Origin of the sequence: Paenibacillus agaridevorans, assembly GCF_003112455.1 — a bacterium.
GTDB classification, from domain to species: domain Bacteria; phylum Bacillota; class Bacilli; order Paenibacillales; family Paenibacillaceae; genus Pristimantibacillus; species Pristimantibacillus agaridevorans.
The window spans coordinates 1-57,671 of sequence record NZ_BDQX01000011.1 but is presented as its reverse complement, the minus strand read 5'-3'; the positions used below and the strand labels follow the sequence as shown (position 1 = coordinate 57,671).

Annotated in this window: 40 protein-coding genes and 1 pseudogene (1 of these 41 running past the window's edge); 4 read left to right on the top strand and 37 right to left on the bottom strand. The window is 46.1% G+C overall.

Annotated features, from left to right (window positions below; translation table 11 throughout):
- From PAT3040_RS00540 to PAT3040_RS00485, 12 genes are all read right to left on the bottom strand, one after another.
- A protein-coding gene (locus tag PAT3040_RS00540; RefSeq protein ID WP_108991095.1) for an alpha-galactosidase crosses the window boundary here: on the bottom strand, nt 1–2,101 show its 5' portion. Its footprint begins 113 nt before the window's first position; the window shows 2,101 of its 2,214 coding nt (coding positions 1–2,101); the start codon lies at nt 2,099–2,101; the stop codon falls past the left edge of the window.
- A 151-nt stretch (nt 2,102–2,252) separates the two neighbouring features.
- A complete protein-coding gene (locus PAT3040_RS00535; RefSeq protein WP_181376361.1) occupies nt 2,253–7,340 on the bottom strand; it encodes an S-layer homology domain-containing protein in 5,088 nt (1,695 codons plus the stop codon).
- 202 nt (nt 7,341–7,542) lie between these two features.
- Nucleotides 7,543–8,874: a carbohydrate ABC transporter permease gene (locus PAT3040_RS00530; protein WP_108991093.1), complete on the bottom strand. Its 1,332-nt coding sequence runs from the start codon at nt 8,872–8,874 to the stop codon at nt 7,543–7,545.
- Nucleotides 8,875–8,880: 6 nt separating this feature from the next.
- Nucleotides 8,881–9,777 (bottom strand): carbohydrate ABC transporter permease, encoded by an 897-nt coding sequence (locus tag PAT3040_RS00525; protein ID WP_108991092.1) that lies wholly within the window; start codon nt 9,775–9,777, stop codon nt 8,881–8,883.
- An 84-nt stretch (nt 9,778–9,861) separates the two neighbouring features.
- Nucleotides 9,862–11,262, bottom strand: coding sequence for an extracellular solute-binding protein (locus PAT3040_RS00520; protein WP_108991091.1), 1,401 nt, complete (start codon nt 11,260–11,262; stop codon nt 9,862–9,864).
- Nucleotides 11,263–11,359: 97 nt separating this feature from the next.
- Nucleotides 11,360–12,934, bottom strand: coding sequence for a response regulator (locus PAT3040_RS00515; protein WP_108991090.1), 1,575 nt, complete (start codon nt 12,932–12,934; stop codon nt 11,360–11,362).
- A 2-nt stretch (nt 12,935–12,936) separates the two neighbouring features.
- Nucleotides 12,937–14,649 carry a sensor histidine kinase gene (locus PAT3040_RS00510; protein WP_108991089.1) on the bottom strand — a complete coding sequence of 571 codons (1,713 nt, stop codon included), beginning with the start codon at nt 14,647–14,649 and terminating at the stop codon, nt 12,937–12,939.
- A gap of 41 nt (nt 14,650–14,690) precedes the next feature.
- Nucleotides 14,691–16,937, bottom strand: a complete 2,247-nt coding sequence (locus PAT3040_RS00505) for a DUF6259 domain-containing protein (protein ID WP_108991088.1) — start codon at nt 16,935–16,937, stop codon at nt 14,691–14,693.
- 206 nt (nt 16,938–17,143) lie between these two features.
- Entirely contained in the window at nt 17,144–18,403 is a 1,260-nt protein-coding gene (locus tag PAT3040_RS00500; protein WP_258234770.1) for a M24 family metallopeptidase, read from the bottom strand.
- A complete protein-coding gene (locus PAT3040_RS00495) occupies nt 18,345–19,283 on the bottom strand; it encodes a DUF5107 domain-containing protein (RefSeq protein ID WP_181376359.1) in 939 nt (312 codons plus the stop codon). Before PAT3040_RS00495 ends, PAT3040_RS00500 begins: the two co-directional genes overlap by 59 nt.
- Before the next feature lie 28 nt (nt 19,284–19,311).
- Nucleotides 19,312–20,283: a C-terminal binding protein gene (locus PAT3040_RS00490; RefSeq protein WP_108991085.1), complete on the bottom strand. Its 972-nt coding sequence runs from the start codon at nt 20,281–20,283 to the stop codon at nt 19,312–19,314.
- A 100-nt stretch (nt 20,284–20,383) separates the two neighbouring features.
- Entirely contained in the window at nt 20,384–21,055 is a 672-nt protein-coding gene (locus PAT3040_RS00485) for a GntR family transcriptional regulator (protein WP_108991084.1), read from the bottom strand.
- 217 nt (nt 21,056–21,272) lie between these two features.
- On the opposite strand from PAT3040_RS00485, the gene PAT3040_RS00480 reads away from it, so the two are divergent.
- The 3 genes and pseudogenes from PAT3040_RS00480 to PAT3040_RS00470 form a co-directional block, all read left to right on the top strand.
- Nucleotides 21,273–22,229, top strand: a complete 957-nt coding sequence (locus PAT3040_RS00480) for an alcohol dehydrogenase catalytic domain-containing protein (protein ID WP_108991083.1) — start codon at nt 21,273–21,275, stop codon at nt 22,227–22,229.
- Nucleotides 22,230–22,288: 59 nt separating this feature from the next.
- The gene (locus PAT3040_RS00475; RefSeq protein WP_181376358.1) at nt 22,289–23,059 is read left to right on the top strand and encodes an SDR family NAD(P)-dependent oxidoreductase; all 771 of its coding nucleotides are present in this window, start codon (nt 22,289–22,291) and stop codon (nt 23,057–23,059) included.
- A gap of 182 nt (nt 23,060–23,241) precedes the next feature.
- A pseudogene (locus PAT3040_RS00470) lies at nt 23,242–23,619 on the top strand (fumarylacetoacetate hydrolase family protein); the annotation flags it as partial.
- Nucleotides 23,620–23,799: 180 nt separating this feature from the next.
- Here the strand turns inward: PAT3040_RS00470 and PAT3040_RS00465 are convergent.
- The 12 genes from PAT3040_RS00465 to PAT3040_RS00410 all read right to left on the bottom strand — a co-directional run bounded on the left by PAT3040_RS00465 (nt 23,800) and on the right by PAT3040_RS00410 (nt 36,859).
- Nucleotides 23,800–24,795 (bottom strand): NAD(P)/FAD-dependent oxidoreductase, encoded by a 996-nt coding sequence (locus PAT3040_RS00465; RefSeq protein ID WP_108991081.1) that lies wholly within the window; start codon nt 24,793–24,795, stop codon nt 23,800–23,802.
- Between the two features lie 188 nt (nt 24,796–24,983).
- Nucleotides 24,984–25,187: a heavy-metal-associated domain-containing protein gene (locus PAT3040_RS00460; protein WP_108991080.1), complete on the bottom strand. Its 204-nt coding sequence runs from the start codon at nt 25,185–25,187 to the stop codon at nt 24,984–24,986.
- 39 nt (nt 25,188–25,226) lie between these two features.
- Nucleotides 25,227–26,813, bottom strand: coding sequence for an MFS transporter (locus PAT3040_RS00455; protein WP_258234767.1), 1,587 nt, complete (start codon nt 26,811–26,813; stop codon nt 25,227–25,229).
- 261 nt (nt 26,814–27,074) lie between these two features.
- Nucleotides 27,075–27,554 (bottom strand): DUF1579 family protein, encoded by a 480-nt coding sequence (locus PAT3040_RS00450; RefSeq protein WP_108991078.1) that lies wholly within the window; start codon nt 27,552–27,554, stop codon nt 27,075–27,077.
- Between the two features lie 177 nt (nt 27,555–27,731).
- Nucleotides 27,732–28,517, bottom strand: coding sequence for a helix-turn-helix transcriptional regulator (locus PAT3040_RS00445; protein ID WP_108991077.1), 786 nt, complete (start codon nt 28,515–28,517; stop codon nt 27,732–27,734).
- A gap of 94 nt (nt 28,518–28,611) precedes the next feature.
- Nucleotides 28,612–29,805, bottom strand: a complete 1,194-nt coding sequence (locus tag PAT3040_RS00440; protein WP_108991076.1) for a winged helix-turn-helix domain-containing protein — start codon at nt 29,803–29,805, stop codon at nt 28,612–28,614.
- Nucleotides 29,806–30,000: 195 nt separating this feature from the next.
- Complete coding sequence (locus tag PAT3040_RS00435; RefSeq protein ID WP_108991075.1) at nt 30,001–31,458, bottom strand: serine hydrolase domain-containing protein; 1,458 nt, start codon at nt 31,456–31,458, stop codon at nt 30,001–30,003.
- A 50-nt stretch (nt 31,459–31,508) separates the two neighbouring features.
- Nucleotides 31,509–32,345: an SMP-30/gluconolactonase/LRE family protein gene (locus tag PAT3040_RS00430; protein ID WP_108991074.1), complete on the bottom strand. Its 837-nt coding sequence runs from the start codon at nt 32,343–32,345 to the stop codon at nt 31,509–31,511.
- Nucleotides 32,332–32,715, bottom strand: a complete 384-nt coding sequence (locus PAT3040_RS00425) for a RidA family protein (RefSeq protein ID WP_108991073.1) — start codon at nt 32,713–32,715, stop codon at nt 32,332–32,334. The genes PAT3040_RS00430 and PAT3040_RS00425 overlap by 14 nt, the downstream gene beginning before the upstream one ends.
- 20 nt (nt 32,716–32,735) lie before the next feature.
- Entirely contained in the window at nt 32,736–33,839 is a 1,104-nt protein-coding gene (locus tag PAT3040_RS00420) for a hypothetical protein (RefSeq protein ID WP_108991072.1), read from the bottom strand.
- A 28-nt stretch (nt 33,840–33,867) separates the two neighbouring features.
- Nucleotides 33,868–34,605, bottom strand: a complete 738-nt coding sequence (locus PAT3040_RS00415) for an SDR family NAD(P)-dependent oxidoreductase (RefSeq protein ID WP_181376357.1) — start codon at nt 34,603–34,605, stop codon at nt 33,868–33,870.
- A gap of 43 nt (nt 34,606–34,648) precedes the next feature.
- A complete protein-coding gene (locus tag PAT3040_RS00410; RefSeq protein ID WP_108991070.1) occupies nt 34,649–36,859 on the bottom strand; it encodes a glycoside hydrolase family 88/105 protein in 2,211 nt (736 codons plus the stop codon).
- 126 nt (nt 36,860–36,985) lie between these two features.
- Between PAT3040_RS00410 and PAT3040_RS00405 the strand changes: the two genes are divergently transcribed.
- Nucleotides 36,986–37,861, top strand: a complete 876-nt coding sequence (locus tag PAT3040_RS00405; RefSeq protein ID WP_181376356.1) for an AraC family transcriptional regulator — start codon at nt 36,986–36,988, stop codon at nt 37,859–37,861.
- 28 nt (nt 37,862–37,889) lie between these two features.
- Here PAT3040_RS00405 and PAT3040_RS00400 read toward each other — a convergent pair whose 3' ends face one another.
- The 13 genes from PAT3040_RS00400 to PAT3040_RS37875 form a co-directional block, all read right to left on the bottom strand.
- Nucleotides 37,890–38,705, bottom strand: a complete 816-nt coding sequence (locus PAT3040_RS00400; RefSeq protein ID WP_108991068.1) for an alpha/beta hydrolase — start codon at nt 38,703–38,705, stop codon at nt 37,890–37,892.
- A gap of 90 nt (nt 38,706–38,795) precedes the next feature.
- A complete protein-coding gene (locus PAT3040_RS00395; RefSeq protein WP_108991067.1) occupies nt 38,796–42,095 on the bottom strand; it encodes an InlB B-repeat-containing protein in 3,300 nt (1,099 codons plus the stop codon).
- 244 nt (nt 42,096–42,339) lie between these two features.
- The gene (locus PAT3040_RS00390) at nt 42,340–43,860 is read right to left on the bottom strand and encodes a sulfatase family protein (RefSeq protein ID WP_108991066.1); all 1,521 of its coding nucleotides are present in this window, start codon (nt 43,858–43,860) and stop codon (nt 42,340–42,342) included.
- Nucleotides 43,842–45,041, bottom strand: coding sequence for an MGH1-like glycoside hydrolase domain-containing protein (locus PAT3040_RS00385; RefSeq protein WP_108991065.1), 1,200 nt, complete (start codon nt 45,039–45,041; stop codon nt 43,842–43,844). The genes PAT3040_RS00390 and PAT3040_RS00385 overlap by 19 nt, the downstream gene beginning before the upstream one ends.
- 31 nt (nt 45,042–45,072) lie before the next feature.
- Complete coding sequence (locus tag PAT3040_RS00380) at nt 45,073–45,891, bottom strand: creatininase family protein (protein WP_108991064.1); 819 nt, start codon at nt 45,889–45,891, stop codon at nt 45,073–45,075.
- Nucleotides 45,892–45,909: 18 nt separating this feature from the next.
- On the bottom strand, nt 45,910–48,144 hold the full coding sequence (locus PAT3040_RS00375) for an RIFT barrel domain-containing protein (protein ID WP_108991063.1): 2,235 nt from the start codon (nt 48,142–48,144) through the stop codon (nt 45,910–45,912).
- Between the two features lie 129 nt (nt 48,145–48,273).
- Nucleotides 48,274–49,854 (bottom strand): extracellular solute-binding protein, encoded by a 1,581-nt coding sequence (locus PAT3040_RS00370; protein ID WP_108991062.1) that lies wholly within the window; start codon nt 49,852–49,854, stop codon nt 48,274–48,276.
- Between the two features lie 53 nt (nt 49,855–49,907).
- On the bottom strand, nt 49,908–50,789 hold the full coding sequence (locus PAT3040_RS00365) for a carbohydrate ABC transporter permease (protein ID WP_108991061.1): 882 nt from the start codon (nt 50,787–50,789) through the stop codon (nt 49,908–49,910).
- Nucleotides 50,790–50,809: 20 nt separating this feature from the next.
- Complete coding sequence (locus PAT3040_RS00360; RefSeq protein WP_258234766.1) at nt 50,810–51,715, bottom strand: ABC transporter permease; 906 nt, start codon at nt 51,713–51,715, stop codon at nt 50,810–50,812.
- A gap of 405 nt (nt 51,716–52,120) precedes the next feature.
- Complete coding sequence (locus PAT3040_RS00355) at nt 52,121–54,418, bottom strand: helix-turn-helix domain-containing protein (RefSeq protein ID WP_108991059.1); 2,298 nt, start codon at nt 54,416–54,418, stop codon at nt 52,121–52,123.
- 463 nt (nt 54,419–54,881) lie between these two features.
- Nucleotides 54,882–56,546, bottom strand: coding sequence for a M56 family metallopeptidase (locus PAT3040_RS00350; RefSeq protein WP_108991058.1), 1,665 nt, complete (start codon nt 56,544–56,546; stop codon nt 54,882–54,884).
- Nucleotides 56,547–56,555: 9 nt separating this feature from the next.
- Complete coding sequence (locus PAT3040_RS00345; protein ID WP_258234765.1) at nt 56,556–56,909, bottom strand: BlaI/MecI/CopY family transcriptional regulator; 354 nt, start codon at nt 56,907–56,909, stop codon at nt 56,556–56,558.
- 235 nt (nt 56,910–57,144) lie between these two features.
- Nucleotides 57,145–57,669, bottom strand: coding sequence for a hypothetical protein (locus PAT3040_RS37875; RefSeq protein ID WP_258234764.1), 525 nt, complete (start codon nt 57,667–57,669; stop codon nt 57,145–57,147).
- Nucleotides 57,670–57,671 lie beyond the last annotated feature (2 nt).

Sequence of the window (57,671 nt, the reverse complement as noted above, 5' to 3'; positions counted from 1 at the left end):
GATATAACTGTTTGATTGACGTTTTCCTATTGCCTTTCTCGTTAGGAAGCTGAAGCTCTATATAAGACTCTGCGCTTCCCAGCCTCCAGACGGCAAGCAGGATGCGGGATTGATCCTCAGAAGCCAATCCGACGCAGGCCCAACCGTTTTTATCGTTCAAGCGAGTAAAGCCGATCGGCCAGACGGGGTAAGCTTGACGGATATGTTTTCTTTCTCGCTTGTAGAGAGCCACGCCTTCCTGGATCAACTTCCAGTTCAATTCGTCAGCCGCTTCAATATGACCCGACAAATACATGCTCCCGCACATGCCGTTAATCATATTAAAAATCGTCTGCTCGCCGTCTGACATGTTGGATTGATAGTCCTGCGTCGTTAGCAATTGCTGCTGTTCCTTCTCATGGAACAGCAGCGGATAAGGATACGTCCAGAAGCCAGCCTGCTCCGGCAATATGGCCGCCAGTAAACCGCCGATGATCGAAGGATTGTTGTAATAGGCTTCTTGATCGGAAGTGCTATGCAGATGAAAGCGGGAAAGAATGCCGTAATCGGAGCGCATGCCTCCTGAGCCGCAGTTTTCCAGCAGAATGTGGGAATGCCTCGTTTTTACTTCTTCTATAAAAGCGTAAAAGGCCCTCATATTTTGGATCAGCCCGTCTGCTGCTGAGGAGGCGATATGATCGTCGCCATTCCCAATGCAGTCGTTGCAGTCATTGCGAATCAGACTGGCCCCCATGCCTACCAATTGGTCAATGATTTGATGCAGGTACGCGGTTACTTCAGGATTGGTGAAATTCAAAAACCAGCGAGGGCCGCCGCCGACGCGGGCGCCGTTGCGCATGAGAAACCAGGAATCCGGCTTTTGGCCGAGCTCGGCGTCCTCGCCGCATACTTCCATTTCCAGCCATATGCCGATACGCAATCCTTTTTGTCGAATATAATCAAAGATGCCTTGTAGTCCCTCGTCGCCAAACCGGTCCTCGCTCGGTTTCCAATCGCCCAGACCAGTTCCCCATGACTGATTCGCTTTCGCGAACCATCCCGCATCTATGCAGTAACATTCGGCGCCTGCCGCAGCGGCCGCATCGATTTGCGGGATGAGCTTATCCTTCGTCGGATCAGCCCACAAGCAATTCATATAGTCGTTAAAGATTAGCGGTGATTCCGATTCCCCTCCATGGGAAGGCTTCAAAAAGGATCTTCGGTATTTGGTCAACTGTTTCACGGCATCGGTGAAATCCCCCATACAACATCCGACCGCAACCGGTACCGCGGTAAAACTCTCTCCGGGAAGCAATTCGTGCGTCCAACCGCCATATCTCTCGCTCGCGCCGTCGGCATGCAGAAACAAAGCGCCTTTGTTAAAGGCCGAGGTTCCCCGATACCCGACTTCAATATGCCAGTTCGCCGACGTCTCGATCTGCATGTACCACGATTTCCCCGTCTCCATATCTTCCAACACAATCATGGGGAGATAACGGCTTGTACTCTGGCTCCCGTATGAAGCAAAATGAATCGCGGCCCCAATCCCATGAACGGATGAAGGAAAGAGTCCCAATTCTTCCAGATCGCCGGAACGCCACTGCCCCTCGCCGTTCCAGGACTGACGACAATAATGAACTCGAATTTTGTTTTTGTCGTACCAAGGCCGACAACCGTCGGTTGCGATTCCCTGTATGCTCGTCGACGACAGATGGGTAAGAACGACCGGACGATTGCTGTTATTACGCACGGTTGTCGATTGTCGGATGACCGCCGCATTCGGAATAAAATGCATTTCCACTTCGACGGATAGCTGCAGTTTGTCATGAAAATAAAGGAAGACGAGGCGCTGGTCGTCTATTTGCTTCATCGATTCCAACTTCATTTCTGACGGAAGACTGGTCATGCCCGAAACCATGGAAGACAAGGCGCCATGCGGCATTCCGGCAATGGCCAACTGGAAGCCGGGCAAAGCGATCGGGACCGGAGCCATTCTTCCGTCATCCGTATTCAACAAGGATTGGCAATATCCGTTCTCCGTCTGTTCGAACCGCAGCACCATTTTTTCATGCAGACATTGAACAAAGCTTTGATCCGGTTGTTTCGTTACTTCCATCCGCATAAAAACCCTCTCTTCTATTACGGTCGGAGCGGCGGGTCATCCCTTTAACGCCGCCGCTCCCATTCTTGGGGGAAACGTCCCCTTTCTGTTGCTAGATAGTCTCAGTCCTCCGCTCCCCGGATAAAAGCAAGTTCAGCTTGAATCGACTCTCTTATTCTTGCTCCAACATTCGCAAAAGGAGGACTACTGCTTCCGCTCTTGTCAAGTTGGCTTGCGGATCGTATTTCCCCAGGTTCCGCCCTTTGACCAGCCCTGATTCAGTCAATGCATAGACGCTCTGTTTGGCCCATAAAGGGATTAAGTTATCATCGGCATACGGTTGCAACGTTCCAGTTGCAGCCCCTAACTTCAGTGCCCGAGCCATGATAACCGCCATCTCAGTACGGCTAATCGCCTGGTTCGGCTTGATCGTATGATCCGCGTAACCCACGATCCAGCCCGCGCTTACAGCATTCTCCAACGCAGCCTGAGCCCATTTCCCGACTTGTCCATGATCGGTAAATTCGCTAAGCAACTTGGACGAAGCAGGCTTCAACTGCAACACCCGGTATAATAGGGAGATAAACTCGGCCCGCGTTATCGCTTTATCCGGTTGAAATGTTTGATCTGGATAACCTTGTACCCAACCTGCAAACAAAGCCCTTCCGATCGCTTCACTAGCCCAGTGGGAGCCCATATCCTTGAAGATCACAGCAGGATCCGTCCATCCTTTGCCTGGATCTGTTCCTGGATCTGTACCGGGATTTGTGCCTGGATTTGTGCCTGGGTTTGTTCCTGGGTTTGTTCCTGGGTTTGTTCCTGGGTTTGTTCCTGGATCTGTCCCCGGCTGCCCCCCGCCATCATTGACAATATCGATTGCTAGCAACATGGGTTCATGGGGAAGCAATGTAACTTTGTCGCTATTCGAGCTTGAACCATTGATTAGATTCGTCCAAGTAAGAGACTTGGCCCCTTCAATGACCAGTTTCACTTCCTGTGTTTCCCATGAATAGTTGGAAACATTGACGAGCAGTTGATCGCCATATTGCACTGAACGCCATTCCGTCCCATATACCGGCTCATTCGTTGCGGTATCGATAAGCTGTACATCCAGCAGATCCAAGCTGTCAAACAGATCCGTTGCCTGATCGCGGATCGCTTTCTTCGGTTGCCCGGGATCAATGCTAACCGTGTTGGAGTGATTCAGGACACTCTCGCGATCAGTAGACGCAAGCGGGCGATTGTACTCATCGTAAGCCAATGAGTTCTGCCCCATAAGAACCAGCTTCCCTCCCTGTTCTACAAACTGTTTGATCTTCGTCAACGTGTCCGCTTTGATATGCGTAGCTTCAGGAACAAACAGGACCTTCAGATCATCCAGCCCATTATTCTTGATCTGATTCTCTGAAGCAAAGCCAACCCTCAAACCATTGTAGCTGATCGCCTCATAAGCGCTTTCTAGCGAATTCGGATACGTAGCGCTATAGATAAGGCTTGGTACCGAATAGAGTATGGCTGCATCCGGTTTTTCCTGTTGGAACGCTGTCACTTCGCCGGACAGGCGGTTGAGATCCAATCCGGTCTGACCGACAATCGCTGCCGCATCCGGACGGTGCATAACACTGCCTTTAAAGTCGCTATTTTGTTCGTACGTACGCTCCCATACCCACATCGTCGTCGCGCTCATCCCGTGGATTGCGCCTTGCCACAGCGATGTTCTCACATGTTTGGCCAGTTGCGGGATATAACGATCCTCGCCATCTTTAATAAGATGGTTCTCAGAGTTGAATACCGGTGCTTCCTTAAGCGACGTCTGCAGATCATAAAACTTTAATTCGTAAGTGAACCCATTCTCCGGATTCAAATACACATTGGCATTGTCATTGCCATTAATCTGGGTGAATTCGCTAAACTGCTCCGCGTCCACGCCCCAGGTCCAATTGTTGATATGATTTAATGTGCCATTCATAATCTTGGCATTAACCGGAATATCAGGCATAATCTCATGGATAATGTCCGCCATCCATTGATGCCAGCCAGAGAATTGATCGTTATTGAACTGTACCCAGTCATAAAACGCCGGCGTTCGGCTCACGCCAGTCGGAAGCGGAATTTGCCCAAAATCGGTATAATTCGTTCCATGTACCGCATTCAGATCTGCAATAACATCATATTGTTTTTGCAAGTAATTCTGCCACAGCGGCTTGTTCGCTTCGTCCCTGTAGGACTGGTATACACCTTCATTGGATAATGTAATGCTGTGCAGCGCAGGGGAATCCTTCAGCAAAGGGACAACTAGGCGCAAATAATCTTCAATAAACTGCTTTGCACGATCGTCATAAATGGTATATCTAAGAAAAGGGTTGTCATTGCTGCTTGCGATATCCGGCCAAAGCTTAAACAAGAAATCCGGAAAATAATGAGGCGACAGCAACAGATTGACAGCTACATTATTCTCGGCTGCGCGCTGCAGCGTCGGCAGAATGTCATTATACATGTAGGAAAGCTCGCCTGCGTATTCTTCGCGGCCCAGATCCACCAAATCCTGATCGTCAAACAACGGATTTTGCAGCACATTGACCTCAGACGAATCGTTTGTCTCATACATGCGAAGATCGTCAATCCAAAGATTCTCCGTCAAGTTTTCGGTTAAAATGACAAAGGAAAACTGCTCTTCTTCACCGCTCGTATAGGTGTGGGATACTTTTGTCCAATCATAATCGCCAGAAGGGAAATACTGTCTATCCATCCAGCCCGGTCCCCCCGGAAACCATACTGCCTCTTCTTGGACATCTTCTCCTTTCACCCATGCTTCTATGGTGTATTCCGTATTGGGCTTTATAGTTACATTTTGTTGAAGCCTCAGGTAGGTTTGCGGGCTTAATGGAGTTTGGTTGCTAATGCGCAACGCTCCGCTTGAATTACTGTGCTTAACTTCACGATCTTTGACCGCCTTGGCTTCAATCAGACCTGATGATCCGACATCCCAATGCGGAATAGCGTGTGGCGGTTTCATAACATAACTCGGTCCCACTTCAATTTGAATGATGTTTGCCCCGTAATCAAAGAAGTTGGGGATATCCTTTCTGACTTGCTCGAAATGCCCGTATCCGGTAAAAAAGACTTCTTTTCGCACTTTATCAACGTCATAGGCGCCCTTCGTATCCGCGATGAATGAAGTTCGATCAATCTCAATATCACCCGTTATATAGCGGTTAACCGGCTTGGGCTGTTTTGTGCCTGCAAGATAGGCTTGCACATCCTCCAGCGCTTCCTCATACAGGCGTTCCATCTCCCCAAGCTGATAGCTGGCCCGCTCGTAAAGTCCCGCTTCTATATCCTCCATAACATATGGAATAAATTGACTGACAACCGTGTAATTCACCTTTTCGTAATCTACGGGAATATTGATCGCTTTAGCTTGAGCCAAAGCTTCCTCCAGTGCTCCCAATCGCTCCCCAAGAGCAGCCGCCCGGGATGTCAGTTCGGAGGGACTGTTTGTTACTTTAAAATGCAACTGATCGCTTTTTGTTTGTCCATCGCTGCTCTGAACAGTAACTACAGCAGTGTGATCCTTTCTTTCTTTAAGGGTGAGCGGAATTTGTTTCTTCCACACCTTGTTTGCCGGTATCGCCACGGGATACCCATTCAATCCGAGCAGGGATGAAGTCACGTTCAACTGAATATCTTCATCGCCAAAGTTGGGAATAACCAGTTCAAATATTTGTTGTTCATGTGCAGGGAATTCGCGGGGACCGTCTAACAGCACAGTCCATTGATCACCTTCTGGCATAAGCTGCAGTTCAGACATGGTGCTGGGATACTTGGCGAAGCCCATAGAAGCCGTCCATTCAATCCAGCCTTTCCGACCGCTTCCGTCATTATCATTAACCAAGAATGAAAACCGCACATCGCCTTCCGGAATGGCTGAAACGGGATAGATCGTTGCCCATGGCAGTCTGGCTTCATAATAGGTATAGTTTCCGGAACGACTTACATGGAATTCCACTTCATCTGTATTAGCAGCGGCTTGTCCGGCTGCCCATCTCCAGATCCTTGCTTCCCCGTTCGGGTCCAGACTAAGCCCGTATTCCGGACCATAACTAGAACCATCCGGAGTGAAGGCGAACTGTACGCTGTCCCCTGACCACATCATGTCGTTCTCCACGCTATGATGAATGTCGTCCTGAACTTGCACGGCAACATAGAACCCGTCTTCGTCATACGCAAATTTCGACTGGGCAGATGCATCTCCCGCCCCGTTCCAACCCGTCATTTGAACCTGGCTGGTGATGTCTGCCGGCAATGATGCTCCAGTAAAGTCGGACCAATATTCCCAGTTTCCCTCAAGCTGGCTGCCATTCATTTTATGAAGAATCGGTATTTTCCGTTCTGTACCGAGGGAGCCCAGATAGGAGTTGAGGTCTTGCCACGACTCCCCGTCTATCATTGTAGTGTATTCAAACCTGGCCAACGCCCCCTGTGGATCGGTTTCATTGGCTGCGTATGCATGAATGACCAGAGGATCATGAATAGTGATCGGCGCTGTGTAATCCATTGCCGTGTCTGACGACCAGGGATCGCTTCCATCCAGCGTATAACGAATATTCGCATCGGGGCTGGACGCTGTCAGCACAACCTCTGTGCCGGGAAAAACATTGCCTGCAGGGGGATTGGCCGTAACCTGTGAAGTCCCGACTTCGAAACCGCCGTTAACAACCAGATTTTCCGTGGTTCCGTTCTTGACTATTGATACTTCATCGATCCACAGATGATCTGTTCTATCTTCAACAAGGATCACTAAACCAAACGTCGTTTGATCCGCTTGTGCGGTAAAGGACTGTTCAAACTCTGTCCAATCATAGGTAAGACCGTAAAGCTCTGAAAGATCGTAGTTGCGGATTGTCTGGCTGCCATTATTTCCGCCGAAAAACGCTCTCTTTACATTCTCCCCTTTTGCCCAAAGACTAAGGGTATAATCAGCCCCCGGTTCTACGGGCACATCTTTCATGACAAGATAAAAAACATTGGGCTGAATGTCGGATTCATTATACAGGTGCAAGGAATGTGATCCCGCCTTTTTTTCCGAGGTGCTTAAGCTATGTCCGGCATTCGCTTGTCCAATATTTGAAATATTCCAACCCGATACGCTTGGGTTATTATCGATGTCGGCAAACGCGACGGTTCCATGAAAAAAACTTGCTAGCATGGCTAGTACAATACTGACGGATAACCACTTGCGAAGAGCATTGCTATACATGGGATGCCTCCTTTCCGATTGAGATAAGCCTCTGATATTTTCTGGCGCTAACTGTAAACGATTTCCCCTACTTCCCTGCATCAAAAAGCCTCCCTGCTATTTTGTGTGAATACGTTTTCATCGTATCAAAATGCCGAGGGAGGCGGTTAGATAGAAATTTATCTTTGCGATATGAAAATTATATCTGTTTGGTACAGAGCGACTACCCTTTGACACCGCTGCTCCAGCTTACACCCCGCTCGATCAACCTCTGGCAGGTCGCAAACACAACCATAAGCGGTATGGCCGCCAGCAGCAGCATGGCCATCGTGGATTGGCCGGTGCCGGCCGCCCTGGGTCTCGATGCTTCACTCGTAATATAGAGTGTAAAGGTATACAGGCTTTCATCGCGCAGCACAATTAGCGGCCATAAAAATTCGTTCCAGACCGCCATAAAGGTCATAATGGAGATGACTGTAAAGATGGGAATAGAAAGCTTAACGATCATGCTGTAAAAAATTCGCCATTCGTTCGCCCCATCCATTCGGGCCGCTTGCAGCATCTCATCCGGAATTTGATCAAAAAAGCCCTTAAACATATAAATGACAATGCCCCATGAGGTATGCGGCAAAATGACCCCCCATAGGTTGTTGGTCAGCCCAAGTTCCCCGATGACCAAATATAGCGGAACGATGATGGCCACCTCGGGGATCATGATCGTCGCCACAAAAAATAACGTCCACCTGTTGGACCATTGCTTGCCGATCAGCTTCGATATGGCGTAGGCTGCGGTTCCGCCCAGCAACAGCTGCGAAAAAATCGACAGCACCACCACATATACGCTGTTCATGAAGCTGTTCAATATCGTTGCCGATTTGCTTGTGAGAGAATTCTCTTTAAAGATCGCCAAATAATTGTCAAATATCCGCATCCAATCCCCGCTCTGGGAAACCGTCCGTACATCCCCCTCCAAAAACGAAGAGCTTTGCAGAAAGGCATCGATTTGGGCAGATAGTTGATCCTCCGTACTCGAAACAGCTCTCTGCTTCGGGCTATAAACAGTTTCGCTATCCAAGCCATGCCAGGTAACGTGCGAGTAACCCCGTTCCTTTATCAGCATGTATTTTGTCTTCATCATCTGATCGGTAAACACTTCCGTCGGCAGCACATAAGATCTTCCGGCGTTAAACTCGAACGCCCGCATCTTCATCTCGTAAAGAACCCGGCCGTCTCTCATCCCAATGGTCCGCATTTCACCGATCGCTTCATTTTGCTTCCTTTTCCAGCTGTACCACATCGCCTTAAGGCCATCCCGCTCCAATGCCTGTTGATCGCTCATATCCGAATCGCTGTAATCTACCACAATCGTAACGACCTGAGGCTGTTCCGGTATCCACTTGGGCGGAAACTGGTAAAGCGATATCGGATCCTTTAACGAGGAACTGATCGCCCACCCAAGCGGAAACAGCAGCAACACAATGGATAGGATCGAAAAGGCATACGCAAAGGCTTTAAAGCTGGTCTGGCCCTTTTCTTTGATTCGACTCTGTTTCATCTGCTCCTACTCCTTGTTGGAAACCTTGATCTGAATCAACGTAATGATGGCTACGATGGCAAATATGATGAAAGAAATGGCTCCGGCCATGCCAAATTGGTTTTGTTTAAATGCACTGTTATAGACCATTAACGACATAACATTGGTGCTGTTGGCAGGCCCCCCGCCAGTCATCACATAAATATTGTCAAACGCCAAGAAAGCCGTCGCCAAAAATTGAATAAATTGAATGCCGATAATAAATTTCAGTCCAGGTAAATAAATCGAAATCATACGTCGCCATGGCCCCGCCCCGTCAATGGTGGACGATTCCACAATCTCACGCGATACCCCCTGCAACGCCGAATAATAAATGAGCACAGCCAAGCCGCCGCCAAGCACGCCTGGCAGCACCAGTGAAAACTTGGCTATGGCCGGATCATTGAGCCAGCCTACGGCAGGCAGTCCGATTCGCTCCAAAATAGCGTTTAGCAAACCATAATCGGGATTGTACAGCCACTTCCAGATCAACACTGCGGCAATCGACGGCACTGCTGCAGGCAACAGATACAGAAAGCGGAACAACGTGTTGCCTCTGCGTATATCAATGAGCAACATCGCCTGTAAAATGGGAATCCAGAACGTCATAACCAACGATAACAAAGCAATAACGAAGGTGTTGTATAGGGCCGTCTGAAACAAGGAGGACTTAAACAGGTGGATAAAATTGCTCAACCCGACGAACGGGCCCGGTGGATTCATAATGCTGAAATCAAACAAGCTCATGACAATCGCATAAAGCATGGGTACGTATTTGAAAACAACAAAGGACAGCACCGATGGAACCAAGAACAGTGCAGCCAATATTGGAAATCGCTTCTTCTTTCTGTATTTGAGAGGGACTGCGAGTGAAACCTTTTCCATACAAAAGATCATTCCTTTCTTGACATAAACGGGGGATGTCCGCTTGTCAGAAGACATCCCCCGCCTGTCTTTATACCGCTAGCACTACTTGCCTATTTCTGCATTGTATGGACCAACAACCTCGCGCTGCGCCTTTTCCTCAGCATCCTTCAGCTCTGCAGCAATGTCCACCTTCTCGGTCAACAGTACCTTCTGAATCGCCGGTACGATGTATGGACTCAGACGGCTCTTGAGGGCGTATTCCAGCTGCGTGTCTCCAGCCGCCTTTTGAACATTTGCAACGAGATCCTGCGGGACGTTCGACGTAAACTCCAATGGATTAACGTCCTTGCGAGGCGATAGCAAATTCGGCATAATGCCATTGTCGAGACGGAATGTATTCAGCTTGTCATGCACTTCCTTGGAATTCATATAGACGATGTATTCCCAAGCTGCATCCTGCTTTTCCTTATCCGATTTCGGGTTGATAATCCAGTATCTTCCGCCTACCTGGGACGGAGCCTTACCGGATGGACCGACAGGAAGCGAACTGAAACCTACATCATCCAGGCTTACGCCGTTTGAAGCGAAATCACCGAACATGTCGGACGATCCGAGCATCATCGCCGCGCGTTTCTGGAAGAAGTCTTGTTTGTTGTCGTCAAAGTTTTGCGCCACATTGCTTTGCACGACCTTGTATTTCCACTTTAGATCATGCCAGTATTGAAGAGCCGTTACGGTCGGCTCCTTGGTGAAATCGAGCGTAATTGTTCCGTCCTCGTTCTTCGTGGTCAGATCCCCGCCTGCCTGCCAGACGTAATACTCGAAAAACCAGTCCGCCCAATCCATGCCCAGCAATGCGTATCCATACTGCTTTTTATCCGTATTTGTCAATTTCTGGGAGACTTCTGCAAACTCCTCCCAATCCTTCGGCGGCGAATTAGGATCAAGCCCGGCTTCGCGGTACAAATCTTTCCTGTACATCAAACCCATCAAATACATATCCGCCGGTACGCCATATACCTTCCCATCGATCGTCGCTTGCTCCATAGCTGAGGGCAAATACTGATCCTTGTCCGCATAATCGTTCCAATACGGGCTTAGATCATACGCGACGCCCGCCTTTACCCAATCGCGGATATCCGGGAAGCTGGCATTTTGAAAAGCGTCTGGCCCTTCTCCGCCTGCATTGGCCGTCATAAACACTTCGTTAACGCTTGTACCCGGCGGCGATGCGACATGATTGACTTTAATATGGGGATGCGTAGCATCAAATTCGGCGTATATTTCATCCAGAACTGACTTGAACACATCATCATCCGGCGATTTATCCCATACTGTAATCGTTACCTGCTTGTCCGTTTCTCCGGGCGAATTCGTCTTGACAGGGGCAGTTGCGTTGCCGCCCGCACTTTCCGCCGGCTTGTTGTCGCCTGTCGACCCGCAAGCGGCCATCACGCTCATGATTGCAATCAGCCCCATGCTGATTGCTTTTTTTCTCCACATATAAACGCCTCCCTTTTTCTGCTTACGATATCAGTATAAGAAACATGGACTTGGCTACGTTATACGCAGATTTAACGCGTTGCTATCAGTAAATCAACTATTTCGCACCGCGGAGCTGGATCGGTGAGATACCAAACGTTTTGCGGAAAATAAGGCTAAAATAGGCCGGTTGCTCGTAACCGACCAGTTGTGCAATTTCTTTGATCTGCAGCGGAGTTTCCTTGATCAATTGCATCGCTTGCTTCATACGTGTCTGTAAAATATATTCCGACAGCGTGACGCCCGCCTTCTCCTTGAAGATACGACTGAAGTAGTTGGCATGAATATAATAGGTGGCCGAAATCCACTGTAAGGAAATGTCCTCGTTGTAATGCTGGTCGATATAGCGGATGACTTCCTCCACAATTTGTTCGCCTGTCAATCGGCTGCCAGTCTGCGGACGCAACGCAAAATATTCGAATAGCTGCAGCAGCTCGACATATATAGCTTCCATATCCGATTCGCGATGCAAAATGGCCGGTCGGTCTTCCATGCTGGCATCAAACCCGGTTTTTTGGCGAAACAACTGCAGTGTCTCCATGATTTGCTCCATAAATTGCTGCAGTTCCTGATAACCGACTGCATTATCTTCCGCCAGCAGCCGCAATCTTTTGATCAGCCAATCGGCAATCGTCTTCACATTATGCGTTTCCAGACAATGAACCAGCATTCTCTGCTCGTCGGCACTAAGCGTATGCTGATCGCTATGGCGAGTGGCTAGCTTATACTTATAAACTACCCCGCCCCCGCGTAGCACCTTATTCAGACTGGCCTGCCTCGCTTCCGTGTAAGAACGGCCGAGCTCAGTAAGGCGCCTGAAGGGCGTTCCGACCCCCACCGTGACATCGACGCGCAAATAGCGGGCAATATGCACAATCGCCTCCTGCAAGTATGCGCTGTTGTCACGGGTCGATACGGACCCTATCAATGCAACAAATTCATATCGATTAAAGGCATGCTTGAACACAATACCCGGAATCCCATGCAAGGACAGGCAGTTTTCAATTATATTAAGAACGCAATAGTGAAAAAGCGATTGCTCTTCTTCTCGAAAACCCAAATGCGGATATTTAACCGTCTCCATATCGACGAGCACTGCATATCCCGTGCCTCCAAGCAGCAATTCCGGCAACTGCGCCAGATCCTCCGGCAATGCGCTGCCGGAAATCAGCCTCGTCAGGGAAAGGCTCAGCATACTTTGCTGTTGCTTTTTATAATTGTGCCTGAGGCTTGTAACATAACTATCCTCCAGGTTTTTTTTCTCCAGCTTGCCGACCATCTCAGCCAGTGTCCGATTCAGCTCCGCATCCCTTACCGGTTTCAGCAAATACGCTTCGACACCAAACTGGATAGCCCGCTTGGCATAATCAAAATCTCCATATCCGCTTAATATGATACAAAGCAACTGCGGATGAAGCTGCTTCAGGTGTTGGATCAGTTCTATGCCGTCCATACCCGGCATTCGAATATCGGTTAATACGATATCCGGTTTCAGTTCCTCCACCAAGCGCAGCGCAGAGAGCGCATTGGTGGCTGTGGCCGCTAATTCCATACGCTGGCCGGCCCAATCTATTTTCTGAACGAGACCGTCCAGAATGATTTGTTCATCGTCAATAAGCAACAGCTTGTACATGGTCAGCCCTCCCTCTTGGGGATCGTCAGACGTATGACAGTCCCGAATTGAATTGCACTGGTCATATGAAACTCTGCCTTTCCGCCATAATGCAGGGATAGCCGCTGCACGACATTTCGAAGCCCGATCGATCTCCGCCCTGCCGCTTCGATTTCTTCCGCCATGCTAAGCTTCTGCAGCAGCTTCTGCATCTCCGCCGCTCCCATGCCAGCACCGTTATCCTCGATTTCAATCGCATAAGCGTCTTCGGACAACGAGAATACTTGCACACTGACATAACCGCCGTCCTGCTTTTTCTCGATGCCATGGATGATTGCGTTTTCAACCAAAGGCTGAAGCAGCAGCTTGATCATCTGCATCCCCGCCAATTGGTCCTCTATGTCAACCATATAACTCAAATAATTTCCAAAACGAATTTTTTGTATATAAAGATAATTTCGGATATGATCCAGTTCCTCGTCGAGTTGTCCGTATTTTCCTGCGCTAATACTGTAGCGAAACATATCCGCCAAACAGTGAATAATCTTGCTGATCTTGTCTGGGTCCTTGCCGCTTATGGCCAAACTTTCGATCGAACTGAGCGTATTGAACAAGAAGTGGGGATTAATTTGCGCCTGCAGCGCATTCCATTGCGCCTCCTTGGCTGCCAGCTCAACCTGATACTTTTCATGAATAAGAACATTTATTTTCTCCGTCATCCGATTGAAGCTGGTCCCTAAATATCCAAGTTCATCCTTCGAATGCACCGGCACAGTCACATCAAAAACACCATTTTCCATTCGTCTCATCGCTTGGCGCAATTGCAGGATAGGTCTGGTGATTTGGCTCGAGAAAGCTACAGTGATGCCAAATGCCAGGAGGAAAATAACGCCGACAGCCGTTATCGATTGCCACATCGCCTTGCGCGAGCCTTCAAGCAATATCGTTTTATCGATCTCGGCAACCAGATACCAATCCGTCATCGTAAACCGTGAATGCATGACCAAGCCATCCTCGGCTTCTGCCAATACATGGGTCCGTTTCATACCAGCCGAATCAGCTGCTAGCAAAACCTGACCGTCCTCATTCGCGATATAGAAGTCTCCGATATTTCGTTTTTTCAAATCCTTCAGATTGTTTACTATCCAATCTGCCTTCAGATCAACCTGCAATATACCGACGTTCACTGCCGGCTTAAAATTGGATACGACAAAGACAGGCTTGATAAACAACAATTCCCTTGGAATCGAATGACTAGTGGAGGCAATGCGCCAGTGATTTTTTTTGTCATCCATCTCCGACATAATGCGGATGCTCTCCGCATCGCGGATTTCATCTACCTCGGAACGCACGAACAAAGTGGTGCCAAACGATTTGCCGTTTCCGTTAAAATCCAGAAACCGAAACCGGCCAATCTGAGAACGCTGCTGCTCAAATTGAATGCGGCGGTCGAGCTGGCTTGACAACTCTGCGGGCGGATGCGCCAGCTGTGTCATATAATTCTGAACACTTTTGTCATAGGACAGCCGCCAAGCCGCATTCTCCGTATTGACCATGCTGCTCTCTATCGCATTGATTTGAAGCTGCATAATATGCTCGACGTTAACGCGAGCTCTCTTTTCCACTTCTTTTTTCAAATTCCAATAATGAATAAATCCAATGGATACAAGCGTAAGCAAAATGATGGACAGGAACAAAAGCAGCAATTTTGTGCGAAACTGATACCTTACGCCCATGAGTGCCCCCCTACCTCTTTTTACTTACAATATAGCAATTATCAGTGATCTGGAAGAGAAGATGACGTTGATTTCGGAAAAACAATCATGACCGTTTGTAACGGAGCCAGCTTCAATCGCAGCAGCCCGTCCGCGGATACCTTGGCTTTTCTAATTCGCTCTCCGCTTGCATCTTCCACAACAGTCAGTACGGCGCCTGCCAGCTTGGGCAGCACAACGTCCGTCTCACTGCTCTCTGTCGCGTAATTGATGACTAGTTGCGCCTGATCCCCATCCTGCGCACTCCACTTGCTGGTCAGCACGCTTGGTACCGTCAGCCGTCGTCCGTTTAACATGACGATGTCGAGCTGGGCAACATTTTTTAACTCGTTTGGTTTTTCCATCCGCCCGGAGAACAGATAAGCTTTGCCCGCTCCCCTGCGCCAAGCGTTTGCCGTTCTGACAAAAGTGATGACAGACTCTTGATCCGGAGCTGTAACGTTCCATTCGGTGCCCCAGCTCCAGGTAATTTCTCCTTTGTCCTTAAGCACGATCGTAAGCATATCGCCGGCATGGAAGGAATAAGCCAGACGGTACAATAGGTTTTCAGGGCTATGCTCATAATCTACAATGGCTTGCGTAGGGTTCTGATTCCCCATGAAATTATTGATAAATTCGTGATACACGTAAGCATAGAGCGGCACAGGCTGACCGATGGTGTAGTTGATATTAAAACGCAAATCATTGAACAGCAGCCCTTCAATAAACGGTTCGGCAGCCGCCGACTCGCACCCGAAGAGGACCTTGCGTCCGGCCTTTTCCGACGCTTCGTTCATTCGTGTGATGAGATGCTTCATCGCCTCCACCTGCCAGCGTCCTGGCGCCGGGGCATGACCGTGTTCGCGGCTGTAGCAGAAATAGGAGTTGCCGCCGTGATTCTGGTCGAAATATTGAATGTAATCGCAATGACCGGCAATCATCCGCTCCGTCTCGTTCAAAACGGTTTCGCTGACAAATGGCTGGGAAGGACACAGATCGTAGCCGCTCCGCTGTCCCGTACAGATTGCCGAATAAGGGAGCGTCCCTTCCGGCGACAAGCACATGACGGACGCCAGTTGCTGCTCGTCGAACTGCTCCTTTTTGTTATAGGATTGCACAAGATGACTTTGTTCGGTCCAGCCGATGCCGCTGCAATAAAGCCCCAGCAAATTCCCTTTGGCGTGCAGCCCGTTGGCAAATTCGGCAAGCAGCTCCTCGCCACCGTATGGCGGCCATACATAAGGCGGCGCCCACGGAGCCGTACCTTCCCAGTGCATCAATAACGCCATGACCCGGCTGTCGAACGCATTAGCCAGTTGCTCCAAACATGGCAGCGCTTGCACATAAGGGAAATAGTCATTCGGCTCCATATTGTCAAGATCCTGCGTCCCGCGTACCGGGTAGGTCACGACGACCGGTGAATCCTCGTACCATTCCGGCAAACCGGGACGGCTGGCAAGCGCAGTCGGCCGCGCACTTGATTCGCTCAGGTACCACGATCGATAAATCGCCGCCGCGTCGTGCCAGTCCCCCTCAAACACCGCCAGCACCATATCGTAATCCATTCGGTACAGCCCAGGCCCTTCCGATGCGGGGTATAGCCGAAATTGCAACCGAATATCACCCTCCAGCCCGTAATAATCAATCAACTTTACATGCCCTTGGTCATCATGCGCCCCCATGTACAAACCGGCATGCTCGTTGTAATACGCCATAAATTGTGTCGGCACGGCGCTCGGATAGATGCTGGCAATACTTCGGCTCGGATATTCCGCCTCCTGGTAGGCGATCCATTTGTTCGCATCGCGTATGTCCAACCGATCTACCAGCACACCTTCATTTCCAGGCCATAACAATCTGCTTTTGCCCTCCGGGCCTGTCAGTCCGTTCTCCACCGTCAGGCCGGGAAAATCGATCCACTCGAGCGTCAGTTCCGTTTGATGCTCCACCTCAAGCCGCCAGTAACTGCGGTTGTCGCCATGCGGCAGTCGCACGCTTACATGCACTGTGGCACCCATTTCTCCTACCTCGGCATACACAAGCTCTAACGAGTTTTCGTTATCGCTTTCTTTATGCATCATTTCAAAGCGGCCAGCTTCATGAGCACTTAGCAGCAGAATCTTTCCCTCTGCATCACGGAAGCGAAGCGCAAACAAAGGGATGCTTCTGGCGGATACGCCCGTCAGCTCGGTCATCCCACTCTTTAATGAAATAATCGAGCCGTTATTCTCATCCAGACGTATCGCCATCTTACTGTTGCCAATAAACATCAGATATCTTCCTTTCCTGTTTCAGATATTCTTCTATAGAGCTAACCATCATTGTATAGGGAATGGACACCGGCAGGTTATAGGCAGCCTTAACTATTCGATATAACTAAGTTATCTTTTTTTAGCTGTACAATAGACAAATAACCCTTCTATAGTCGAAACAATAGAGTCGACTTATTGAAGGGCTAATGTTTACTAATTAATTATTAAATAAGATCCGTTGAAAAAGTAGACAGATATAAAGGCTCGTCCTTTGTAATTACAACATTCTCTTCCACCCTTATTCCCCACTCACCTGCCCGATAAATTCCTGGCTCAACGGAAGTGACCATCCCTGCCTGCAATACATCACATGACTCGGGATGCAGCATCGGAACAGGCTCATGATATTTGAAACCCAAACCATGACCGGTCAAATGAATAAACCCACTTGCATACCCGGCGCCTGCTATAATCTGCCTCCCCGCCGCGTCGACAGCAGCTCCGGTGTTTTCCTCCCGCAATAGTGGACGAATTTTCCCCTGTGCCTCCATAATGGCTCGATACGCATTCAACTGCTCATTTGTTGCAGAGCCAACAGCGCGAGTCCTCGTCAAATCCGCCCAATATCCATCGGCAACAACCGCAAGCTCCAGCACAGCCATGTCCCCTTGTTGAACCTCCTTAACGCTGGAAGCCGGAAATGGACTATACGCTTGCGAGGAACGTTTGCCAGTCATCAACTGCGCCCATGCGCGGACATGCTGCATGCCTTTATAACCAAAGCCATAACGAGCAATTTCCGCCTCCACTGCCGATGAAATATCGATTTCCCTTACGCCGCGCTTCAGCATATCTACAAAAACAGCTAACCCGCTCTCGGCAATCTCATGTACAATTTGCAATTGCGCAATATCATATGGACTTTTTATCGCTCTCAATGCGTTCAGTATACCTGTAGCATCCAGTAAATCCGGTCCTTGAAAAACGGCCTTTATCATTGCTGCCGTTCGTTGCGCGGGAATGGTAGGCTCTGCGGAATTCATAGGCGGTGCAATGGTTTCAAAACTGGCCTCATACCCGATTTTTTTACCTATCAAATCAAATTCATCTGCAATTTCTCGCAACACAACAGTCGTTTGTTCATATATATCCCCTGAGGATAACGTTCCATAAGGAACAAATCGCACATCTTTAATCCGGTTTTTTATCATGTATTGCTCCTCAAGGTCAGTTACGATCAAAACCGGGTTTCCAACCTGAGGACAAACTACACATCCAATTCCGCTAACCGGCCAATAGCCTGTCAAAAAAAGCACGTTTTCCGGCAGCCTGCATATGACCGCGTCCAATCCCGAAGCTTTCATTTTATGTTGGAGCTGTTCGTAACGATCTATTGGAAATCGCCTCCTCGCTAAATGGGTAGCACTAGGTGATATGAACTTGTAGCCACCAGCTTCTTGTTTCTCCTCCTGCAAGAATGGCACATTTCTGACAAGCGTAGGATTCCTCCAGATTATCCAAAAAACCGGTTGCTGGTTCCAAAGCAATGTGATACTCTCCATCCCAGCCGCCTGCATTGATCCAAATACCCAAATAAGGCAATTGAGCAGGATCAAATGTCATCTTAAACTGTTCGCCGGTTATCCGATCTCTGACCAAACACCAGCCCTCCATGAGAGGAGATGCAAGATATAGCTTCTCCGCTGCATTCGTGTGCCGAGCCGGCATATTCGACAGGTCGATCATCTTGCCCGAGCAGTCCGTTGCAAGCGGCCAATTATGAATCCCACCCCGTTTTCCCAACCGCTCATTTACTGAAAAACTTGTAATAGCCTTGTCAATGCCGATAGGAAGCTTAATCTCAAAGGAATCCGATCCCGCAAGAATCGGATGTGGAGCCCAAATATAAGGAAGGGGCTCTTTGCTGTAATTGGTTAATTTATAGTTGAATTCCACGCTATTATCGCTAATGCAAACGGTTTTTTCCAGCCTGTACGGCCATATATTTCCGTTAACGTATAGACGAATGCCGTCGGTTCCTATCTGGCTGAAAGACCAGGGGAGCGACCATACTTCACCATGATCGGGCACTGCCGTACCCGCAAGATACGGTCCTGGGAAATTGCAGGCATCAATAGAGGGGAACAATTCATCCCAGCCGCAGCGATCCCAATCTCCCCAAGACGTGCCTGGTACAGGGCGTCGAAACACTCTCCCAGAAGGGCGATCCATCCATTCCCTCCCCGTGCGTTTATTTACTAAGGAGTAGATCTTGCCACCCAGCTGAGGTAATATTTTCACCATTAAATCATCGTTTTCGATAACAACGGCTTCAAACGACTGCTCTATCTGATATGAAATCAATATTTGCCTCCTTCCCTCGCCTGATTGTTTAGTTCTGCTTGGACATCCATTTGTCGTTAACCGGAGCAAGCGGCGGTTCCCCCCGAAGAACGCGAACAGCTTCCTCTGCCGCCAATTTCTGCAGTCGAGGCAAAGAAGCCTCAGAATAATAAGCCATGTGCGGCGTAATAATAGCCTGCGGTGCATCGATCAATGGATGATTGTCCTGTGGTGGTTCCTCCTCCAATACATCCAGACAGATCATGCCTACATGTCCGGACTCCAGCGCTTGCTTGGCCGCCTGCTCATCTATTAATCCTCCCCTGGCTGTATTGATCAACACGACACCCGTCTTCATCATCGCCATAAGCCGAGCGTCCACGTAATGATGCGTATTCGAGGTCAAGGGAATATGCAGCGAGATGTAATCCGATTGAGCGCATAATTGCTCCAGTTCTACTAACTTGATATTTAATTTATCCGCTAAATCCTGGCGAAGCCAGGGGTCATAAGCGACAACTTGCATGCCAAATGCCTGTGCCCGAACGGCAACCTTTTGAGCGATATATCCACAACCAATAAGGCCAAGCACATGACCTGCCAGACTATAAATAGGACGTTGATTGATGAAGTCCCAATTTCCATCCTGTACCTGACGAGAAACGCTCACCAGTTTGCGGGCTGCCGCTAACATCAAACAGAAGGTATGATCGGCTACTTCATCTCCGCAATAGTGAGGAACATTGCATACATAAATGCCTTTAGCAGCTGCGGCTTCCAGATCAACATTATCGACTCCGATGCCATAGCGTATAATAACCTTGCACTTCTCCAATTGAACAATTGTATCCTTCGTTATCTTTGCATATTGGACAAACAGCACCTCAGCATCTCGAGACAGTTCGCCAATCTCCTGCGGATCTAAACTTTTAATTTCCTCTAACTCAACGCCAATCTCTGCTAGCAGCGCCTTTTCTTGATTCACATTTGGAAACCCATGTGGCGTAATAACCGCTTTCATTTATATCGCTCCCATTTCTCGAATAAAAACTGTCGACAGTTTTTATGATATAAAAAGGCCTCCTAACTGTCAAGATTCGCTTTAGGAGACTTCTCAGCGGTTAAATCAAAGTCTCCTTCCTTATCTCCTTAATTCGGGTAACCATTACTGATTCCGCTTCATTTAAATGCTGCTTTATTACTGCACAAACTTCGTCGTATCCGGAATTGCTCATTAGCAGTGATATCATATTTTGATGCTGCTCCAAAATGGATTCCGCTCTACCGTTGCTCTGATTGGTAATTTGTAAAATGGATTTTATAACTTCCTCTAATCCGCTCCAGGCCTGAATCATTGACTTATCGTTAGACAAATGTACGATTTTTTTATGGAATTCCATATCATACTCAGAAAATTGCTCCGAAGAAATATAGCTTTTCTGCATTTTATCTAACAAGATCTTAAACTCGTCTTCTGGCAACGCCCTTTGATCATGATGTATCCATTTTTTTATCGATTGACTCTCCAGCATGAACCTGAACTCAAACAGGTTGTGAATATCCTGAAATGTAAAATGACGGACGCATACTCGTCCGTTGGGCAAACGTTCTGCAAAACCCTCCCGAATGAGATGCAGCAACGACTCTCGAACAGGCGAACGGCTTGTACCGAACTGCTGCGCTAAATCAGGCTCAGCCAAATGATGTCCATCCGGCAGCTCTCCCAACAAAATTGCCCTTCGAAGATACTTCGTAATCGTGTCACCCAACACATCTCTTCTGATTTTTTCCATCTTTATTTCCTTTCACCTTTTAGGTGAAGTCTATCATAAAAATCTTTAATTTGAAAACGGATTTTACTCTACGCTTGTATGCGAATTGACAGTCATCGTGATTTTCTATAACATAAAACTGTCGACAGTTTTTTATTTTGAGATGCAAATGGAGGGGTAGAAAATAAAAGCTCTTGTTTATAACGGTCCTGAACAATTAAGCTACGAATCCGTAAAGATGCCTGAATTACAACACGGAGAAATTTTGCTTCAAGTATCCTCTGTCGGAATATGCGGCAGCGAGCTTGAAGGATACTTGGGAAAAAGCAGCGTGCGTCATCCCCCGCTCATTATGGGACATGAGTTCTCAGGAATCGTTACAACGAGTCGAGGTACCGATATCGCCTTTAAAGAAGGGGACTTTGTAGTTGTCAATCCCATGTTATCCTGTCAACGATGCCATTATTGTCTGTCCGGACAAGCAAATGTGTGTCGCAAGCGTACATTCATTGGGATTGACCGCCCCGGAGCATTCGCTGAATACGTGGCTGTACCCGCCCATCAAGCTATACTTGTTGACAAAAAAGTGGATGCAGCCGTCGCTTCATTAGCGGAACCCGGCGCTGTATGCCTTCATGCGTTGAATCTATTTGCAGAATCTCCTTTTGTGCCGTTGTTCATTATCGGTGCTGGCGCAATTGGTATTCTCACCTTGCAAATCGCTAAAGCCATGGGTTTTGGGCCGATATATATAACTGACAGCAACCGTAATCGCTTGGATTATGCGCTTGCAATTGGAGCAACAGGGGCATTTACACCTGATGAGCTAAAGAAAGAAGCCTTATTGATTCAAATGAAAACGGGGTTCCCTATTGTAGCAGATTGTGTAGGGATTACGGAGACACGCAAGCTCGCAATAGATGCTAGCGAACCAGGGGGCACTGTGCTTTTTATCGGGCTTGGACACAATGACTCGCTACTGCCTATTAATCAAGCAATACGTAACCAACTGAAACTGCTTACTTCCTATTCCTATTCGGCAAAGGATTTTAAGCAATCCTTGCAACTCCTTGTGGATGGTATGATTCGTACCGATGGCTGGAGCACTGCTGCCCCTTTATCGGAAGGCGCACGCATATTTGCTGATCTGGCAGGACAGAAAATTACAAAAAGCAAAGTATTTTTGATCCCTTAACCATAAAGTCCTTTTGATAGAAAAGGTAATCATAATCCGATTGGGATGAGGTGGGTATTGTGTATCGATTTTCAAATAAAGTAGCCATTGTAACCGGTGGAGGCACGGGTATCGGCAGGGAAACCGCTATTCGCCTGGCTTCGGAAGGAGCCAAAGTAGTTACTGCAAATAGGTCCGAACAAAATGCCCAAACAACATTAGCCAGAATCGAACAGAATCTCGGTACCGCTATGTTCGTTCCTACAAATGTCGGCCTATCAGCAGACATCCGAAATTTGATTAATATAACTATAGAAGCTTATGGAAGACTAGATATCATCGTTCATAGTGCTGCAATTGAATCTTTAAATAACGTTGTCGATCTGCCCGAAGAAGAATGGCAAGAAACCATCAACACGAACTTAACAAGCGCTTATCTGCTTGGCAAATATGGAATCCCTCCCATGATAACCGGCGGTGGCGGCAGCATCATTAATGTAGCTTCAGTTCATGCTCATGCCACTTTAGCCAAACATTCCGCTTATGCAGCATCCAAAGGCGGAATCTTGGCCCTGACCAAAAGTATGGCAATTGATTTTGCTAAGCAAGGTATACGCGTAAATGCCGTTTTGCCAGGAGCAACAGCCACATCCATGCTTGACCGCTGGGCGACAATAGAAGGAAACAACGCTCCGAACCCTCGGGAAGACTGGAAAGACTCACAGCCGCTAGGCCGCATTGGCGAGCCGGAAGAAGTGGCAAACTTGATTTGTTTTCTGGCCAGTGACGAAGCCAAGTTTATTATTGGCAGCGGTTTGGTCATTGATGGCGGCATGTTGGCTGAGCTGTAAGCCATCATCTCGCGAGGAATCCCTAAATCAAATCTAAAGGAGCAGTTGTATATGAAATTTATAAACTTTATTCATAAAGATGAGATCCAACTCGGGATTAAAACGGATCGAGGTGTCCTTCATGTATCGGAAGCCGCTAACCATTGGGGCGCCAAGAACATGCCTTTACATATTCATTATGTTATTGCGACTTGCAGCTCCGCACCTCGCAATGGATGTTAGGTAAAATTTGCGATCATTTTTCCCCACTCGGACCCTATCTGGTTACAGCTGATGAAGTCGGCAATCCCAACCAGCTTGAGATTAAGTGCATCGTCAATGGGGAAGTGCGACAGCACTCCAACACCTCTGATATGATTTTCAAATGCGATGAAATTGTCAGTTACATCTCTCAACATTTGACTCTCGAACCAGGCGATATCATATTGACGGGTACCCCTGAGGGCGTTGTTCTTGGTAATCCGCCAGAAGAGCAAATCTATCTCCAACCGAACGATGTCGTAACCATTGAAATCGAAAAGCTGGGTTCGTTGACGAATTGTATGGTAGAAGAAAAATAGAAAAAACTCGATCACAGGAGAGTGCATGAGGCAGCAACCGAAAAGTGAGACAGCTCTAATCGCAGAAAGCCGTCACCGAACCAGGAGTGACGGCTTTTACGGGGCAAGTCGTTGAAAGGATCGGGAATCGTCGTTTTTTAGCTCAGCCTGCTCCGGCCTCGTTCTCGCAAACGCTATTGCTTAAAGTTTCATATTGCTGCTATGTCCGGGCGACAGCTTGGCGTCCGGATCGATGTAGACTTTTGCGTTGTTGATGGCAGTCGGCGCTTCTCCGAAGCCGACGGCGATCAGCTTCAGCTTGCCCGGATAAGTGGATATATCTCCGGCCGCGAAGATGCCGGGAATGTTCGTCTCCATCTTCGTATCGACAACGAGCGAACCGCCTTCGACGACAAGTCCCCACTCTCTGATCGGTCCCAGGGAGCTGACGAAACCGAAATTGACGATGACCTCGTCGACCTCGACCAACGTCGTCTTTTGGGTTTTCACGTCGGTCAGCTCAACCCGCTCGATATATTCCTCACCGTGAAACGCCGTAATCTCGGTCGGAACGACGACGTTGACTTTGGATTGTAACAGCATCTCAACGCTATGCTCATGAGCCCGGAATTTATCGCGGCGATGAACGAGAGTCACTCGCTCCGCGATAGGCTCGAGCATCAGCGACCAATCCAGCGCGGAATCACCGCCTCCGCTAATGAGCACTTTTTTGCCGCGGAATCGCTCCAAATCTCTGACGAAGTAATGAAGATTCGAATTCTCGAAGCGCACCGCTTCCTCCAGTTCTAGCCTGCGAGGCTCAAAAGCTCCGACACCTGCAGTTATAATGACGGCTTTCGATTGGTGAATTGCGCGATCCGTGATGATCTCAAACGATCGTTCGCCGAGTTTGCGCACAGCCAATACCTTCTCCTCCAGTCTGACGTCGGTTCGGAACAGCTCCATCTGCTTCTTTAAATTATCGACGAGCTCCTGGGCTTTCACTTTCGGGAAGCCGGCCACGTCGTAGATGTACTTCTCCGGATACAATGCAGCGAGCTGGCCACCGAGCTGCGGCATGCTCTCTATTAGCGTAACAGACATCTGTCTCATGCCGCCGTAGAAAGCGGCGAACATGCCGGATGGACCACCGCCGATAATGGCTACGTCCGAGTTCGTGATGATCTTTTCGTACATTCTAATACCTCCGAAGCTATTCTTTATTCTCTATTTGCATCAACGCACATGCGTATCAGATCATGATGATATGAACTTTGATTTCTTCCGTGAAGGTTGGGGTAATCTAGCAAACCCGGTCGAGCTTCGACCGGGTTTCCTCTTAAACCAATGATTTTTTCATCTATTCGTTCATCCCTTGCTCACCGTCACACCACAACGTTATATCCCTTTTTCTGAATGGCTTCCTCAATATCGGAAATCTGAACTTTTTCTTCGTCAAACCGAATATCGATCGTGCCCTGCTCAAAATTTACATGCCCTTCAGCTCCGATTGCATGGATCGCGCTTTCGATTCTTGGAACACAAGAACGGCAATTCATGCCTTGTACTTGAACGGTTGCCTCTTTCATTGTTTTCACCTCCTTTCACGTGGCTTCCTTAATCTGCGGTTACATAACTGCCGGCCCGTTTGTTTCCCCTGGCTTAGGCGAACGGATAAACAGAATGGCCAGGATAGCACCTGCGAAAGCGAAAATCCCTGACCACAGGAACGCTTGCTGAAACCCTTCGTTTAATGCAGTAACCGGGTCAGCACCAGCTTGGGAAGCTGTACTTGCTGCAGCAATCGCAGCCATGATGGCCAGACTTATCGCTGAGCCGATCTGATAACTTGTATTGGCAAGACCGGATGCGAGCCCAGCCTCTTCCGGCTTGGCTCCCGACATGGCAGCCATGGTAGCCGGAATATAAGCAAGCGACATACCGAGCGCGCCTAGCAATGCGGCTGGAAGTATATGTGTTGCGTAATTACCATCAACCGGCGTGTTTGTTGCGAAAAGCATCAACGATCCTCCAAGGGCGATCAATCCGATGACCAAATTGGCTTTCACGCCAAACTTTCCGATCAATTTGCCGGAAATGAACATCATACAGATGGCAGTGAGTACGGTCATAGGCAACAAACCGAATCCGCCTGCTAAAGCAGAAAACTTCAATACTTGCTGCATATAGAGATTAAGGAAAAACCATAACGGAATCCATCCGGCGGACAGCATAAAGAGTGCGATATTACCTGCAGCCAAGTTTCGCGCCTTAAAGATCCCAAGCGGAACAAGCGGTTCTTTTTTTACGGCCTGAATGATCAAGAACAGGATAAACAATGCGGCCCCCGAAATGAGTGTCCATAAGGTGGTCTGCGCGCCCCATCCATTGTGTTCTGCAGTCACAATGCCATATACCACCAATACCAATGCTGCCGTTACGAAGATAGAGCCGATAACATCGATGCTTCCTTTTCCTCGTACCCCTTTCGATAAAATTCCAGGGGCTACAAGCATGACGATGATACCGACCGGTATGTTAATCAGAAATGTCCATTCCCAGCTTAACCACTCGGTTATGACACCTCCTAGAAATACGCCAGCCGATCCGCCGGCAGCAGCCGAAGCGCCCCAAAACCCTAATGCTTTTCCTAACTCCTTGGGGTTGCCGCTAAACAACATCATGACTATGGTTAATGCTGAGGGGGCAATTAATGCGGAACCGAATCCTTGCAAGGCACGCCCGATGTTAAGCGACTCCTCGTTCCAAGCCAAGCCCGCAAGCAAAGAGGCCAACGTCAGGATCGCAAATCCCCACATGAACATGCGCCGCTGCCCAAACAGATCGGACAAACGACCCCCGAGTAACAACAAGCCGCCAAAGAAAATGACATATGCATTAAATACCCATTGCAAATTAGCCTGTGAATAGCCTAGAGCTTCTTTTATTGCGGGCAGCGCAACCCCAATAATCGAGGTGTCCATAATAACCATAAAGTTTGCCAAGCATAACAAAACCAGTGCTTTCCAACGCTTTGGATCCGGTTGAGAAAGAGCTTGATTCACCATAAATATACTCTCCTTGTAAAGTATCTTTTTGAAAACCTGCTGAGTCAGTTTTACGAATCGACAAGAAAATTTTGAAAGTGAATTTGCTCCGACGGCCGTCAAAAGCGAGATCAAAATGATTCCAAAAGTTTCACTTGCCGACAACAATATAGTATAGGCCCCTACCCTATTTGTCAATTTGTTTTTTTAAACTCCGTGAAAGCCCAGAGAATGAATTGGTCGGACATAAACGACACTATTCTTCGATTTGTGTCTGTTAGGTTTTTCAACCTGTTGTTCACAAGTCTGGGGGTTGTATAATTTCCTATAACAAAAAAGCCGACTGCGCTGAACACTCAAGCGTTCAGACAATCGGCTTTATCTGCCCTGTCGGCAGGTTGTGGCAGGATCTCTATTAGGTTTTGTTTTTTACAATATTTCTTTAGTTAACTTGATATCCATCCAAGGTTGCCAATTAGAATCGTCACTTAATAATTCCCATTTCCCCTTTAAGGTGTTACCATCATTGCTGAATTCGCCCGTAAAGCGTTCCAATTCGCCATTAATCGTCCAGAAACGATCTTGTAGATTTGCTAGGTAAGCACCTGCGTTTCCTTGATTGTCGAAAGAACGAGTGAAATACGTCTTTTTCGAAGAATCATAGCCGATGATCTCCGTTGTTTTGACTACCTCATTCCCCATATGTCCATCCACTTTGTGAATAAGGAAAAACCCCCCAGGTAGCCATTCGTAAGTGTCCACTGCAATTAGTCTGGCTGCAGGGCTGGATGAAGTAGCCTTAATTTCCCCTTCCGTATTCCACTTACCGACAAATATCTCTAGAAGTCTGTGTTCAGGACCAGGAACAGGTAAATGCTGTAGATCTTGGGTTTTGTCATTCATTGTCATGAAATTTTCCTCTTTTCTTTGTTTTCATAAGTTTATCTTTGCAAAGCATTGAACCCTTGAATGTCTTTGAAATTGACCTGTATTATCACCCCCAGAATAGTGTTTTTAATTGTGCAGGCCTATTATAGCAAAAATATCCATGCATCATTTCTCATGGATTGCTGTTTAGGATCATATTTACTTATAAGTTATTCGATTGAGAAACCTTTCCATCAATAGTGGGAGCGAAATTAAAATTGGAGGATCGTCCAAGAGAGGAGTATAGAGCATAACTTTCTGAAAAGGTACGGGTTTACCTGATTCGATTATGATAGGATCTTTTGTTCTAGTTCGCAACGTGCTGTGTGGGAGTATGAAGTCTACGGTCTGCGACCCCCAAGAAACGGATGTAGCCATAAGAAAATACGACCCCGGTTTGACATCTGTGAAGCAAAAGTCACCTAGCTGCCGCAGTAATGTTCCATATAAAGGCAAGCCTTCTGGAATTGGTTTGGGAAATAAACCAACAAGTACGATACCAGCAAAAGGAATCTCTGCTTTAATGTTACCCTCTAATTTAGCATATTGGGATCGTTTATTAATGGATACTTCCCAATTATTAAATTGATGTAAGGAATGTAAAAAATGTTCTGACATCACTGGTGAATTTCGAAATTCTGATGGCGTCATCCCCACTCGTTCAGTAAATCGTGTTGTGAAGGTTCCAAGACTGCTTTGTCCAACTTCCAATGAAATATCGCGAACACTCAGATTCGTATGTATTAATAAGTCCTTTGCATGTTGTAATCGAAGGGTAGAAACATAATACTGAGGTGGAACACCCATTCTTTCCTTGAAAATTCGAATGAAATGGTAAGGGCTGTAGGCTGCATAACGAGCCAATTCGGTAAGAGAAATGGGTTCGTAAATATGTTGTTTGATGTATTCAATTACTTTATCGATTTCTACATACTTTCTCTCCACCCTTACACACCTCGTAACATTTGGTCATAAAACATAATTTCAGAATACTACAATTGTCACAGCACCTCGAATCCCCCTGAAATTGCAGGAAATATTAGTAAATAGACTTTGTCGAAATCGTTTCACAACCGTTAAATAACGCAAACTTGTGAAAACAATCGTCCAAGGCTGATCGCAATTGCTTGGTTTGCTTTACGCCGTTCTCATACCAAATGTTTTTAACGGCGAGCGTCCCGACTTTTCGCTCCGCGATTACCTCGGCTCGTCCTATAAAGCTCTCTCCGAATAATAGCGGCAGCACATAATAGCCGAATTTACGTTTAATTGCCGGCGTGTAAATCTCCCAGGTGTAATCGAAGCCAAACAATTTGTTGATTAGTTTTCTGTCCCACATCATATTGTCCAGCGGGGCAATCAGCTCGCAACGAAATTCCGGCGCCGGATTTTGCAGGACGGCTTCAATAAGCGGCAAATCTTCCGCGCGGCAGTACAGCATATCCTTCATTTGTTCCACGGTAACAGCAATAATGCGAGCCTCGTGCAACAACTGGCGGAAAACTTCGTTGCGCTGCTCTGTCTTCAATCCCCATATGTTCAGCCAGGCGTCGGATGCGCGATTCCATAAAAGGCCAACAGCGCCGATCCGGCGCAATACCCGCCACTTGTGATGCTCGAGCTCGTCAGGCAGCGGCTCCGGCGCATTCAGCAGATTTGGCTGTATGTACTTCTCGGCGATATCGTAATACTTACGGGTACCCTTTTTGTGATGGATAATCAATTCGCCTGTCGAGTACATCTGCTCCAGCACCGACCGGGATGTGTTGTTTCCGCCGCTCCAGTGGATGGCCGATTGCCAAGCGAAATTTCCCTCTAATTTCAAATCATCCGAACTAACCGCACCATGATCTTGAATATGTGCCCGTACTTGCTCTGTCAAAGCTTCCATTTCAGGATAGCGCACGGCATGCTGCCTTGCGGCTTGCCTGTATCGCTCAAAATACGGCCAGTCCTCGAGAGGGATAATGGCCAGGTTCTTATCGGGATAGTCGACCAGACTTCTATCTTTATACAGCAACTCGTCGAGCATGCTTTTGGTGAATCCTTTGATTCGCGACTGCAGTGCCAATTCGGCGTTTTTTCCGCAAACATCGATGGGATCGTATTGAATACAGCCGACCTGCCGCACAAAATCCAATACGCCCTGCTTTCCATTAAATTGATATTCGCCCAACAGCCCGTGCTTCAATAACAGAAATTGCCTTGCTTGGCGGTTCGTCAATTGAATCATGTGCGCATCCGCTCCTCTTTCTATTTCTTTCGGGATCGCAATATCATAGGGAGAAACTATAAATTACTCCGAGATCTATTGTACCATATATTGGATACCCATATCCCGCCATTCATCAAGACAGCGGCTGGATTGGTCGTATCGATCGCCACGCATCGACCGGTTCTTGAATCCGTGCAACGTATTACGACCCAACTAGATTTTCACTCCACTGGCAAAGCCTAAATATTCTCCCAATATACGCTCTGCATACTTTTTCATTACAATTGTAACGGTGTTGTCTTTAAAACATAGGGTAATTCTTAAATGTACAAAGTAATCATCTATAATCATTGGATTAATATATAATGTATTTTCATCTTTCCATGCAGCAGCAGCTATACAGTCAGAATCGTATACAGGAAACTTTTGAGCAATTGTTTTTCCAAAACCGAAGACTATCTGTTGCTTGCCATCATCATTTTCATATTCCAATATCCCCTCTCCTTCATGGAAAACTACTCTTAATTTAGTTATGTTCATAGGATTATCCGTTAATTGATACGTATTTCCGTTTATACTTTCTATAACTGGAGAAGATGACTGTCCTTCCGGGAGCAGGATAGAAAGATTGCTTGTTTTCTCGAACAATTCCCGAAATGATTTTTCGTCTGACATCAATGGAACGTCTGAAAGATGCGGATAGATTTCATTCCAGATTGCATTTAAAATAGTTTGCAGGCCATCTGGATTCGGCTGAGTGTCTGCCGTAGTAACAATTAGCAGATCCTTGTCCGGCAAACATACAGCAAGCTGCCCCCCCATTCCCTGGAGAGAGAACCCATTATTACGAGTTCTCCAAAACTTATAACCATAACCTTGCTGATTATCAATATAATTGAAAGTCGAGTTTGTGGTATCTATTTGATAAGATGTTGCAGCTTTAATATAATCCGCAGGAATTAACTGCTTGCCGTCAAAATTCCCCTCCTGCATGCAAGTTAATGCAAATTTCGCAAGATCACGCGAGGTACAAAAAATGGCTGAACCCCCGTTAGAGACTCCTAATGGCGTTTTTAGACAGTAAGCATCTTCCGAAAAACCGATTGGAGTAAGTAGACGAGGATGCATATATTCAAGCAAAGACATCCCGCTTACTTTCTCTATGATTGCGGTAAGCGTAATTGTCGCAGAAGTATCGTACGAAAAAACAGTACCTGGGAGATGGGTTGGCGGAACCGTAAAAAACGTCCTCACCCAGTCATCATCATCAACTTGCTTGAAAGTAGTCTTTTCATGAGCTGATGCCATCATTAGCAGATCACGAATAGTCATTTTTTCTATATAAGGATGCACTCCCTTAAGGGGAAGCTTTTCAGGGAAAAATGTAATGACACGATCATCCAGAGACAGAAGTCCTTCTCCTTCCATTAAACCGATTGCAACTGAAACAAAGCTTTTACTTGTAGAATACATACGATGTTTTTTGTCAACTGTAAAAGGACTCCAGTATCCTTCCGATACTATTTTTCCCGATCGCAATATAATGACACTGTGCATACACAAGTGGTTAGCTTCTAGACATTTAATAAAATTAAGTATGGAGGATGATGGAATACCCTCCTCTTCGGGGATACCAGTCGGCAACAAGTTCTTTTCTGCCACTCCAGACATTCTCTGTCACCTCTTCATTAATGATCCTGCTACAATATTCAACCAAGCGATTACTGGAGTAGCTGCCAGCACCTGCCGGGAAGATCCGCTTGGAATATTTCGATATTCCCTGCATCGGCAATTGTCACGAAACAACTGCGTCCGTCAATTCCGCCAAAAGTCAGGTTGGTGCAGTCTTTGCCCAACAAAGGGACTTCTACAAGCAACTCACCGCTTGGTGAAATTTTGGCAATTCTGCCTTTGCCATGACGGGTAACGTATAGATTTCCGGCTATGTCGCAACGCATCCCATCCAGTCCGAAATCAGGAAATTCGATTAAAAGTCGTTTATTGCTAATTAGAAAGTCCACGGATAGATCGTATGCCCAAATTCGGCGTTGTCGTGTTTCATTTACATAAAGCGTCTTCTCATCCGGACTAACTTCAATTCCGTTGGTAGTTCCCATATTAGCTTCCAATAAATCAGCCTTGCCGCTTGCATCGATACGCCAGAGTTGTCCAGTAGAATCCTTCCAATTCGGGTCGCTGGCAAAAATAACCCCGTTTGAAGTAATCGCAAGATCATTGGGTTGATTCATAGCCGGTTCATGAACAAATACGGATATTTGGCGAGTCGCGATATCGACTTTCAGAATATTATGGCCTGTATGATCGGCAATCAACATTTCCCCCAGTCGGTTCAGACGGATCCCGCAGCCAGTGCTCCCATCTGCCAATTCAAGAAATATGGAGCATTCGGCTGCAGGCGTCACCTTTCCAATTGTATGTCTACGGGCAAAGTTCACCGCATACAAATTGCCTTCCCGATCGCAAGCAGGCCCTTCAATTCCCGAAGTGAAACCTTTGGGTTCAGTAAAAGACCGACTAATAAAATTAGATTGACTCATCAAGGGAAGCCTGAGCGATTACATCAATTTCAACGAGCAGATCATAGTTTAAATCACAATAGATAGCCGTGCGGCTAGGATACGGGCTGTTGAAGAAACGTTTATAAATGTTATTGAATTCCTCATACAGCTTTCTATCGCTCAAATAAATATTACATTTCACCACGTCGTCCAAAGTAAGTCCCGCAGCGTCGAGAATCTTTTTAATGTTTTCCATCGTTTGAACCGTTTGCGATTCCAGATCACTGCCAACAACGGAGCCTGTCAAAGGATCAAGTCCGCCTTGCCCGGATACGAAAACCAATGATCCCGTTTTGATAGCAGAAGAGACCGGTTTGCTGTTGCCTGAACTCATTATCTCCGTTCGCATAAATAGACCTCCAATATTTTTCAAGAGTAGCTTTCTCGTGGATCATACGCAACGCCCAATTCGTCCAAGGACAACGGGCGCCCCTGATATAAGGATTCCATTGCCGTATTAATGAGGTAAGTGGTCAACAGGTTTCTTTCAATCGGGCAAGGAGGCGTGCCATAAAGAATCATCTCCTCGATCAATTCAGTCAATCTAGTAAAATGGCTATATGGCCGCTCTTGCCCCGTATTGCAGTACGCTGCTATATAAGCGTCCCCATGTTCCTGAACAGCAAAGCTCCATCGGGTGGCAAATTTATCAAGTTGCGCCACATATCCCATTGTTCCGTCTTTATACGCAACAACAAATAGTGCGGGATTGGGGCATTCATAGCGGGGATGCCTTCCGGATAGTTCCGGCTCGAGTGCTAGCGCATTCATCATCAGCGCCTCCGGCCACTCCGCCCGATCCATTGCCTGCCACATCTCATCGCCAGCCAAAGCATGAACGGACGCAACCCCCGTCTCGGCACCACGTCGCTGCTCCGCCAATACTTGCAAAACTTCCAAGCCATGAAATCCGTAGGATTCATGCCCGCCATGGCTGACGACAAAGAAAGTACGACCTCCCTGTAAAAAGGATCGATCGAAGTCAGGTACATAATCCGTATATGGAATGGAGGATCCAGCCATGAAAGGAATACCCCGACTCTTAACTCTCTCATAAATCCAGCGCGCATCGCCGTTATCATAGGAGAAATGCTTATCCAGGAATATCGGCACGCGGATTCCGTGACACTCCATTGCAGCTAACGTCTCTTGCATAAACCGCAGCCGTGGATACAAGTGCTGTTGTTTCTCATTCCATGGGTAATCCCCATGCTCTCCGATTACGACAATACCGTCGATTTTCCGTTCGGGAGCGCCCCATGCAACCGCTTCCTCAATTGTCGCGCAGATTGGTACGCCATGCTTGGCGGACAGCTCGTGACTCAAGTCTCTATCCGTTACTTGCTCAACATACATAGCAACCAGTTCGACTTGTGGTTCATATCCTAGTTCGCCGAGCAACCTGCTAATAATCACATCTGCGTGCGAGTTGAGCCAATACTGGGTAATTACAGCTGCGACTCGTTTTTTCATACTTCAACCGCCTCCGTCTTCATCGGGTTCAAATCTGAATCCCTCCGTCTATCGTATACAGCGATCCCGTTATATACGAAGAAACATCGGACAGCAGGAACGAAGCAAGCTCGGATACTTCGTCAGGGGTACCGCTGCGCCTTAGCCAGATATCCTTTCGCATCGTTCCCGGCTTTTCGGGCGACAGCTTCTTAATATCTCCCGGTATGATCACATTAGCTCGTATGCCATGCTCAGCATTCTCGGCAGCGATAACCTGCGTCAAGAAATTGATCCCGGCTTTGGATGACCCGTATGCTCCTTCTCCCGCCCTTGGTTTTACGCCAAGGACTGAAGATGTATTGATAATTGATCCGCCTCCGGATTGCTTCATCAACAGGATGGCATGCTTGCAAATGAGAAATGTCGAAGTGAGCGTGCCTTGGATAACTTGGTTCCAGTCCTCCAATGTATATTCTGCAACCTGTTTTCGATTCTGCGTGTAGCTATTATGGAATGACCCATCCAAACGGCCAAAATGCTCTAGAATTTGCTGGAACATGTCGGCGACCTGATCTCCATTGCTTGCATCAGCCTGCACGAAAAGCAGGCGATCCGTGCCATACTGCTTTAGCATCGCAATGATATCGGGGGATTCTTCTGCAGCTACCCAATCATTGGCGATGACCTTGCCACCCTTGGCTAAAAAAATCCGCACCGAGGCGAGCCCAATTTTGCCAAGCGCACCGGTCACAATAATTACTTTGTCCCGAAGCGGCAAATCCATTTGATCGCCTCCTGTTCTAGATAATAAGATGCGGATATTTGCTTCATTGGAGGGTCTCATCGCTTCCCAAAAAAATCTTCAATTGTTCAACTTCTATGCCAGCCAGCAACACGATGCCGATTCCGTGAGCATCGTTTGTCTTCCATTTCAAGTCATCCTTATAGTAATCAGCGGTGAACGCATATTTTGATCCTACACACACACCATGCACATTGCCATACTGGTCGATCGCCCTGCTTGTTAGTCCTTTCCAGGCAAGTTGAATCGAAGCTTCAAATGCGGAACGATTATCCTTCAGGATACCCATACGCAAACCTCTACAGAAAGCGTAAATGAACATGGCCGTGCAGGAGGTCTCTTCATAGGAATCGGGATGGGTCAAAACTTGATGCCACAAACCGTTTTCCCCTTGAAGTGAAAGTATTCCATCACAAAACTCTTGGAAAAATGCAACTAAATCTGCTCTGCGGGAATGGGTTGAAGGTAATACTTCCAGCAGCTCCGACAGCGAAAATATCGGCCAACCGTTCCCACGGCCCCAGGGCACATATGTGGCTGTGTTAAATTTAAAATCATAAACATGCGACATAATTTTCAGCTCAGGCATGTATAAATATTTTTTATAGGACATAAATTGCTCAACTGCATCATCAAGAATGGCCACATCCCCCGTGAGTGAATAATAGCGTTTCATGAACGGGGTGCTCATATACAAATCGTCGCCCCAAAGTGTCTTCTCCATGTAATATCCGGGACTTTCCCGATAAAATGCCCCGTCCTCTCTACGTTCCTGACGGTTAATTATGAAATCGGCTATCGCTTCGGCTACTTTCAGATAAGTACTTTCCTGCTCTTCTGTATAAGCCTCTAGCATAGCAAAGCCAAACGAACCGCAATCATCCAACATATCCAATTCAACCAACTGATGGTTTACCCATGGGAAGCCGTACTGTTGACCATCCCATAGTGCATAATCGTAAAGTTTGGTACACTCCGATATATGGTGGGTCACATAATGTACGATGTCTTCTCGCTCCAACATTCTGCCAGCATGTAGTAATCCATACAGCGTGACGCCTAGCGGATAGTTCCAACGTGCAAAATTCATATTTTCCAAATAGGGACGAACCCAAGCATTCGGTTGATCCAGCCGCCAATAAAGGCCTCCGTTCTCTGGTTCCCAGACTGTATACATCGTTTGCAGTTCTTCAGGCTTATACGTTCTATCATTTTGAAAAGGTCCTGCGTACAACCAGCGTTCATCTGTTCCTTGTATGGGATGTGGAAGCTCGATCTCACATAACTTATCATTCTGATGGATGTCTAAATGGAATCCCCAATCTTCCCCATTACTTTCTGATCGTATCAAGAGTTGATGTTGCCCATAGGCGAGATCGATATCAAAATGGATAGGTTCAGAGGCTCGGGAATGGAAGACTTCTATTCCGTTTATCCAGACGGTTAGTGCTGCGCTCTGAGTGGTTCCCCTAAAGGAGTAGAGTTGCTTGCCTGGAGATTGACAAAGCAGGCGAGTCCAACCAAAAGCATACTGAGCTGTTTTAATTTGATTGCCGAACATTCTCGTGAAAACAGGTTGCCTGATCTTGTCTGCTCCCCACCTTAACGATGGCCGCCATTCAATGCCCGTCTCCATCTCACTTTGATCGGGCACAGGCAACGCACGATCTCTGTACACATCTTCATCTGTGGGAAGCGAGTAAATCCATCCTGCTTGACCTGCTCGCTCCTTGAAAGGTGATAAGGCAGGAGGATTAGCCCATTTGCTTCGAATCGTACCGAGGATACATCCGAACCCCGATGCCGTTTTACGCAATTTAATCATGAGTGTAGTCCAACCCGAATTCAGCGGTATTTTCAAACTGCTTTTTTTCGTAGGGTTCAGCTCATCAACCGCCTCTGTCTTATAGAACTGCAGTCCATTCACATACACGATTGCCGGGCCATAGCAGCTGAGTCCCCACTCTACAACCCTGTCCGTTTCGCTCCAAATTTGGGTGAAGGCGTAGCCAAACTGTCCGTTCTTCGCATCAGGAAACTTCTCTCCCAGGTTGAGGTCATATCTGCCATCTGCCAATTGCCTAAATCCTTGTCGGCTATACAACCGCCAAGTAAACGAGTTCGAGGGGTGCGTCCCGATATATCGGTTAGCAATATTCTCCAGGATACGCTGGGTATTTAGGCCACATCGTGCATGCATGCTTTGCTGCTCGTCGAAATGCTGTGTTGTTAGCATTGGGATCTGCTCCTTAATGAAATCGTTTTTATGATTCCATTTTAGACTCCAACAATCGTATTGTCTTTGCCCTGCATTATGATAATATGTTGTTATATTGTGATGCGTTTAGAGGAGGGCCTCCTATTGACTCTCATAAAGGATTTTCGACTTCAGACTGAACCGGTCCAGATGATGTTTCATCGTCAAACGACTGTCTTCTGGGACATTTATCACGCTCACCAAGGCATGGAATTTATCTATGTGCATGAAGGGGAAGGCTCCGTCATCATTGATACATTTATGCACGAGATAAAACCAAACACATTAATGTTTTTCCAACCTTATCAACTGCATAGGGTCAAAATGGATTTAAATACGAAAACAAACAAATTCTACGAACGCTCTAAGTTTATATTTGAACCGTCAATTATTGACAACATGCTCAGCACTTTGCCCAAAACGCAGAGTTTTTTTCGATCCTTGTGGAAGGATACCCTTCCCTGTCAAGTCTTGTACTTGCCCGAATTAGCGGCAGAATGGGATGTTCAGTTAAAAAAATTAGAATATGCTTTACGGATGACTCCCAAGGAAGAACACGAAGAAGCGTTCACCATTTTCTTGATGGCCTTCCTGCAGGATTTACGAGCTCATTGGTCATATAAACCGGACCTAGGTTCCTCCTTCCGACGCCCAATCCATCATGTTGAACACATCATGAAATGGATCGATGACCACTATCAGAATCCCTTCAAGCTGGTAGATCTGGCAGAATCCCTGCATTTAACTACCACACATGTATCACAGCTCTTTCGCAAATTTTCGGGCAGCAGCATTACGGAATATTTAACGGCCAAACGATTAAGGGAAGCTTGTTGGTTGCTCAGAACAACAGCAGAGCCTGTTCATAACATCTCCTCTGCTGTCGGGCTGAACAATGTATCTTACTTCTGCCAATTATTCAAAACCCACATCGGAACCTCTCCGCACCAATATCGCAAAAACAACACACATAATTTATAAGGAAAATGTGCGCTGCCACCATTAAGCCTCAATTAAAATGTATGTGTTTTTTCAAAAATAAAAGCGCTTTGGCGACCGCATCACTATAACTCTCGTCGAGACCATGTCCCTCTCCGGGGTATCGGACAAACTCATTATCCACACCGACTCTCGATAGCTCGGCTTGCATGATGATCGATTGTTCGATGGGCACATCCGTGTCCTCTTCGCCATGAAGCAGCAAAGTTGGAGGATAATCAAGCGTCACATTACGGATCGGACAGAAGGCATCGAAAGCGCGCGGCTCCGTCTTCGGATCGTGACCGACGACTATGTTCGGCCAAAGACCGTTCTGTCGACAATAAATATATAAATTCTCCTCGCGCGACACGGGAGGCATCTGACAGTAATAGGCATCCGGCTCCGCATACCATTTCCCCGCAATATCTCCATATCCAAAAAGAGATACCAAAGCAAGCGGTCTCGGTTCCACGCAAAATCCAGACATTAATGTCAAATAACCTCCCGCCGAGGATCCGATGACCGCCATACGGTCGGAATCAATTTGGAACAGGTCAGGTCCTTGTTCACGCACCCATCGAATAGCGTCCTGCAAGTCTTCAATAATCGACTTCAGCTTGACTTCAGGGGCAAGACGGTAATCAATCGAAACAACGGTGTAACCTTCATTGACATAACTCATTAAACCACGAGACCTGATATCCATCCTGCTCCCGCGCATTAAGCAGCCACCGTGAACCCATACAATAACCGGGCGAATCAGTTCATCCTCCAATCTGTATACGTCTGCTTGAATGTTGCAGCTTCCAACCGTCTTGTATGTATACGTCCGCTCCATCATCATGATAATCCTCCCTCATAAGTTTGTTGTGATTTAGTCTAAAAACCCTGATCTCTTAACGAGATCAGGGTTGCAACACGATGTCAATAGCAGTTATGGAGTAGAGACCGGCTGCCATTTTGCATAAAGTACGGTATCGGCTTCAATTGCTTTGCTGAAATCGAAATGATGAGCTAACGTTTCGTCGAACCATCCTAAAAAGGTATAATTAACCCTTGTAGGCGGCGTCGGAGCTGTAACGGTTCCGCCTAGCGACATTCCGTTTGCGTTAACTGTCACTGTCCCATCAGATGTAACGCCGTCATTATACTTATAGGTAAGAGTATAGCTCGCATTATAGCTGCCTTCGGTTACATAAACCGAAATTGGCAGAGAAAGACCATCATCCAATTTAACAAGGAAAGCTCCTTTTCCTTTTGCCGGTTGCCCCGTTAATACATTTGCGGCCGAATTGGCAAGGTCAACAAGGCCTTTTGTAATGGTAGTTCCAAATTGCTCGCCTAAGAAATTTTTGCCGATTTTCTTGGGGTTGCCTGTTACAGTGAGTACCAAGTCAACACCCTCCGTTATAGTGCCTTGGGTATTCCCTAGTGAATTTGTAACGGTAAACCAATCATAATCATTGTTTTTCAGCAAATCATATTGGGTTCCTGTTGGAACACCGGCTGTTTTGATCGTGACTTGTTGAGTTGCATTGCCTGTAATGTTAACCTGATACTTGCTGCCATCCGACCTTAAAGCGGTTGGTCTGGTAGGAATAATCACATCTTTTCCGCTTTCTATGGCCCCAATATCAGGAGCGACTCCTGCGTAATCAGCCGCGGTTACAAAGTTCGGAATGGTTGTACCCGCATCAAAACCAAGACTTCCGCTTGTTTGGCTTAAATCACCTTCGGCTCTGTTGGTAAACGTTGCCTTTTTGCTGGAATCAGGAGCAATGGCGGTTCCGGTTTTTACTCCCGTTATCCCATTAGGCTCAACAATTGGCGCAGGTCCTCCGGTACTAGTGGCATTCGTGGATGCCGAGGTCCCGTTAAACAAGTCAAAATCGTAGCTCGCGCCGGGATAATTATACATATGTTTAATCGTAATTACGTTTTGACCGCCAACAGGACTATCAATGGATTCAATAATATTATTCCGATAATACGGTCTATAGATTTGAGCGTCTTTACGGGTTATATGACCTAATGAACTAAGAATGGTATTATTAAACAGATAGTTAACTCCGAGCCCCTTCGTCCATTCTCTAGGAGCTGTTCCGTGCTTGGTTATTCCTTGAATCAATCCCCACTCGTCACCCAAGTTCATTAGAAGATTTCTATACACATAAACAGGACCTACATAATTGGAATCCATGCCGAAGCCGCCGGAGACTCCTTCTATTTTGTTGTTGTAGAACCTTAAGTTCATATCCGCGCCTTCTAATTCCATGCTGTCGGCTTGAGCATACGCCAAATAATTGCCGTACACGTCGGAATCCGTTCCAACGCCGCCGTCTCTATCGCCGTTTACAAACGTTTCAATGCCAGCGTTAAACCGGTGATCATCGCTTCCGACAATGTCGTTATAGCGAATAACGACACCTTGTCCGCCTCTTGCATACATGCCGCTTACACCTTGAGGATGTTTTTCATTCCATTCGAAGAATCCCGGTGCATTTTCATACCACCCTCTGCCGCCGCCGGCGTTCCATGCATTGGATTTGGTTCTGGCGTCATGAATGTAGTTTTTTTCAATGACGAGATTGCTCGCGTCACTTACAAAAATACCGGAGTCATTGTTCACAGGCGTGGCGTTGGCCGAGTAAAGATGCCCTGTACGCAAGTCAACCGCTAAATTCGGATCTGCATGCGAGGTAATCGTTTGTTTGCCCAGATATTGTGTGGCTACTCTACCAAAATTGGAAATATCATTATTAATAATTCGGATGTGGTGACTGGAGCTGAGAACCGATATGGCGCTTCTCTTGCCTCCACGTATGATTAAGTTTTCCAAAATCACATATTCGGACTGTCCGATCGATACCGCTTCCCAGAATTCATCGGAGACTTCGACAACCGTACTGCCATCTCCAATGATACGGATATATCCGTTGGGTGTTCCTCTTATCCCTTGAATGGACAACGGTTTTCCCGGCTCATAGATGGATGCGATCGGGATATCCGTTGCAATCGGGACTTCTTCTTTCCATGTTCTTATCGTTTGGGTGTACGTAGAGTTGTCCTTGAGTACTTTAACCTCCACTTCATATTCCGTGTCGGGCTCGAGACCGACGATAGAGCCTCTGAACTGCTTGTTAGGCGAATCGTAGGCCAGTGCAAGACCATTTTCCCAGGGTATGGTTCCTACTTTCCTGAAGCGCACCTCATTGGCAGGGTCAAGAACAACCTGCATTGTGTTTGGAGCAGCAATCGGAAGGGTATAAGTAAACGTATCGCCAGGAGTCGTATAACCGGCATAATTCAGATACATGCTTATATTATTGAACGTAGTTCTCAATAGCAGCTGGCCGCCTGTATTGGGAATAGGATTTCCGGAACCGTATTGACTGGTTGTGGAAATGGTTGTTTTAAATACCTTATCCGGCGTTACGCCGTCGGAGTATTCAATTCTCACTCTTATGATTTCGTTAGTTCCGCCGGTTCCGGCCAGATAACTAATCGCTCCTTCGAAGGCTCCCGTTGTCGCATTATAACCGGGTTTGGGCTGAATAACCCAGGCGTTTCCCGTATTTCTCGGTTGAGCAGGTATTACATAGTTGGCCGGATCCGCCGATTTCCGCCATACCGTAACTACAGCATTCGGATCGGAGGAAGGAATACTATAGTATCCATCTCTCGATTTTCCCACGGCCGTAATATCAACACCCGGAACTGCTACCGGCAATGCGGCTTCATCGGCAATATGTCGGTTTTCATCAAAGAGAACTTCTGCGGTATTGGTCGAGGCATTCCACGTGTATGTTGCTTCAAAGGCATACATCAGAGTATCCAAGGGGATAAAGCTTCTGACCCCATCCTTAAAGGGCATTCGCGTGGCAATCGTTGAACTGTTATTTAATGTAACCTGGTTGCTTCCGTATTCAGCGGTCATTTCATAATAATCATTTTTTAGAACAAATTGATTGCCATCGATAGACTCATAGAACACCGAATATAAGTAATGAGCCATCGTCTCAGCAGAAACCCATATTTTACCATCAATAAACTTAGGCGGTACATCCGATTTCACGGTGTCGCCGTTCACTGTTATGTGGATAGGAGAAGACGGACTGGTAATAACAACAGGCGCATGTGTATAACCTGCAAATATGGAATTAGGAATAACAAATGAAATCAATAATGCTGCAATAAACAAGGATCTCCATCTTGGTTTCGATTTGACAGCCATTTAATTGTAAACCTCCTTTTATTATTTGCTAAATGCCCTCGGTAAGTACGAACCTCCCCTCTTTCTTCATAATGAATTACAGATATTATTTCGCAATTGTGTTGGCCCCATCGAGTTAAGAAAAGCATATGCAAGCGTTCACAACTTATCAAGTGCTCAATTTCCAAATGGCAATGATATTCTACAAGTCCGTAAGTCATATCCATTACAGGTGTTCTTACTTTTTCACCTTGGTACGCAAATTCTACATTTGCTTATGTTTCATCCTACTTTCCTTTGAGTTGACTATAGCTGGACCATACTCACCTGTAATAACGGGATAGTATTTCACGAAATTCGTATCCTCCGATTGAAAAGCATGCTCCCACATTTTGCTGTACATTTCCTTCAGAACGTCTTTCGAATCCGGAAAGCTCGCAATATTGTGCATTTCAAGCGGATCTGATTCCAGGTCGTATAACTCGTCGAAGTCGGTTGGATTATAGACGAATTTATACTTCTTCGTCTTGACCATCCGGCTGGTATAGTATAATTCGGTCCCGTTGCATTGGGCGTATATGCTGTCCCGCCAGTTATCCGGAGTTTTACCTGAGAGGAACGGAATCAGGCTGTGCCCGCATGTTTTGCTCAACGGTTCTGCTCCGGTGAGTTCGATTAATGTAGGTGAAATATCCATAAGTGTAACAAATTGTTCAACTATTCTTCCCGGATTCATAACAAGCTTGGGAGAACTTATAATGAGAGGAACGCGATACCCTTCATCGAACATACTGATACCTTTGCAGTATAAACCGTGTGCCCCGGCATGTTCTCCATGATCGGAAACGAAGACAATCCATGTATGATCCATCTGTCCGTTCCGATCCAATGCATCAAGAACTTCACCAAATAAATCGTCAATCAGCGTGCAGTACCCCCAATAATGCGCTATGGATTCCTTAACCTCCGCTTCGCTAAACTGGCTGAACACTTTTCTCATGCGTTGATAGATTCGGGGTTTATCCTGCAGATCATCATGATAATTAGGCGGCAATTGTATCAGATCAGGATCATACATAGAGCCGTATTTTTCTGGAATAACAAATGGATCATGCGGACCGTTCGGTCCTATATACATACACCAGGGATCTTCACTGTCTTTCAGTCGGTCCAATTGCGAAATGGCTTGATGGACGCATTCGTAGTCGTCTAACTCCGTGTAGGTTTTCTCCGATGTACCATAAAGGATATTGCTTCCCCAGCCAGGACGTAAGATTTCTCCGCGTTTGCGACTTCTTGTACCGCTTTCGCATATCATTTCCTGGTATGAACGCCTTCGTTTCCCATTATCGATTTCCTGTTCCTTCAAATACAATTCCGTCCAACCTCTGGATTGCGGAGTTTCTACAGCCGAAACATGCCATTTCCCTGCGTAATACATTTGATAACCGCTGTCCGCCAAACTCTCCGAAAATGTTTCGATTCCCGGGTTTAGCTGAATACGGATCGCTTGATCATTTGAAACGTTATTGAATACTCCATGCTGTGAAGGATAAAGACCAGTCATCAACGAAGCTCTTGCCGGACAGCAATGCGCCATAGGCGGGTATGCGAACTGAAAGTTAACACCCGATTTGCCGATTTTATCTATGTTCGGGGTTTTGCAAGGATGACCGGGAAATGTGACCTGAGCCTGCATTTGGTCTGGCATAAATATTAAAACGTTTGGACGGGATTGGTTCTTCATAGATTGTCCCCCTCCCATTTTTAGTTTAAGGAAGCCCATAAATCGGTCATTGCGATTAGAGGATTATGACCCATATATTCCCTGCATGGCTGGTTGAACTCGGTATAAGGCTTTCTTTGAAGCTCCGTCTGTTGTCCTCCATGAGGATGATAAAACTCCCATAACGTTCCCGTTTTTATAAATTGTTCAGCTGTACTGTCCAATGCGCGTTCCAGAATTATTTTGGCCGCATCGTTTCTTCCATACAAGGTACAACCCCGGGCTACCCAATAGGTGATACAGTTCCAGGAAGGCCCCCGCCACATACGCAGTTCAAATGCCGGATCCTCCAGAGCGATAGTCGGAATTGGATGATTGGTGAAAAAACGCTTCGGATTCAATACATTTTCATCGATTACGCGATTCGCTTGCTCCATAGTTGCCGCACCTACAATCATCGGCCACATGCCCTCAAAAGTAAGATGCCGGTTTCGAGTATTATTGACCGACCAAATATCGTGGAATAGTGCGGTTTCCTCATCGAACAAGGCGACGCGCATAAATTCCGCAAGCTGCTTGGCTCTCGTTTGCCATTTCTCGGATTCGACCGGCATGTCAAGAAGCCCCGCCCATTGTGCAGCGTATACATGCATTTGATAAACATGGGCAGTCGCATCGACACACGCATAAGGACCCGGAGTGGCATTGACATAACGAATTCCGTCATCGACTCCGCTTTCCCAAACTTTTTTCCATAGGTCGATATAATAATAGCCTTCGTATTCGGCCTTTCGTTTTGTTTCAAACCAACCGATTTGACGAAGCAGAGCTTTGTAGGCTGTTTTCAAAAAATCAACATCACCATACAAGTCATAAAAATCCTGAACGGCCACCGGCCAAAACGGAGGATGCCCTTTCACCGTGCTCCATTTCACCTCGCCCTCCTTAAACCAAATGCAGCCGGGGATCAATCCGTCGGCAGTCTGCAGGCTCAAGTAATTTAAGATTTGATTTTTGGCATGAATCGGCTCATAACGGAGCGTGTCTAAGGCTGCATGCGTGAGATCAATGTGACCGTATGCCGGGCCATAGCAATATCCTGTTCCAATTTCTTCCCAAGCATATTGAAAGGGAGGCGCCGGTTCGCGAGTGCACTTTTTATGAAGCTCTACCGTATATTCCAGCATCGATTTCCAACCGGGCTTACCCTTTTCATAGGCTTGCTCTATTAAACTTGGCATGAAAGTATCTCCTTATTAATCACTGATTGGGTTAGGACTGTTTCCACAGTCCTTCTTGCAATGAGCGTCCGTGACCGTGATACTCACTACGATTCTTCAGCCGGTGCAGCGTTTCCTTGACTGCGATTTCGACAGCGGCATCGATGATTTCATTGCCAAATTCCGCGCTTGAATCTCTAGCATCCAACTTGCCGCCGACGCCGATCAGCGGTTCTCCTCGCGGCAGAAGCAAATCCAGTCGGACCGTTTCGGGATGCAGAGCCATCATATGCGATGTTTCCCAACCTCCCGCATGATCGCCGGCAACCTCGTATTGATCGGCTATCAGTATATGATCGACGAACGCCCAAGCCAACATGCCGACACTTCGACTGTACTTTCGTTTATTGAATAGTAGTGCCGCCGACCTTGCATGGTCGATCAATGGGTAATGACCCGCTACCAATACGCCAACTTGAAAGCCGAGCGACTCCGCTTCGGCAAGAATGTGAAGCAGAAGCTTCTCATAGTTAAGCACTTGCTCAGTTGCGGAAAAAGGCATGCGCTCCGGAAGAAAATTGTCAGGCGAAAGCTCCATTTTCTCAGCAATCAGATGTCGATCCTGCGCACTCGCTTCCATTAAACATTCCACCCGGCTCTCGCCATAGTACAATGGGGGAAAAACGAGCCCACCGCCTTGCCGGGCACAGCGAATGGCAATGCCTTCCGCCTGCAACGAATCGGCGCCGACTGCATTATGTAACCCGTGCCATTCCAGTGTGCCAATCGGAATATACACAACCGGACACACTTTCCTCCGGGCAACAATTTGATCGGGGCGCAGCATGTGATATCGGACTTCATCGTTCAAAAGTAGACTCACTCCTCTTCAATTTAGACTGATTCCTGCCTTTACGATCGTGTGATAATAATAAAAAATCGGGTAATAATATTGAGCAAACTTCTTGGGACTATCACCCCAAAAAATAAGGGCATTACCGGATATTTCTCTTCTCTCTTTGTCTCCTGGGCCAACTGTTTGTATGGCTTCTTTAAACGTAACTCGACCAACCTCCAAAAACTTCTTGTCGCCAGTAAACTCAAAGGCATACGAAAGAGACTCCAGACAGATCGGATTAGTGTGTAAATGTTGGGTACTCGGCAGCTCTTTATAGTAGAACAAGCCCGTAGCCTTTACATAACAATGCTCCACATAATCCTCCATTGCATCTATGATCATCTGCTTAATCCGTACCTCAGGGCGGATTCGATAATAACGCATTAGACTGTTGACCGCGATGCAGATCATGAAGCCAGAACGATAAACCACATGACCGGCAGCCGGAGCCAGCCATGCGCCATACTTATTTTTCCATTCTTCGAAGTGATCGACGATATGATCGGCAGATTGCAGCCATTTATCGTCGTAGGTCTCGTTATACAAAGCTCCCAAACTACGTAGAGCCCAACCACTTTCTCTTGCAGAAATTCCTCCCTCACCTTGGTAACGGGGAGTACTCAGCAGCCTCATGATATTTTCTCCGATACCTATTGCCGCCTCCAGAGCAGATTCTTCTCCCGTTAAGTGGTAATAATCAAGCAAACCTTCTACCCACTCATGGCATACTTTTACTTCTCCCGTTACATGATTGGCTGAATGCATCACTTGGCCTTGATGGCGCATAGGATTGGAGCTATAGTGGAGTATATCCACATCCTTCCAGTGCTCCACTGCTCTAAGCAAATAGTCATAAAATCTTCTTTTCCCAGTTCTCGCATACAAATGCATCATCGCATGCGGGAGATCATACTCGTTATTTACCCAAACCCAATCTCCGCCGCCTCTGCCTTGAAATGTATAGTTTTTATCGGGAGCATCGCCCCAATACAACATGCCATACGTTTTCGAACGGCCGTCCGCCATTCGATAAAATCCGCGCTCCACCCAATCAAAGGTTTGATCGTCCGGAATCGATTCGATAATGCCGGCACGCTCAAATGCAGCGGCTTCAAGAACGGGATGATCCGCAAGCTGAAATTGAAGACTGCGCAAGTTAACCTCTTCCAGCGTTTCTTTCCCACCATGTACATGCAGAAACAATCGGTGAGTTTTGGCCATACCCTGAAGCATTGTAATTGGATGCCCCGTGGGAATGATACCGACGGTTATTTCTTCCCCATTAACCTCCAACGATTTTGGGAAATTTTGTTTGGCCTGAAACAAGGTTACACTAATTCCGCCCTGCTCAGGTTCAGACAGATCGGCCCAGAATGTCCCCGCAAACGTTTCCGGTTGGTCCTCGATAAATTCTTTTTCAAGAAGCTCAGCTGTAAACGTACAAGACAACCGATCTCCCGTAGCCCCACTCATCATTCTGCGATCGACCTCGGTGCGGCTAATCCCCAATCGAGGTTGAGCGGAAGTCAGAATATGCTGAGCGGAACGAACATATAGCTCGGAAGCATGAATCACTTGCTCTCTCTCGGGCTCCTTATTTATGATCTGATAATCAACCATCAACCACGATTTTCCGGAAAACGCATAGACTCGGGCAACAAAATCAAACCATTTTTTTTCATTTTCACGACATCGGTGCTTGCCTTTTGCTTCAACAACACATCGAACAGGGCCCGTTTCGATGATGCGCCAGCCATCTGCAGATATTTCACAATCATATTCATGATTGGAGGCATCTTTTATGGCAGGCCCAACCACATCATGGGTGGGGATACCTCCGTTTTGCTTCACTGATTGAAATAACCCTATTCCTCCCGGCGCCGTCAATTCCGCTTCGATCGCTCCTGTACGGATCACAAGCATGCCATTGTTCGACTCGACCATGACCGATTCCGCAGGCGTTACTGTAACACGGTCAGTCGATATGGTGAACCGTTTGCCTAGATTAGCCGGAAGATCGGCTAGAAAATGCAACAACAGCCATTTAACGGAACCATCAGGCCATTTGGCGGTCACCCTCGTTTGCGTAGGAACCGCTACATGGCCGTCAAGAACAGATACGGTTGTTGAATCTGTTAATACCCCTTTTGCGAAAGGCACCGCAATCATACTTGGTTCTTCGTACCTTGGATGCATGGAAATCTTCTCAAAATACAGCGATATCATATAGAACTCTCCTTCTCTATAAATCCTCGGAAGAAACGATACGACTTAGCGCGATGAGCAGTAAAAATACCGCTAAATAGGAAGGCAGCAGTTGCCTTCCTATTTAGAATGTTCTATTGACTTCAAAAATTATTGGGAAGCTTTCAAAGCGCGTTGATACGCCGCATTATACGTCTTGACCAAATCTTCCAAGCCGCGTTTATTTAATTCGCCGACGAATTTATCGAAATTAGATATCGGTTCTTGACCCATGATGAAATTGATCATGTATTCGCTCGTTGTATCCATAATCGGCTGCATGCTTTTGGATACAATATCCTGCTCCTCTTGAGTAAAGCTCAGCTGCGGCTCCTGCTTGGTCCAATCAGGTTTTGACGTTTCTACGGCATCAGCCACCAACATGCCTTGATTGCGATCCTGGAACAAACTCGGCATTGGAGGGCTAAAGAAGTATTTGGATGTGCTTATGCCAAGTTTCACAGGATTATTGATCATATCCTTTTTGAACTCTTCCGTATATTGCGGTTTTCCATCTTTCATAGTATAGCTTGTGCCTTCAATCCCATATTGCGTCAGTAGCTTGCCTTCAGGGCTGTACAAGTAATTATAGAATTTCACGATCAATTCCGCGTTTTTGGACTTGGACGAAATCGCCATGACGCCTTTTAGACTATAATCGGGCAGCAGCTCGCCAATTCCGTTTTTATTCTTGATCGCTCCACTGCCTACCATCTTGGCTTGCGGATTTTCCTTTTTGAGTATATCCGTAAAGAAGTCGGTGCGCGACGGGTTAAAATAGATGGACCCCACAGTGCCATTGCTTACTTTCGCTTCCCATTGCTGCTTCGAGATGATCGCAAACTCGGGATCAATTAATTTTTCTGTGAAAAGCTTGTTTAAAAACGTCAGTGCGTCTTTCATCCCGGGGAGAGAAGGACCGAATTGAAACACTCCTTCGCTGTTCAAATACATGCGATGATCGGCCCCGAACGCTCTGAAAATCGGAAAGTTATTATATCCTTGAGGAGCGAACGGGATCGTTTCTTCGCCACCCAATTTCGCATCTTTGAACGCTTTAAGAACTTGATAGAACTCATCCGGGGTTGAAGGAGCTTTCAATTGGACCTGATCCAGCCAATCCTGCCTGAATTGTGGGACGGAAGCGGTGACTCCCGGCATAGTGAAAAACGGTATCCCATAAATTTTTCCGTCGGAAGCCCTCAGTGAAGCTTCCACCCCCTCATCCTTAATCGCCTGCAAAATATTGGGTCCGAACTCATTTAATAAATCATCCAACGCCATAAAGGCTCCATCCATACCGTACCTTTTCGCCAAAGCTAAGTTCGATTCCATGACATCCGGCAATTCTCCGGAAACCAGTGTCACCTTATACTTGTCTTCATAGCTTGCATTGGGTATATTGATCAACTTCAGCTGTACATTCGTTCTTTTTTCGATTTCCGCAAAAATGGGTTCATTTCCAGATTGCGGTTTCGTATCATGAGCGGAATTGAAAATTTCGAACGAAGCCTTTTCTTTCAATGGAAATATTGCTGTAGGTGCTGCGCTTGCCGTTTCTGTAACAGATGGTGCTGCGCTTGGACTTGATTGCGTACCTTGTTCTGAAGTTGAGCTGCTACAACCCGCAGTGCCGATTACCACAGCCGAGCAGAGCGCCATCAGCCACAAACCTTTCTTAAATCCCTTCATCTTCCGAACCCCTCCTATAACATTGGTATATATGGTAAAAAGCTTGCGCTTTTTCACCCTTTCAGCGATCCGATCATTGCGCCTTTGGCAAAATACTTCTGGATGAACGGGTACACAAGAATAATGGGTAAAGCGACAATGATGATGGTGGCATATTTGAGCGATTCCGCCATCAATATGGTCTCCGTGCCCATATCCGATCCCCCCGTGATATCGGCCGTTTGACCAAGCAATACGATCTTTCGTAAAAATAATTGCACAGGATACAGACTCTCGCTTTGTAAATAGATCATCGCTGGAAAGTAACTGTTCCAATGACCGACTGCATAAAACAGGGAAATCGTTACGAAAGCTGGTTTCGATAAAGGCAGTATAATACGAAACAATATGCTCATCGCAGACGCTCCATCAATCGTGGCCGCTTCTTCCAATTCCTTGGGCAAATTCTCGAAAAATGTCTTCATCAGAATGACGTTCCACGTACTGATTGCACCAGGAATTAAAAGCGCCCAATAAGTATTCAACATGCCAAGGGACTTCACGATCAAGAAAGTGGGTATCAATCCACCGGAAAACACAAGCGTGAACGTAATCATAATCATAAATGACTTGCGGAATACAAGATTCCTCCTGGAGAGCGGGTAAGCCATCAAGGAAGTGAGCAGCATGTTGATTGCCGTGCCCGTAACGGTGTAGAAGACTGTGTTCACATATCCCATTCTTAATTCTCCATAACCCAATATGGTTTTATAAGCCTCTAAACTGAAGCCGATCGGCCATAAAAAGATTTGATTCTTCATAACTGCTGTAGGATCGCTTAACGAGGACGATAAGACGTATATAAATGGATACAAGGTAAAGATCACGACGAAGATGACGAGGATCCGGGAAACATTGATAAATATTCGATCTTCCCAGCTATCAACGATTTTCATTGGATTTCCCTCCGCTCGGTTTACCATATACTGGTTTTCGTTGCCTTTTTGCTGATTTTGTTTGCCGTAAACACTAATATTAGGCCTACAACGGAATTAAACAAGTCGACTGCTGCCGCGAAGCTAAACTCACCGGAAATCAAACCTCTGCGGTAAACATAGGTAGACAACACATCGGCCGTCTCATAGGTGACGGGATTGTATAACAAAATAATGGATTCCGCACCGACGCTCAGGATATCGCCAAGTTGCAAAATAAGTAAGATAATGATGACAGGTAAAATTCCCGGAAGCGTTACATGCCAAACTTTCTTAAGCTTGCTGGCTCCATCTATGGAAGCTGCTTCATATAGATCAGAGTTAATTCCTGCGATTGCCGCCAAATAAATGATCGTCCCCCACCCGACCGATTTCCATATCCCCATGGTGATGAATATTGTTCTGAAATAATCCGGAATTAACAGAAACGAAATCGGACTGATATCGAAAAGACCCAAAAATTTGTTAGCCAATCCAGAGGATGGCGATAGAAAATTGACTACAAGCCCTGCAATAACGACAGTAGAAATAAAATGAGGCAAAAAACTGATCGTCTGACTAACCTTTTTAAACCAGACATTTCTTAATTCATTAAATGCAAGCGCTAAAATAATCGGCGCGGGGAAGGCAAATAGAAGCTGATACACATTAATGAGAAGCGTGTTTCGGATCAGGCGCCATACATCTGGCCCTTCAAAAAACTCAATAAAATACTTGAACCATACCCACTCGCTGTTAAAAATCCCTTCGTACAGATTGTATCTTTGAAAAGCAATAAGTACTCCGTACATTGGCGCATACTTGAAAACTAGAAAATAAATAATTCCGGGTAGCAGCATGAGTAAAAGCAATTTGTCTCTTTTGATTAAACGTAAGGTTTGTTTCAAAACATCGCCTCTTCCTCTTCCAAATCTCACAGTAACATGACTTCCATTACACATCTTCGCATCGTGTTGGATTTGTTTCTTTTTGTTAACCCGATCATAAAAGCGGTTTCATTTTTATTCAAGCATTCAATTTCAAACAGGAATTCAAATTCTACATTTTGAGTAAGCGGTCTTATTCTTGAGTCGGTCTTGTTTTTCCCGAAGCATTATTCTTCTACAATGGAGTGGCAATAAGCCCCATTAAAATGAAGTAGGCCCATGCGCAATTGCATGGGCCTCTCCCAGAACCAGGACGTGCGGGTCATCGCATGCGGTACCTCCACATGTGTCCGGCTTTCATACTTTCACCCGTTAGTCGTTGCGCTGCCAAGCGCACCAAAAACAGCCCAGCAAAGCGGGGCTGTTTCATGATAGTCCCCTGAATTTCCCAGGTGTCATCCCTTCCTGTTTTTTGAAGGTAGTAATAAAAGTGTTTTTGTTCAAATAACCGACTTTTTCTCCAACCTCGTCGATATGGAGATTTTTATCGTTAATCAGCAACTCTTTGGCATGTTCAATACGTAGCCGATTAACATATTGGACAAAATTAATTCCGGTCTGATCTTTAAAAAAGCGACTCAAATATTTGGGATTCATTTCAAAATGCTCGGCAAGTTTGGCCAATGATATATCGCTGTCATAATGAGAACCGATATATTGAATCATCTGGTTCTTTAAATCGTCGTTTTTGCTTTCCTTTTTTCCGTACAACGTGTCGATCATATACCGGTAAATGCCGAATACTAAGTCCTTCATACTTTCCAAGCCTTCAATTTCTTTGTTTTTATAAATACTGATGACAGCTTCGTCAAACACTTCTTCTTCGTTATTCGCGCTGCTCCTTTGGATGATTTTGTTTGCCGTAGCCATAAGTGTATTGTAAAGATCGTTTAATATTAAATACGTATTAATGGCATGCCTATTCCTGTCAATGATTTCATTCAATACCTGCTCGAGCTTGACATAATCGCCGGAAAGAACGTTTCCAATGATTTGCTGCTCCAATTCGATAGGATAATCCAAATACTTCTGTACGAAGTTAATGTCTTTATGCGAGATAAGCTGTATCGTTTTGTCCATTTCACGGTAATTTAAAGCTTCCAGCGCTTCTTCGTAAGATCGATTCACGGTCATCAAATCATCACACGGTCTACCAATTCCTAATACGATTGAACAGCGGAAGTTTTCAGGCAATTCGGAGATTTCCTCCATTGCTGTATGCATTTTAAGAGCAAGCATCTCTTCTGTTTCATAATTCGCAAGAATTGATATTTGATTTCTTCCGATATTCGTTACTATGGACAAAATATTCTCCTCATTGTTCAAAATTTGATTAAACACTTCAATAATACGGCTATTGATATTCATTTGTTGGAAGGTAGTGCTTAAAGTATCGTCCATCTCGATCTTTGCCGCGATAACCGAAAAGAATGGATACTTAAATCCTGCGGCAGAAACCGGTCCGACCTTCATGTGCTCCTCCGAAATTCCCAAGATCATCGTTTTTGCATAATAATCTTTCAACAGAGAAATATGTTCCGTTTCGCTTTGAATCAAATGTTGATTCCGCTCTGTAATGTAAAGGATGTGGTTGGAGATCAGCTCCAATTCACTTATTTTTTTTTCATTTTTCCAATCCGCCGAGGACTTATCGAATTGGAATGACCTCACGATTTCCCCAATGGGCTTGTATAAATTTTTCGTTAGAAATACGGACAGCATTACCCCCAAACTAAATAGAAACAAACTCGTAATAACCATCCAATTTTGTATAAAAGTAACCGACTTAAAAATATGTTCCACCGATGAAAACATGACATACTTCCAATCCATCACATTGGAATCGAATTGGGAAACGAAGTACTTCTTGTATTGAATGTTATTGGTAGCGCTTCCATACACCGTCTCATTCAATAATTCTTGTCTCTCCCGATCAGAGAATCGTTCATTTATTTGGTTTGTATACGATTCAATGATTGTTTGCGACTGATCGTCTAAAATATAAAATCCAGTTTGAGCGTCCGGTGAATTAACGGAATTCATCATGGAAATAAATTTATCCTCATTAATTAAAACGACAATTGTCCCCCTAGTCTCTATGTTGTAAAGGGGGAACGACGATAATATAACAATATAGCGGTCGCCCGAATCATCCGTCAACTTGAAGGTGCCGAGATCTCGATAGAGATTTCTATCATGCAACTTCTGTATTAGTTGCTCTCGATCATTACTTTCGGGTTTATATATGTATTCGAAGAAATAATCCGAATAAAATAAACCTGACTCCGTGATAATCCAATTCGTATCCTTATAGTATACGTATACATCGTCAATAAAAGATTGAGTACCTTTGATTCGATTTAATGATTTAGAAACATCAAGCAGTTTCGATGAATTGCCGGGATCGACATCCGCGGTCAGTGAAAGTTGATATACAGTTTTCCTTATTTCCTCCATTTTTTGCTCAATATTAACAAAGACATGTTTCAGCAGAATATCGTTGTTTTTTCTCACTTCCTCTTGAAGTGCATTCGAGAAAAAAAAATATGCCAGACCTCCAAAGATAAGGATCGGAAACAAGATCAAAATAATAAATGAGCATAAGAGCTTAAAAAAAACGCTGCTTGTATTTGGAAAACGAATGCGCAGCCAACTGATTTTCATATCAATGCCCCCAACTGGATAAGATCAAAAGCGAATTCCAACCGAGTTGTTGCCCTGAAAGCAATGAACGGAACTTTAATAACACGTTTGCAGGATAGTGGAGGTTAAAACCCGTAATTTCCAGTAAAAGGGGATGTTCCACCATGGTATCCCTCTCCTTGTTGGTTGTCAAGTCATCTCGAATAAGGGGGCCGGGGTGATGAAAAGTGACAATATACCTCCATCATTGCCTATTATATAATAAATGAAACACAGGTTTCAATATCAGGAACATCTCATAACCAACCAAGAAAGGCGGTATCACATGAAATTGTTGATAAGAGAAGACACGAGTAAAAAGAGAAAGCTAAAATAATTTCTTAGCAAATTACAGAAGCCCAAGCAATAAGCTTGGGCTCCAAAAAATATAAACACGGAAAGTCCGTTGGATAAGTTATAACGAATGTATCAAACGGTCCCCCCTTTATTTCGTCACGATAAAGTTAGGGAGATTTTTTTCAAGATAGTTAATTCTTTCCGAATAATCTTGTTCTGCAAGAGTTTCCGAAAGTATATGGTTCGACACTAACAAGTCATAAAATGATTTTAGCATCTGGGCTGATATAGCGGAAGTAATCATCATTCTTTGACCGTCGATCAGCACAGAAGATATTTTTTCAGGCTGTACAAGTTCAATCTGTACGCCGTTCCTGTCGATTATGAAATACATCTCCTTTACATTTTCAAACACTAAATGTTTTACTTCTGCCCCGTTTGCCAAGCGAGTCTGAACTTCTTTCATTGAATAGCCCGGAATCGGATCATTTATCAGCAGCCATTTTGCAAATTCTTTTGCATCGACTTCATCTGTGTCGTATTTTTTCCAAACTGCACCATTATCTTTGCTTATCTGTACAGTGTTATCCATCATGACACGAAGATATATTTCGTTGTCCATGTAAACTGCACGATACTTGGAAGCCATTAAGCTGTCTATCAACTTCGGTACATCATATTTCTTGTTGAATGTTAAATCGTGCGGCATTAAATCCGTAGTGGTGCCACCTTGAGATAATGCGGGCACTATTTGGGTTGTGATGGCACCTTGATAGAGAGAGGGCTCACTATAGGCTATAGGTTCGTCGACACCCGTAGCAGATTCCGTTTTGTCCAATGCAGAGGTCGCAAAGATGACAACAACACAGGCTGCAAGCCCAATAGCTAGCAGCGTCGTAGTAATAGTGATTCTCTTGATTTTCATGATCGAAATAATCCTTTCTTCGGTTGAATTTTTGGAAAAGCTACTAATCATCGGCGACAAGCCGATTTTCTTTTCTTCCAAACGTACAAGCGCCCTAGCATAACTAGGTTTCATGTTTTCCCCAAATTTTCGTATGACTGTTTCATCACAGAATAGCTCGATATCACGGTTCGCAAGAATATACATGACCCAAACAATAGGGTTGAACCAATGGATGCATACGCTAGTGGCAAGAATCCATTTCTTTAGTGTGTCGAATCGCTTGATGTGCGTAAATTCGTGGGTCAGGATAAGCGCAAGTTGTTTCTCATCGTCATAATCTAAATTTTTCGGCAAGAGTACAACAGGCCGAAAAATACCGTATGTAAGCGGAGTTGAAATATAATCTAGTTGCCTGATTTGAACATCTCGCCATAACAAATTTGAAAGCTGCCATTTTCTTATAAAATCGTTTCTAATAGGCACAGCCATTTTGTAGATTTTGCGATACCTTAAATGCGGAATAATAAAAAATAAAGCACACATCGTAAAACCAACGAACCACACCCATACAAAAGGCGATATTTGTGAAGCCGTCTTCAATGGCATAATCGGCGCGGTCACATGTTCTGTAATTGGTGGCATGATTACCGTAGTTCCATTAATAAATGTTGAACTTTCTGGCGCGGAAATCACTTTTGGCGCTGTATACATTCCGCTTATATGCTCCGCTGCCGTAAAAATGCTAAATTGCGATTGAACTGAAACAGGTACAAGCAATTGAATTAATGCAACACCCCAAAGAAACATAAAGGTCATTTTGGGCAGCTTGTGAATAAGCAAGGAACGCAAGAAAATAACTGCAAGAATAAAGACGGAAGCCGAGATACTTATTTGAAGTAACGACATTCCCTCACCTCATTCCATGCTATCAATAAGACGTTTCAAGCGGCTAATTTCTTCTGTCGACAGTCGTTTCTGTCCCAACAATGAAGCAATCAGTCTGTCGGGGGCGCCATCATACATTTTATTTATCAGCTCCGTTGTTTCGTGTTCTTGAGCCTGCTCTCGTGTAACAACCGCATGGCAAACGAAATTAGGTTCATGCCGCTCGATCGCCCCTTTATCAAGGCATCTCTTGATGATGGTATACGTTGTTGTTTTACTCCAACCTACTTTTTCTTTTGCAATTTCTGCAATTCTCTTTGCGGGGGTATCGCCTTCTGTCCACAAGATTTCCATAATATTAAGCTCGCTATCGAATAACTTCATAACCAAATGAAAACACCTCGTTCCTATATATTCTACTGCTGTAGAATCACACATTAACATTCTACTGTAGTAGAATAGTTTTGTCGATAGAGTCCTGTAGTTTTCTTAACGACGACAGGCGTTGCGAATGCGGGGACAAGTAAACGAGTTGGAGCCCGTCAGGAAATTCCTGACGGGCTCTTGGAGTATTATGGCAGGTTCATGATGAAGAATACTTGTGGCAGCAGGATTCCGCTCAGGGAGCATAAACTTCCGGATTATCGTTTCTCCAAGCGCCTATGCAGCCAATCAAACAGGCCGTGTAGCTTCTCAACTCTCTAGCGGCTTCATTATCCTCGTATTCCATTACAATATTTATGCTTGGCTTGCGCCATGCCAATATTCGGCCTGAATAGCCTGGGCGCCAACACTCCTCATCCAATGCAGGCGGTCCATATTCGTGTATGGATTCCTCGGGCGTTGAGCTCATCGTCATCCCCCCGGGCAAGCTTCCGGGGAACGGGGCTTTAATTCGATCATCCGCCCCCGGCGCAAGAAAATGTATGGCGCCAATGATCCATCCATCTTCAGCTGCATATTGGAGCCCGGTCAAATCATTTATTTTGGGCGCGCGATAGACATCAATGCGTAACGAAGCTTTCGCCGACCAGATTATATCGTCGTTGAAATAGCTGTTCGGTGCCGGTATCCTCTTGACACCGAATGATTGCAGCAAGGCTTGGACTTGTTTGGGCTCGTACGGATGCCCAAGCAATTGGATGA

Bases quoted from the DNA above. Each gene is read 5' to 3' on its own strand.
- PAT3040_RS00490 (WP_108991085.1), bottom strand. From the start codon at position 20,283: ATGAAAGCGGTTATTACGCCACATGGGTTTCCAAATGTGAATCAAGAA.
- PAT3040_RS00415 (WP_181376357.1), bottom strand. From the start codon at position 34,605: ATGGATTTGCCGCTTCGGGACAAAGTAATTATTGTGACCGGTGCGCTT.
- PAT3040_RS00450 (WP_108991078.1), bottom strand. From the start codon at position 27,554: ATGACAATGAATGACAAAACCCAAGATCTACAGCATTTACCTGTTCCT.
- PAT3040_RS00425 (WP_108991073.1), bottom strand. From the start codon at position 32,715: ATGCGAACGGAGATAATGAGTTCAGGCAACAGCAAACCGGTCTCTTCT.
- PAT3040_RS00510 (WP_108991089.1), bottom strand. From the start codon at position 14,649: ATGGGCGTAAGGTATCAGTTTCGCACAAAATTGCTGCTTTTGTTCCTG.
- PAT3040_RS00480 (WP_108991083.1), top strand. From the start codon at position 21,273: ATGCCTGAATTACAACACGGAGAAATTTTGCTTCAAGTATCCTCTGTC.
- PAT3040_RS00350 (WP_108991058.1), bottom strand. From the start codon at position 56,546: ATGTCGTTACTTCAAATAAGTATCTCGGCTTCCGTCTTTATTCTTGCA.
- PAT3040_RS00410 (WP_108991070.1), bottom strand. From the start codon at position 36,859: ATGCTAACAACACAGCATTTCGACGAGCAGCAAAGCATGCATGCACGA.
- PAT3040_RS00420 (WP_108991072.1), bottom strand. From the start codon at position 33,839: ATGAAAAAACGAGTCGCAGCTGTAATTACCCAGTATTGGCTCAACTCG.
- PAT3040_RS00435 (WP_108991075.1), bottom strand. From the start codon at position 31,458: ATGTCTGGAGTGGCAGAAAAGAACTTGTTGCCGACTGGTATCCCCGAA.
- PAT3040_RS00355 (WP_108991059.1), bottom strand. From the start codon at position 54,418: ATGAAAATCAGTTGGCTGCGCATTCGTTTTCCAAATACAAGCAGCGTT.
- PAT3040_RS00430 (WP_108991074.1), bottom strand. From the start codon at position 32,345: ATGAGTCAATCTAATTTTATTAGTCGGTCTTTTACTGAACCCAAAGGT.
- PAT3040_RS00485 (WP_108991084.1), bottom strand. From the start codon at position 21,055: ATGGAAAAAATCAGAAGAGATGTGTTGGGTGACACGATTACGAAGTAT.
- PAT3040_RS00440 (WP_108991076.1), bottom strand. From the start codon at position 29,805: ATGATTCAATTGACGAACCGCCAAGCAAGGCAATTTCTGTTATTGAAG.
- PAT3040_RS00535 (WP_181376361.1), bottom strand. From the start codon at position 7,340: ATGTATAGCAATGCTCTTCGCAAGTGGTTATCCGTCAGTATTGTACTA.
- PAT3040_RS00520 (WP_108991091.1), bottom strand. From the start codon at position 11,262: ATGTGGAGAAAAAAAGCAATCAGCATGGGGCTGATTGCAATCATGAGC.
- PAT3040_RS00530 (WP_108991093.1), bottom strand. From the start codon at position 8,874: ATGAAACAGAGTCGAATCAAAGAAAAGGGCCAGACCAGCTTTAAAGCC.
- PAT3040_RS00370 (WP_108991062.1), bottom strand. From the start codon at position 49,854: ATGAAGGGATTTAAGAAAGGTTTGTGGCTGATGGCGCTCTGCTCGGCT.
- PAT3040_RS00505 (WP_108991088.1), bottom strand. From the start codon at position 16,937: ATGTTTATTGGCAACAGTAAGATGGCGATACGTCTGGATGAGAATAAC.
- PAT3040_RS00375 (WP_108991063.1), bottom strand. From the start codon at position 48,144: ATGATATCGCTGTATTTTGAGAAGATTTCCATGCATCCAAGGTACGAA.
- PAT3040_RS00345 (WP_258234765.1), bottom strand. From the start codon at position 56,909: ATGAAGTTATTCGATAGCGAGCTTAATATTATGGAAATCTTGTGGACA.
- PAT3040_RS00365 (WP_108991061.1), bottom strand. From the start codon at position 50,789: ATGAAAATCGTTGATAGCTGGGAAGATCGAATATTTATCAATGTTTCC.
- PAT3040_RS00395 (WP_108991067.1), bottom strand. From the start codon at position 42,095: ATGGCTGTCAAATCGAAACCAAGATGGAGATCCTTGTTTATTGCAGCA.
- PAT3040_RS00460 (WP_108991080.1), bottom strand. From the start codon at position 25,187: ATGAAAGAGGCAACCGTTCAAGTACAAGGCATGAATTGCCGTTCTTGT.
- PAT3040_RS00390 (WP_108991066.1), bottom strand. From the start codon at position 43,860: ATGGGCTTCCTTAAACTAAAAATGGGAGGGGGACAATCTATGAAGAAC.
- PAT3040_RS00525 (WP_108991092.1), bottom strand. From the start codon at position 9,777: ATGGAAAAGGTTTCACTCGCAGTCCCTCTCAAATACAGAAAGAAGAAG.
- PAT3040_RS00400 (WP_108991068.1), bottom strand. From the start codon at position 38,705: ATGATGATGGAGCGGACGTATACATACAAGACGGTTGGAAGCTGCAAC.
- PAT3040_RS00515 (WP_108991090.1), bottom strand. From the start codon at position 12,934: ATGTACAAGCTGTTGCTTATTGACGATGAACAAATCATTCTGGACGGT.
- PAT3040_RS00465 (WP_108991081.1), bottom strand. From the start codon at position 24,795: ATGTACGAAAAGATCATCACGAACTCGGACGTAGCCATTATCGGCGGT.
- PAT3040_RS00385 (WP_108991065.1), bottom strand. From the start codon at position 45,041: ATGCCAAGTTTAATAGAGCAAGCCTATGAAAAGGGTAAGCCCGGTTGG.